The organism is Streptomyces sp. NPDC054887 (assembly GCF_053610585.1).
The window spans coordinates 113016-169225 of record NZ_JBSGYQ010000004.1; the positions used below are offsets into that span (position 1 = coordinate 113016).

Annotated in this window: 54 protein-coding genes (2 of these 54 cut by a window edge); 27 read left to right on the forward strand and 27 right to left on the reverse strand. The window is 69.6% G+C overall.

The window, feature by feature from the left end; all coding sequences use genetic code 11:
* On the forward strand, positions 1–209 hold the 3' portion of the coding sequence (locus ACWGH0_RS03790) for a hypothetical protein (protein ID WP_453402500.1). 190 nt of this gene lie to the left of the window's left edge; 209 of the gene's 399 nt are visible here — the last part of the coding sequence; the start codon falls outside the window, past its left edge; the stop codon is at positions 207–209.
* Between the two features lie 62 nt (positions 210–271).
* Here the strand turns inward: ACWGH0_RS03790 and ACWGH0_RS03795 are convergent, their stop codons facing one another.
* From ACWGH0_RS03795 to ACWGH0_RS03825, 7 genes are all read right to left on the reverse strand, one after another.
* On the reverse strand, positions 272–817 hold the full coding sequence (locus ACWGH0_RS03795; protein WP_453402501.1) for a pyridoxamine 5'-phosphate oxidase family protein: 546 nt from the start codon (positions 815–817) through the stop codon (positions 272–274).
* A gap of 139 nt (positions 818–956) precedes the next feature.
* On the reverse strand, positions 957–2249 hold the full coding sequence (locus ACWGH0_RS03800) for a benzoate/H(+) symporter BenE family transporter (RefSeq protein WP_453402502.1): 1293 nt from the start codon (positions 2247–2249) through the stop codon (positions 957–959).
* Positions 2209–3333 carry an aminotransferase-like domain-containing protein gene (locus ACWGH0_RS03805; RefSeq protein WP_453402503.1) on the reverse strand — a complete coding sequence of 375 codons (1125 nt, stop codon included), beginning with the start codon at positions 3331–3333 and terminating at the stop codon, positions 2209–2211. Before ACWGH0_RS03805 ends, ACWGH0_RS03800 begins: the two co-directional genes overlap by 41 nt.
* Positions 3334–3377: 44 nt before the next feature.
* Entirely contained in the window at positions 3378–4448 is a 1071-nt protein-coding gene (locus ACWGH0_RS03810) for an alpha-hydroxy acid oxidase (RefSeq protein ID WP_453402504.1), read from the reverse strand.
* Between the two features lie 70 nt (positions 4449–4518).
* On the reverse strand, positions 4519–5286 hold the full coding sequence (locus ACWGH0_RS03815) for a sulfite exporter TauE/SafE family protein (RefSeq protein ID WP_453402505.1): 768 nt from the start codon (positions 5284–5286) through the stop codon (positions 4519–4521).
* A gap of 85 nt (positions 5287–5371) precedes the next feature.
* Positions 5372–6106, reverse strand: coding sequence for a TauD/TfdA family dioxygenase (locus ACWGH0_RS03820; RefSeq protein ID WP_453402506.1), 735 nt, complete (start codon positions 6104–6106; stop codon positions 5372–5374).
* A 1072-nt stretch (positions 6107–7178) separates the two neighbouring features.
* Complete coding sequence (locus ACWGH0_RS03825; RefSeq protein ID WP_453402507.1) at positions 7179–7481, reverse strand: helix-turn-helix domain-containing protein; 303 nt, start codon at positions 7479–7481, stop codon at positions 7179–7181.
* Between the two features lie 65 nt (positions 7482–7546).
* Here ACWGH0_RS03825 and map point away from each other — a divergent pair, with 65 nt between their 5' ends.
* The 3 genes from map (at position 7547) to ACWGH0_RS03840 (ending at position 9249) form a co-directional block, all read left to right on the forward strand.
* The gene (gene map, locus ACWGH0_RS03830; protein WP_453402508.1) at positions 7547–8320 is read left to right on the forward strand and encodes a type I methionyl aminopeptidase; all 774 of its coding nucleotides are present in this window, start codon (positions 7547–7549) and stop codon (positions 8318–8320) included.
* Positions 8321–8577: 257 nt separating this feature from the next.
* On the forward strand, positions 8578–8781 hold the full coding sequence (locus tag ACWGH0_RS03835) for a cold-shock protein (protein WP_069925188.1): 204 nt from the start codon (positions 8578–8580) through the stop codon (positions 8779–8781).
* 177 nt (positions 8782–8958) lie between these two features.
* On the forward strand, positions 8959–9249 hold the full coding sequence (locus tag ACWGH0_RS03840; protein WP_453402509.1) for a hypothetical protein: 291 nt from the start codon (positions 8959–8961) through the stop codon (positions 9247–9249).
* Between the two features lie 139 nt (positions 9250–9388).
* Here the strand turns inward: ACWGH0_RS03840 and ACWGH0_RS03845 are convergent, their stop codons facing one another.
* Complete coding sequence (locus ACWGH0_RS03845) at positions 9389–9937, reverse strand: hypothetical protein (RefSeq protein ID WP_453402510.1); 549 nt, start codon at positions 9935–9937, stop codon at positions 9389–9391.
* Positions 9934–10284: a hypothetical protein gene (locus tag ACWGH0_RS03850; RefSeq protein WP_453402511.1), complete on the reverse strand. Its 351-nt coding sequence runs from the start codon at positions 10282–10284 to the stop codon at positions 9934–9936. The genes ACWGH0_RS03845 and ACWGH0_RS03850 overlap by 4 nt, the downstream gene beginning before the upstream one ends.
* A 69-nt stretch (positions 10285–10353) precedes the next feature.
* Here ACWGH0_RS03850 and ACWGH0_RS03855 point away from each other — a divergent pair, with 69 nt between their 5' ends.
* Entirely contained in the window at positions 10354–13395 is a 3042-nt protein-coding gene (locus ACWGH0_RS03855; RefSeq protein ID WP_453402512.1) for a CHAT domain-containing protein, read from the forward strand.
* Between the two features lie 66 nt (positions 13396–13461).
* Here the strand turns inward: ACWGH0_RS03855 and ACWGH0_RS03860 are convergent, their stop codons facing one another.
* From ACWGH0_RS03860 to ACWGH0_RS03870, 3 genes are all read right to left on the reverse strand, one after another.
* Entirely contained in the window at positions 13462–14388 is a 927-nt protein-coding gene (locus tag ACWGH0_RS03860; RefSeq protein ID WP_453402513.1) for a hypothetical protein, read from the reverse strand.
* Positions 14389–14606: 218 nt separating this feature from the next.
* A complete protein-coding gene (locus tag ACWGH0_RS03865; protein ID WP_453402514.1) occupies positions 14607–14942 on the reverse strand; it encodes a hypothetical protein in 336 nt (111 codons plus the stop codon).
* A 193-nt stretch (positions 14943–15135) separates the two neighbouring features.
* Positions 15136–16128 carry an ArsR/SmtB family transcription factor gene (locus ACWGH0_RS03870; RefSeq protein ID WP_453402515.1) on the reverse strand — a complete coding sequence of 331 codons (993 nt, stop codon included), beginning with the start codon at positions 16126–16128 and terminating at the stop codon, positions 15136–15138.
* A gap of 251 nt (positions 16129–16379) precedes the next feature.
* Between ACWGH0_RS03870 and ACWGH0_RS03875 the strand changes: the two genes are divergently transcribed.
* The 3 genes from ACWGH0_RS03875 to ACWGH0_RS03885 all read left to right on the forward strand — a co-directional run bounded on the left by ACWGH0_RS03875 (position 16380) and on the right by ACWGH0_RS03885 (position 19194).
* Positions 16380–16745: an MmcQ/YjbR family DNA-binding protein gene (locus tag ACWGH0_RS03875; protein WP_453402516.1), complete on the forward strand. Its 366-nt coding sequence runs from the start codon at positions 16380–16382 to the stop codon at positions 16743–16745.
* Between the two features lie 242 nt (positions 16746–16987).
* Positions 16988–18595, forward strand: coding sequence for an alpha/beta hydrolase (locus ACWGH0_RS03880; protein WP_453402560.1), 1608 nt, complete (start codon positions 16988–16990; stop codon positions 18593–18595).
* 233 nt (positions 18596–18828) lie between these two features.
* Entirely contained in the window at positions 18829–19194 is a 366-nt protein-coding gene (locus ACWGH0_RS03885; RefSeq protein WP_453402517.1) for a hypothetical protein, read from the forward strand.
* 72 nt (positions 19195–19266) lie between these two features.
* On the opposite strand, the gene ACWGH0_RS03890 is transcribed toward ACWGH0_RS03885, so the two are convergent.
* From ACWGH0_RS03890 to ACWGH0_RS03905, 4 genes are all read right to left on the reverse strand, one after another.
* Positions 19267–20610 carry a DEAD/DEAH box helicase gene (locus tag ACWGH0_RS03890; RefSeq protein ID WP_453402561.1) on the reverse strand — a complete coding sequence of 448 codons (1344 nt, stop codon included), beginning with the start codon at positions 20608–20610 and terminating at the stop codon, positions 19267–19269.
* 508 nt (positions 20611–21118) lie between these two features.
* On the reverse strand, positions 21119–21826 hold the full coding sequence (locus tag ACWGH0_RS03895) for a B3/B4 domain-containing protein (RefSeq protein WP_453402518.1): 708 nt from the start codon (positions 21824–21826) through the stop codon (positions 21119–21121).
* A gap of 40 nt (positions 21827–21866) precedes the next feature.
* Positions 21867–22514: an FMN-binding negative transcriptional regulator gene (locus tag ACWGH0_RS03900; RefSeq protein WP_453402519.1), complete on the reverse strand. Its 648-nt coding sequence runs from the start codon at positions 22512–22514 to the stop codon at positions 21867–21869.
* Positions 22515–22540: 26 nt separating this feature from the next.
* Entirely contained in the window at positions 22541–23377 is an 837-nt protein-coding gene (locus tag ACWGH0_RS03905) for an EamA family transporter (protein ID WP_453402520.1), read from the reverse strand.
* A 117-nt stretch (positions 23378–23494) separates the two neighbouring features.
* Between ACWGH0_RS03905 and ACWGH0_RS03910 the strand changes: the two genes are divergently transcribed.
* Positions 23495–24079 carry a helix-turn-helix domain-containing protein gene (locus ACWGH0_RS03910; protein ID WP_453402521.1) on the forward strand — a complete coding sequence of 195 codons (585 nt, stop codon included), beginning with the start codon at positions 23495–23497 and terminating at the stop codon, positions 24077–24079.
* 98 nt (positions 24080–24177) lie between these two features.
* Here ACWGH0_RS03910 and ACWGH0_RS03915 read toward each other — a convergent pair whose 3' ends face one another.
* Positions 24178–24795 (reverse strand): dihydrofolate reductase family protein, encoded by a 618-nt coding sequence (locus ACWGH0_RS03915; RefSeq protein ID WP_453402522.1) that lies wholly within the window; start codon positions 24793–24795, stop codon positions 24178–24180.
* Positions 24792–25595, reverse strand: a complete 804-nt coding sequence (locus tag ACWGH0_RS03920) for an alpha/beta fold hydrolase (protein ID WP_453402523.1) — start codon at positions 25593–25595, stop codon at positions 24792–24794. Before ACWGH0_RS03920 ends, ACWGH0_RS03915 begins: the two co-directional genes overlap by 4 nt.
* Before the next feature lie 144 nt (positions 25596–25739).
* Between ACWGH0_RS03920 and ACWGH0_RS03925 the strand changes: the two genes are divergently transcribed.
* A complete protein-coding gene (locus ACWGH0_RS03925; protein WP_453402524.1) occupies positions 25740–26348 on the forward strand; it encodes a TetR/AcrR family transcriptional regulator in 609 nt (202 codons plus the stop codon).
* 294 nt (positions 26349–26642) lie between these two features.
* Positions 26643–27614 carry a hypothetical protein gene (locus ACWGH0_RS03930; protein ID WP_453402525.1) on the forward strand — a complete coding sequence of 324 codons (972 nt, stop codon included), beginning with the start codon at positions 26643–26645 and terminating at the stop codon, positions 27612–27614.
* A gap of 68 nt (positions 27615–27682) precedes the next feature.
* Here the strand turns inward: ACWGH0_RS03930 and ACWGH0_RS03935 are convergent, their stop codons facing one another.
* From ACWGH0_RS03935 to ACWGH0_RS03950, 4 genes are all read right to left on the reverse strand, one after another.
* On the reverse strand, positions 27683–29128 hold the full coding sequence (locus tag ACWGH0_RS03935; protein WP_453402526.1) for an MFS transporter: 1446 nt from the start codon (positions 29126–29128) through the stop codon (positions 27683–27685).
* Positions 29125–29703, reverse strand: coding sequence for a TetR/AcrR family transcriptional regulator (locus tag ACWGH0_RS03940; RefSeq protein WP_453402527.1), 579 nt, complete (start codon positions 29701–29703; stop codon positions 29125–29127). Before ACWGH0_RS03940 ends, ACWGH0_RS03935 begins: the two co-directional genes overlap by 4 nt.
* 128 nt (positions 29704–29831) lie before the next feature.
* Positions 29832–30326, reverse strand: coding sequence for an anthrone oxygenase family protein (locus tag ACWGH0_RS03945; protein ID WP_453402528.1), 495 nt, complete (start codon positions 30324–30326; stop codon positions 29832–29834).
* 4 nt (positions 30327–30330) lie between these two features.
* Complete coding sequence (locus ACWGH0_RS03950) at positions 30331–30741, reverse strand: nuclear transport factor 2 family protein (RefSeq protein WP_453402529.1); 411 nt, start codon at positions 30739–30741, stop codon at positions 30331–30333.
* A gap of 176 nt (positions 30742–30917) precedes the next feature.
* Here ACWGH0_RS03950 and ACWGH0_RS03955 point away from each other — a divergent pair, with 176 nt between their 5' ends.
* The 4 genes from ACWGH0_RS03955 (at position 30918) to ACWGH0_RS03970 (ending at position 35161) form a co-directional block, all read left to right on the forward strand.
* Positions 30918–31463 (forward strand): TetR/AcrR family transcriptional regulator, encoded by a 546-nt coding sequence (locus ACWGH0_RS03955; RefSeq protein ID WP_453402530.1) that lies wholly within the window; start codon positions 30918–30920, stop codon positions 31461–31463.
* 409 nt (positions 31464–31872) lie between these two features.
* Positions 31873–33390, forward strand: coding sequence for an FAD-dependent oxidoreductase (locus ACWGH0_RS03960; protein ID WP_453402531.1), 1518 nt, complete (start codon positions 31873–31875; stop codon positions 33388–33390).
* 15 nt (positions 33391–33405) lie between these two features.
* A complete protein-coding gene (locus ACWGH0_RS03965) occupies positions 33406–34533 on the forward strand; it encodes a hypothetical protein (protein WP_453402532.1) in 1128 nt (375 codons plus the stop codon).
* 4 nt (positions 34534–34537) lie between these two features.
* Positions 34538–35161: a TetR/AcrR family transcriptional regulator gene (locus tag ACWGH0_RS03970; protein WP_453402533.1), complete on the forward strand. Its 624-nt coding sequence runs from the start codon at positions 34538–34540 to the stop codon at positions 35159–35161.
* Positions 35162–35240: 79 nt separating this feature from the next.
* On the opposite strand, the gene ACWGH0_RS03975 is transcribed toward ACWGH0_RS03970, so the two are convergent.
* The 4 genes from ACWGH0_RS03975 to ACWGH0_RS03990 all read right to left on the reverse strand — a co-directional run bounded on the left by ACWGH0_RS03975 (position 35241) and on the right by ACWGH0_RS03990 (position 41895).
* Positions 35241–36683 (reverse strand): endo-1,4-beta-xylanase, encoded by a 1443-nt coding sequence (locus ACWGH0_RS03975; RefSeq protein WP_453402534.1) that lies wholly within the window; start codon positions 36681–36683, stop codon positions 35241–35243.
* A 527-nt stretch (positions 36684–37210) separates the two neighbouring features.
* Entirely contained in the window at positions 37211–38656 is a 1446-nt protein-coding gene (locus tag ACWGH0_RS03980; protein WP_453402535.1) for a glycoside hydrolase family 43 protein, read from the reverse strand.
* Positions 38653–40872 (reverse strand): glycoside hydrolase family 3 N-terminal domain-containing protein, encoded by a 2220-nt coding sequence (locus ACWGH0_RS03985; protein WP_453402536.1) that lies wholly within the window; start codon positions 40870–40872, stop codon positions 38653–38655. The genes ACWGH0_RS03980 and ACWGH0_RS03985 overlap by 4 nt, the downstream gene beginning before the upstream one ends.
* A gap of 9 nt (positions 40873–40881) precedes the next feature.
* Positions 40882–41895, reverse strand: coding sequence for a LacI family DNA-binding transcriptional regulator (locus ACWGH0_RS03990; RefSeq protein WP_453402537.1), 1014 nt, complete (start codon positions 41893–41895; stop codon positions 40882–40884).
* 235 nt (positions 41896–42130) lie between these two features.
* On the opposite strand from ACWGH0_RS03990, the gene ACWGH0_RS03995 reads away from it, so the two are divergent.
* From ACWGH0_RS03995 to ACWGH0_RS04035, 9 genes are all read left to right on the forward strand, one after another.
* On the forward strand, positions 42131–43423 hold the full coding sequence (locus ACWGH0_RS03995) for an extracellular solute-binding protein (RefSeq protein ID WP_453402538.1): 1293 nt from the start codon (positions 42131–42133) through the stop codon (positions 43421–43423).
* On the forward strand, positions 43416–44429 hold the full coding sequence (locus tag ACWGH0_RS04000) for a carbohydrate ABC transporter permease (protein WP_453402539.1): 1014 nt from the start codon (positions 43416–43418) through the stop codon (positions 44427–44429). Before ACWGH0_RS03995 ends, ACWGH0_RS04000 begins: the two co-directional genes overlap by 8 nt.
* Complete coding sequence (locus tag ACWGH0_RS04005; RefSeq protein WP_453402540.1) at positions 44426–45256, forward strand: carbohydrate ABC transporter permease; 831 nt, start codon at positions 44426–44428, stop codon at positions 45254–45256. The genes ACWGH0_RS04000 and ACWGH0_RS04005 overlap by 4 nt, the downstream gene beginning before the upstream one ends.
* A 69-nt stretch (positions 45257–45325) precedes the next feature.
* Positions 45326–46690: a glycoside hydrolase family 30 protein gene (locus ACWGH0_RS04010; RefSeq protein ID WP_453402541.1), complete on the forward strand. Its 1365-nt coding sequence runs from the start codon at positions 45326–45328 to the stop codon at positions 46688–46690.
* 32 nt (positions 46691–46722) lie between these two features.
* Complete coding sequence (locus ACWGH0_RS04015; protein WP_453402562.1) at positions 46723–47757, forward strand: endo-1,4-beta-xylanase; 1035 nt, start codon at positions 46723–46725, stop codon at positions 47755–47757.
* Positions 47754–48800 (forward strand): Gfo/Idh/MocA family protein, encoded by a 1047-nt coding sequence (locus ACWGH0_RS04020; RefSeq protein ID WP_453402542.1) that lies wholly within the window; start codon positions 47754–47756, stop codon positions 48798–48800. Before ACWGH0_RS04015 ends, ACWGH0_RS04020 begins: the two co-directional genes overlap by 4 nt.
* A complete protein-coding gene (locus ACWGH0_RS04025) occupies positions 48797–49657 on the forward strand; it encodes a DUF6807 domain-containing protein (RefSeq protein WP_453402543.1) in 861 nt (286 codons plus the stop codon). The genes ACWGH0_RS04020 and ACWGH0_RS04025 overlap by 4 nt, the downstream gene beginning before the upstream one ends.
* A complete protein-coding gene (locus ACWGH0_RS04030; RefSeq protein WP_453402563.1) occupies positions 49654–50397 on the forward strand; it encodes a cupin domain-containing protein in 744 nt (247 codons plus the stop codon). The genes ACWGH0_RS04025 and ACWGH0_RS04030 overlap by 4 nt, the downstream gene beginning before the upstream one ends.
* Positions 50397–51872 (forward strand): non-reducing end alpha-L-arabinofuranosidase family hydrolase, encoded by a 1476-nt coding sequence (locus tag ACWGH0_RS04035; protein ID WP_453402544.1) that lies wholly within the window; start codon positions 50397–50399, stop codon positions 51870–51872. Before ACWGH0_RS04030 ends, ACWGH0_RS04035 begins: the two co-directional genes overlap by 1 nt.
* 97 nt (positions 51873–51969) lie before the next feature.
* Here the strand turns inward: ACWGH0_RS04035 and ACWGH0_RS04040 are convergent, their stop codons facing one another.
* Entirely contained in the window at positions 51970–53553 is a 1584-nt protein-coding gene (locus ACWGH0_RS04040; protein ID WP_453402545.1) for a hypothetical protein, read from the reverse strand.
* 222 nt (positions 53554–53775) lie between these two features.
* On the opposite strand from ACWGH0_RS04040, the gene ACWGH0_RS04045 reads away from it, so the two are divergent.
* From ACWGH0_RS04045 to ACWGH0_RS04055, 3 genes are all read left to right on the forward strand, one after another.
* Positions 53776–54309 carry a 2'-5' RNA ligase family protein gene (locus ACWGH0_RS04045; RefSeq protein ID WP_453402546.1) on the forward strand — a complete coding sequence of 178 codons (534 nt, stop codon included), beginning with the start codon at positions 53776–53778 and terminating at the stop codon, positions 54307–54309.
* 46 nt (positions 54310–54355) lie between these two features.
* On the forward strand, positions 54356–55288 hold the full coding sequence (locus ACWGH0_RS04050; RefSeq protein WP_453402547.1) for a hypothetical protein: 933 nt from the start codon (positions 54356–54358) through the stop codon (positions 55286–55288).
* Positions 55289–55541: 253 nt separating this feature from the next.
* On the forward strand, positions 55542–56210 hold the 5' portion of the coding sequence (locus ACWGH0_RS04055; protein WP_453402564.1) for a PIG-L family deacetylase. It continues 165 nt past the right edge of the window; 669 of the gene's 834 nt are visible here — the first part of the coding sequence; the start codon lies at positions 55542–55544; its stop codon lies off the right edge, out of view.

Genomic DNA, 56210 nt, shown 5'->3' on the forward strand with positions numbered 1-56210 from the left:
ACGTATGGCAGCGCATCACGCAGGAGCTGTCCCCGACAGCGGAACCGGCCCCGCCACCGACGGTGCCGCGAACCCTCCGCGGCCGCCCCGCCGGCGCACACCGCACCCCCCGCTCGGCCGCACCCGGAACCCCGGCGAGCCGCCTGGTGCTGGGCGGCCTGCTCGCCGGGGCCGCTGCCGCCGTGTGGTGGGCGAGGCGGGCCCGTTGACGACGGCCGGGCCGACACCGACACCGCACCGGGCCGCACACCAGCACTTCCTCGAATTGGGCCTAGAAGGTGTAGCGGGTGTGACTGAACGCCTGGCCGTCGTGCCCGAAGCCGTACGCCGTGCCGGGGGCTACCGCGAACAGCAGGTCGTCGCCCTGGCGGATGCTGTCGCCGAAGCCGTGGAAGACCCCCTCCGGCGAGGTGATGTGGTCCCCGTACTGCGCCTCGAACGCGGCGATGACCTCGTTCTGCCGCTCCGGATCCGTCACTCGCTCAGCCGTGCCCTCGATCACGATGTCGAGGCCTTCGGACAGCGAGTTGCGCCCTGTGGTGAGCGCGCAGTGCGCATTGCCGGCCAGATTCTTCGCCTTCTGCTCGCCGTGCCCGGTGCTGAAGTGCAGTGCGCCATCGTGCCAGGCGGCGATCAGCGGCGTGACGTGCAGCCGCCCGTCCGGCCGTACCGTGGTGATCCAGAAGACCTCCGCTGTCCGCAGCTGGCGTTGGGCCTCGGCCCAGTCGGTGGCGGCGACGTTCTCCGCGCCCGGGCGCGGGTTGAGCGCGGAGCTGTAGCGGGCGTCGAGCTTGGTGATGGGCTGCTTCGGCGTCATACGGAACTCCTCTCCCTCTGACGCAGCCTACGCAACCCGCCCGGCGGCGCTCAGGCTCGGACTGCCCGGCCCTTCACCCGGCGATCGACGTGCCTGACGAACGCCGGGCAGTCCGCGTTCCGCCACGAGGGCGCACCCGTCATGGGCGGGTGCGACCCCGTGCGCGGAAGGTGAGCGCTCCGTGCGTGGCGAGGCCCAGGACGAGACCCCAGCACGCCGAACCGATGCCGCCGAGTGTGACGCCTGACGCCGTGGTCAGGAACGCGACCACGGCCGCGTCCCGGCCGGACTCGTCAGCGACGGCCTGGGCGAGACTCGTGGAGAACGCGCCCAGGAGAGCCATCCCGGCGACGACTGCCACCAGATCGGCAGGCAGCGCGGTGAACAGACCCGCGAGGGCGGCCCCGCACACCCCGGTCACCAGGTAGAAGAAGCCGCATGCCACCCCCGCGACATAGCGGCGCCGCGGGTCGGGGTGCGCTTCCTCCCCGGTGCAGATCGCTGCGGTGATGGCCGCCAGATTGATCCCGTGCCCGCCGAAGGGCGAGAGTGCCGCCGTGGCGAGTCCGGTGACGCCGATCAGGATGCGATCGTCCGGGCGGTATCCGAAGGCGGTGAGGACGGCGAGACCCGGCGCGTTCTGCGACGCCATGGTGACGACGGTCAGAGGGAGCGCGATACCCACCATCGCCTGGAGCGAGAACTCTGGAGCAGTGAACAGCGGGACGGCCGGCGCGATGTCACCCGCCGCGACATGGATGCCCGGGCCCGCGACCGTCACGAGCACAGCGGCCAAGAGGGCACAGGCCACCGCGTATCTCGGTGACCACCGCTTGACCACGAAGTACGTGACCAGCGAGGCGAGTACGGGGACGGGGATGCTGTCCAATGCGGAGAACACACCGGCCCCGAAGGAGAACAGCACGCCCGCGAGCATGCCGGCCACCACCCCGGGCGGTACGCGCCGCATGGCCCGACCGAAAGCGCCCGTCACCCCGATCAGCGCCATGAGCAGGCCGGTGACCAGGAACGCTCCGATCGCCTCGGCGTACGGGTACGCCCCGAGGCTGCCGACCAGGACCGCTGCGCCCGGAGTCGAGAAGGCAGTGATCACCGGCATACGGGTCCGCCAGCTCAGGGCCGCGCAGGTCAACCCGCTCCCGACGCATGCCGCCCATACCCAGGAGGCCGTCTGCTCGTCGCTGAGCCGACCGGCGTCCGCCGCGGCCAGCACGATCATCAACGGGCCGGAGCAGGAGACCACGACCGCGACGAGCCCGGCGACGACGGCGGAGAGCGAGGCGTCGCGGACGACGCTGCGTCGTTCTGTCCCGCCGTCCCGACCGGACCGGCCGGCGGTGCCCGCCTCTTCGGGCACCGCCCCGTCTTCCTTACGCCGCTCGTCGAGCGGCAGCGGCGAGTCGCCGGACACCTTCCGCGAACTCCTCGGGATCGAGTGCCTGGAACGGCAGCCGCAGGAACGCGGTGCCGGAAGGAGGCGCGGAGTCCGCCGGGTAGAAGGCCGAACCACGGGTCAGGGCAAGGCCGTCGTTCCGCGCCGACGTCAGGAAGGACTCCTCGTCGGTAGGGATCGGGAGGTGGACACTGATGTAGTAGCCGCCTTCCGGTACGCACAGATGGACGTCGCCGAGGGTCTGCCGTACCGCCTCGACCGCGGCGTCGTGGCGCGGCCGCAGCAACGTCCGTACGCGCTCGACGTTGTCCCGGACGAGACCGTTCGCGAGTGCCCGCGCGGCGACCGCCTGGAGCAGCGGAGCCGGGGACAGGTAGATGCTCTCGGCCAGGGCCGCGAGGGCCCCGGGTGTCCCGGGCGGGCCGACGACGTAACCGACGCGCAGGCCGGGACTGAGTACCTTGCTCAGTGATCCGATCGTCAGTACCCGCGCGCCGTCAGTGGATTCAGCCAGTTCACCCAGGGGTGTGGGGGCCGTGCCGCTGAAGCGGAGCTCCCGGTACGGAATGTCCTCCAGGATGGTGAAGCCGTACTCGGCGGACAGGCGCACCAGTTCGCGGCGCTTGTCCTCACTCGTGGTGACACCACTCGGATTCTGGAAGTCCGGGATGACATAGACGAACGCGGGGACCTTCGTCCGCAGGCGCTCCCTGAGGACGTCCAGGTCGAGACCGTCGTGCCGCAGGGGCACGCCGGACACCTGGGCGCCGTGCCGTTCGAAGATCTGCACCGCGCGGTCGTAGGTCGGCGCCTCGACCAGGACCTGGGGTGCGGCGGTGTCGCGCAACAGATGCGCCGCGAGCAGGTCGAGGGCCTGCAGAGAACCGTTGGTGACGAACACCCGGTCGGGATCGACCGAGTGGAACTTGCCGAGCTGTTCCCGGAGTTCCTGGTCACCGGTGTGGCGGCCGATGGGCGCGTACTGGAAGACCCGGTCGGGCTCGGCGGCCAGTACGGCGGAGGTGTGCTCGGCGATGGCGGCGGAGGGTATCGCTTCGCGTGGAGGTATGCCGCGCGAGAAGTGGACGGTCTGGACAGTCACAGGTTGACTCCTGGAGCGAGTGGGTCGAAAGGGCCGAGGCAGCGTCAGGCCCGGGTGGCGAAGTCGGGGCCGATGTCGGCGACCGAGGGCGCGCCGAGTTGGAGCAGCGTGTCCTTGATCTCGTCCTTGAGGAGGCCGAGGACCGCTTCGACGCCCTCCTGGCCGGCGAGCCCGAGCCCCCACAGGTAGGGCCGGCCGATGCACACGGCGTCCGCTCCGAGGGCGAGGGCCTTGACCACGTGGACCCCGGAGCGTATGCCGCCGTCCATCAGGACCAGGCCGCGGCCGGACACGGCCGCCGCGACCTGTTCGAGTGCGACGAGACTCGGTATCGCGCCGTCGAGCTGGCGGCCGCCGTGGTTGGACACGATGACCCCGTCCGCGCCGAGGTCGAGGCACCGCTCGGCGTCCTCGGCACGCAGGATGCCTTTGACCACCACGCGCATCCCGGTGCGGCCGCGGATCCATGCCAGGTCCTCCCATGTCAGGGGGAGGCGTTCGATGCGTGCGCCGTCGGGGATCGGTCCGGTGAGGATGCCCAGCGAGCGCAGATTGCCGAAGTCGACATGGGCGGGGGTGCGGAAGCCCGCTCGCCGGGTGGTGATCCGGCGGGCCGCATGGCTGGCGTCGACGGTGACCACCAGGGCGGTCGCACCGGCCTCCTCCGCCAGGGCGATCGTCGCGGCGACATCCTCCCGCGACCGGTAGGCGTAGAGCTGGAACCAGCTGTCGCTCTTGACCGAACCTGCCACCTCGGGGAAAGCGTGGTGGCTGTCGGTGCTGACGATGGACACCGTGCCCATGGCCTCCGCGGCCAGGGCGGTGGCGATCTCCGCGTCGTCGTGCAGCAGTCGCTGGGGGCTGGTCGGAGCCAGCAGCACCGGCAGGGCGAGCCGCTGCCCGAACACACTCACTGACGTGTCCGGTTCCTCGCTCGCGCTGCCGAGGGCCCGGGGCCGCAGCCAGACTTTCTCGAACGCTTCGACATTGGCACGCACCGTGATCTGGGTGTCGGCGCCGCCGGCGACGTACGCCCAGGAAGCGGAGTCGAGCACGGCGTCGGCCGCACGCTCGAAGTCGGGCAATGTCAACAGCGCGGACAGTTCCCTTGCCATAAGCTCTCCTGTCTACGATCTCACCCGTCGCCGTGGCAGGAAATTTGCCTTCGCGACACGGGGAGTTCACTCAAGCGAACTGATCGAATCCCATCTTGATCACCATTCCGGTGACCACTAGCACCAATACGACTCGCACGAAGCCGGAACCCTTTTTCATGGCGGTGCGCGACCCGATCATCGCGCCCGTGATGTTTCCTACAGCCATTCCGAGGCCGATGGCCCACAGAACGTTTCCCTGCCACGCGAAAACCGCCAGGGCGCCCAGATTGGACGAGGCATTGATGACTTTTGCCATCGCGGCGCTTTCCAGGAACTGTGTGGCAAGGAGGGTGGTGAAGGAAATGATGAGGAAGGTACCGACCCCGGGACCGAATACGCCGTCGTAGAAACCGATCCCGACGCCCGCCAGAACAATGGCCGTAATGCGGCGGCGCCGGGTGACGACGGTGTCCGTCTGCTGTACACCGAAACTCGGCCTGAAGGCCACGAAAAGTGCCACCGAAACCAGTAGGGCCATGATGACGGGCCGGAAATAGCTGGTGGGCACGCTTGCCGCGGACAGGGCCCCCAGCGCGCCGAACGGGACCGCGAGGCCCGCGGCCGGCACGAGGATCGAGCGATCCAGACGGGTACGCCTCTGATACATGTACGCGGCGGTCGCGGTGCCCATGACGGCGGCGATCTTGTTGGTGCCGAGCGCCGTCGCGGGCGGGTACTGCGGGAACGTCAGCAGCAGTACGGGGATGAGGAGCACCCCGCCCCCGCCCACGACGGCATCCACCCACCCGGCTGCCGTCGCGGCGACGAGCAGCCCGAGTACCTCGTACAGATCCACTGTTCCTCATTCGTGTCACATGGGTCACCCTCGGGCCGCGTGGCACGACGTCAGGCGCATGGGCAGAGCTGTGTGGGGGCGCGGGTCAGACGACGCCGCGGATGTCCGCCATCGCGGGCAGCACACGCGGGTGCCGCATCATCCGCTGGGCCCACAGCGGGGTGGAACGCAGGGAGTAGAACCGGCGCAGCCACCGGTCGCGCCCGTCGTAACGGGGCTGGAACGCGCTGCGTCCGTGCACGACCACGTGGTTGTCCAGGACGACGAGGTCGCCCGGCGCGAGCACGAGATCGCGGCAGACGCTCTCCAGCGCCTCGGTCAGCGCACGCAACACGCGTTCCCCGCCGGCGTCGGCAGCCCGTGTGTTGTGCGAGTTGAAGCGGATGAACGGCCGGCCCGCGGGCCCGAAGACCACCGGGTGAGGCCCGGCCGAGGGACGCGGGCCCTCGGTGTTCCGGGTGAAGGAGGTCGGATACAGGCTGTGGAACTGCGGTTTCCGCAGCTCTGCCACCTGGTCTTCGGTGAGGAGCGGCAGCGCGTCGCGCACGGACGACAGGCGGGTCGCGGCGACTGCCTCGTGGTCCTGACGCAGGCACAGCAGCCCCAGGAAGTCCGGTCGCAGGGGGTGGTGCACGTTCTCCGTGTGGAAGTCGAAAGCGACTGACCCGCTGTTCTCGATGCGGTGCTCCTCGCCGCGCACCGGGTGCACGTCATGGAACAGCGCACCCGACTTCTCGTCCTGGTATCCGACGAGGGACCCCAGAAGATCCGCGACGAGCATGAGAGTGCCGTTGGTGTAATGGTCGTCGAGAGCCGACATTCCATGGACCGCAGGTGTCTCCGGAGGACCTTCCACCGTCAGGCCGCGGAGCAAGAAGTGTCCATTTTCCCCGCCCTGGGCCCCGAAGTCGAGCAGAGACTTCCGCATTCCTTCGGGGAGGTCGAGCAAGAGACCTGAAAGGACAATGGGAGGTGAGTCGGAGAGCCGGCTCGCGAGTGCTGACAACTCTCGCGTCTTGATGGCCTCGGGTTCGGTTAAGTGATAGCTCGTCACACCTTCAGCGGTGATGGTCACAATCCCCCTCCTAGCTTCGCGTTTGCACTCCTCGAAGACGTTGATGAACCTAACCCGCGCAAATTCGCTCCGTCAACAAAAGGTTTCGGACGGCGACCGGACTTGTTAAAGAGAGCGGCAACTGGTGCAAAGGCGAACTAATTCATCTCAAAAGGGTAGAGGTGCTGCATGCCACGCATATTGACCGCTTCGTAAGGAGCTACAGCGTGGTTGTCCCTGACCTGCACCCGGTCTGAGCTGCCCTGATGATCTCTGCATGAGGAAGTTGCGAGACTGCGGAGAGTGGAAGCCGCCGCTCTGCTGCTCGTCGGCGGTCCTCGTCATGGGGTCGGTCCCGCGTGCCGCCTGTGCGCACTTTCGCGCCATCCCGCATCTGATGGGACAGGCCTGGGTGGACGTGTCCCTCCTCACATCAGCACGAGGGAATTTCCGCACACACCCCCGGCACCAGGGGTTTCGTCCCAACTCCGCCTGGGTGGCCGCCGGGACGGACCCGCGGCCGACTCGCGTTTCACGGCCATCTGGCGCACGACGCGAGCCCTCGGGCCTCCTGGGTACGGACCGCCGGATCTTTGTTGCTGAGTGCTGCGAGCGCCGGGGCGGCGTCGTCGGCGAGCTCGGCGTGCGGCATGCCGGCGGGGCAGGGGCACCCTTGTCGGGCGGACGGGGCGGACGGGGCGGACGGGGCGGACGGGGCGGACGGGGCGGACGGGCGGACCCGGCGGGCGGGCGCACCGGGCGGCAACCCGGAGCACGCGGTCGAACGCGCAGTGCCGCTCGTATGGACGACGCCCCGACGCGCCTGTGCGGCCGGGGCCTACGCGGTCAGTCGTTCACGTGCGCTGTGACCGGCGTTCGCCGGTTCAACGCCGCGGTCGAATTCGCTGATCTCGGCCCACACCGCATCGAGGGAGAGGCCGAGGACGTCGGTGATCGCCGCGATGGTGGGGAAGGCGGGGGTAGCCACACGTCCCGACTCGATCTTCCTGAGCGTCTCCGGTGAGACGCGCGCGTCGAGCGCGATCTCGAGCATCGAGCGTTCTCCCCGGGCCCTGCGCAGGAGGGCGCCGAGGCGCTCTCCGCGTGCGACCTCTGCGGGAGTGAGCGGCAGTCTGACCATGACTCCGATTCTAGTACCGGTATAGTTTGGCCGGTATAGTTATTGGTCCGTGAGGAAAAGTGGCGATGATCGAAATCCTGAACCCCACCCTGCTGACCCGAGCGCGGGAAACAGGCGCTGTGGTCGCAGACATCCTGCAGGAACTGAAGGGCCGAAGTGCGGTCGGCACGAACCTGTTGGACATCGACCGGTGGGCCAAGAGCATGATCGCCGAGGCGGGAGCGCTGTCCTGTTACGTCGACTACGCGCCGTCCTTCGGCCGCGGCCCGTTCGGCCACTACATCTGCACGGCCGTCAACGACGCCGTGCTCCACGGCCGGCCCTACGACTACACGCTCGCCGACGGCGATCTGCTCACACTCGACCTCGCGGTCTCCAAACGCGGAGTCGCCGCAGACGCCGCCATCAGTTTCATCGTCGGCGATGTGCAATCCCCGGAGAGCGTCGCGCTGATCAGCGCGACCGAACGCGCACTGGCCGCAGGCATCGAAGCAGCCGGACCCGGAGCTCGCATCGGCGACATCTCCCATGCAATCGGCACCGTGCTCAGCCAGGCGGGGTACGGGATCAACACCGAGTTCGGCGGGCATGGCATCGGGTCGACGATGCACCAGGACCCGCACGTCGCGAACACCGGGCGGCCCGGCCGCGGATACAAACTGCGCCCGGGACTCCTGCTGGCACTGGAGCCGTGGGTCATGGCGGACACTGCCGAACTCGTCACCGACGCCGACGGGTGGACGCTCCGGAGCGCGACGGGCTGCCGTACGGCACACAGCGAGCACACGGTCGCCATCACCGAGGACGGGGCCGAGATCCTCACGTTGCCGAAGTCATAACAGCCGTAAGGCCGAGCCCGCGTGTCCCCCTTCTTCGACTGCGGCCTCGCGCGCAGGCGCCCGCACCATACGGCCGTGCGAGACGCACCATCGTTGCTCTCTGGTGAGAGAAGGCATCACCGTGTAGCGTCACGGCCAGATGTCGTGGTTCGCAGTGCATGCCCGCGCTCCGGTGCGGGCACTTTGCTGTGCAGAACAGACCAAGGCATTCCGGGGCCGCGCGGTGCGGGTCCGGATCTCAAACGGAAGGCAGCAGCATGGCCAGCGGAACCGTCAAGTGGTTCAACGCCGAAAAGGGCTTCGGCTTCATCGAGCAGGACGGCGGCGGGCCGGACGTCTTCGCGCACTACTCCAACATCAACGCCACTGGCTTCCGCGAGCTCCAGGAAGGCCAGGCTGTCACCTTCGACATCACGCAGGGCCAGAAGGGCCCGCAGGCGGAGAACATCACCCCTGCCTGATCCCGCAGGCGAGAACACACAGGCCCTCGGAGCGCGCTCCGAGGGCCTGTCGCGCAGTTGCAACGCGGCGAGCTGAGCCAGTGACGTACGTGCCTCGGATTCTGCCGGTCCCCCTGCCTCCCTACTACTACGGCGTTGCCCTGTGAGAACAGCGATCGCCGGGGTACACGCGCCGACATGACTTCGAAGCAGCCTCAGCCTCTGGCTCCGCGGGCGGTGCGGCAGTTGCGTCGCACTCGCTCGGTCTACGCGGCGGGTATCGCTCTGTGGGCGGTGGGCGCGACACTGGAAGTGTGGCAGCGCCCCGGCAGTCACCAGATGTGGGTATCTCTGCTGTTCCTGCTCGTCTTCACCGGCTTGCTGGCCGTGACGTCCTGGTGGCTGTGGCGCCACCAGGACGCACTGCGCGCAGCCCGGCAGGAAGCACGCGTCGCGGACACACGCCCGCGAGCGGCGGAGCGGCACTGAGGCAGAGGACAACCCGGCCGGCTCGGGCCTTCCCCCCGGCGGAATGCCTTGGGCCCTCATGCGAGTTCCCCGCAGGTGCGGCGGCGATACGGCATCACGAGGCCGGTGCCGCACCCCCGCCCGCTTGCGCGGGCAGTCCTCAGCAGCCGTCCGTAGGCCTGCCGCAGGGTGCCGCAGGGGCCTCGCGCGTCGTCCGGGGGTCCCCCGGTGGGTTGCCGGGTGCCCACCAGGTGAGGGCCGTCCCGATGAACAGGCTCGCCAGCGCCAGGGCGACGACGCGGCGGGCGAGGGTCAGCCGGTGTGCCGCCCGAATCGCGGTGGCGACCTCGAAGGCGTCCACCGAACCGTGCTCGCGGTGGATGTCGGCCAGCGTGACCGCCAGCGGCTTCGTCCCCGCCTGCGCGGCCAAGGCGTGCCACAGGCCCGTCACGGCGAGGGCGAGACCGCCGCCGATCAGTACGGTGACGGCCAGCCGCCACAGCGGCGGCAGGTCGGCTGTGGTGGTCCGTCCCTTGATCACTACTGCGGCGGCGACGAGGGTGACGAAGGCCGCCAGCCCGTTGCGCCATGCCTCCGCACTGGCCCGCACGGCCGGCAGCGACTCGCGCACCAGGGCCTGGAACCGGTCGCGCTCCGCCAGATCGGTCTCGGTCGGCGGTCGCTCGGGAAGGCGGGGCACCCAGTTCATCCGGCGACCACTTCGATCCGGAAGCTGGCCCCGCAGCCGATCGCTCCCGCCGGGGCGTTCCCGTGCTCGCTGCCGCAGCCGCACGTCACATCGAGCGTCACAGCGGGCGGCTGCCCGCTGTCCGCGCCGCGGCTGGGCCCGGACAGGCCGGTGAGAGCGGTGGTCACCTGACGGTCCACCAGGTGGTGGCCGCAGCGAGGGCAGCGACCGGAGACCACGAAGCAGGACGCGCCGCCCCCTTCGTACGGGGTGACGGTGAGTTCGCGCGTCCCCAGCAGCTCGAAGGCGCGCTCGGTCCACCTGAAGTCCGTAGTGGGTAGGTAGTCGAGGGCGGCTGCGTCGAACATGGCATCACTGTAGTGAGCGGCACTCTACGCTGGGGCCGCTTCTCACTATCTGTTGCGGCAAGGGGGGCCATGCCGGTCGACGAGGTTGGGTACGGCGGTTTCCAGCGGAACGGGGTCCGCGCGTTGGGACGGCAGCAGTATGCGGAGGCGTTCTACTGGTTCTCCCGCGCGCACGGCGCCGGGCACCCGGAGGCGGCCGATCGCGTCTACCGGCTGGTCCATACCGCGGGTGAGCCGGGTGATCCCTTCTTCGTCTGGCGGCCGCTGACCGAGCCGGTGAGGCTCTACGCGGCCGCGGCACGCTCGCACCGGGAGTTCATGGACACCGGCGCCGTTGATCTGTTGCTCCGGGCCGCCGACTTGAACCGGGAGGCCGTGCGGTCGGCGCCGGCTGGGCTTCCCGCCCGGATCCTCATGCTGGCCTCGTTGCGCGACGTGCTGAGAGAGCTCTATCAGCGCCGGGGACGCACCCAGGACCTGGACGAGGCTCTCGGCGTCGCATACGAGGCGCTGAACGTCCTGCGGGCCGGTCACTACGAGCGGTTGAGGGCCGCTCAGGTCCTGATCGGCCTGGAGAACGCGCGCTACCAGGCCACAGGGCGGCCGGGTCCGCTCCGCACCGCCGTCGAGGAGACCGGCAGACCGGCCCTGGCACAGCCCGGCGGCACCCCGGATGACCGAGCGGCACTGGAGTCGAGCCTCTGCGGGGCGCTACTGTCCCTGGTCCGGCACACCGGCGCGGATCTGCTCCTTGACGAAGCCGTCGGTCTCGGCCGGGCAGCGGTAGGACGCACCACCCCCGGCGACGCGGTGTCACGGATCAACCTGGGAGCCGCACTGGTCACCCGCGCCACACGGCGCGGTTCCCTGGACGATCTGAACGCTGCCGTCAAGGTGCTGCTCGCAGCAGTGGAAGTGGATGACACCGAGCACGCCTCCGCAGCGGCGACGACCCTGAAGGCGGCGTTGGAGGCGCGGGCCGCGATGACCGGGCGGGCCAAGGACAGGCGCGACGCCGAGGCGGTCGAGGAGCACCTGCGGAATGCCCTGCACGGTGCCCCGACGGGCCACCCGCAGCGGCTGGTGGAGGGTGCGTTCGCCGTGCGTGGCGAAGCCGCCGTGGACGCGGCCCGTCGCGCCTTGGACTCCCTGCCGCCGGCCCATGTGGAGCGGCCGACCGTCGCCGCGCAGCTGGCCCAGGCGCTCCGGGCCGCCGGTCGGTGGAGTGAGGCCGTCGATGTGGCGCGGGAGGCGGCTGCGCTGGTGAGCGGCGGCTTGGCGGTGGTCGAGGCGAACCGAACGCTCGGCAACCTGCTGATGGGCGCCGGCAAGAAGGGGATCGCCGTCCACGAGGGCGAGATGCTGGCAGCCTTCACGGCGGCCGCCGAAGCGTGCGACGCGACGGATTACGTCTACGCCGAGGTGAAGATCGGCCAGGCAGTGGCTTTGATCGACCGGTTTCTCCGCGACGGGGACGAGTCGGACCGTCTGGCCGCGGCGGCGGCTTTGAAGAAAGCGACGGAAGCGAACGGCCCCTCCGTCCAGGACCGGCTCCTCGCCGCACGTTCCTGGGGTGGCGTCGCCATGCTGACCGACGACCGGGCCGAAGCCCTGGCGGCGGCCTGCGCCGCCGTCGCGCTGCTGCGGGAGTTCGGCTGGGCGGGTCTGGACCGGGAAGACCAGGTGCACAGCATTCAAGGCGGCGCGGCGATGCCGCGCGAAGCGGCGGCCTTGGCGATCGCAGGCGGACAGCTTGAACTGGCCGTCGAACTGCTCGAACAGGGCCGGTCGGTGCTGTGGCGTTCGGCCCTGCACCTGCGCGCGGACCTCGCCGCCCTCGCGGCACACGACCCCGCACGCGCGGCGGAGCTCGAGCAGGTCCGCGCGACGCTCAACCAGGACGGGGAACTCGACCAGGAGGAACGTCTGCGGCTGGCCCGGCGCTGGCAGCAACTGGTGGGCGAGGTACGGGAGTCGCCCGGGTTCTCCGCGTTCCTCGGCCCGGCAACGTATGACGAGCTCGCCCCCGCCGCGGCGGAAGGGCCCGTCGTCATCGTCAACATCAGCACGATCCGCTGTGACGCGATCCTCCTGTTGCAGGGCGGTGGGATCGACGTCGTGGCACTGCCCGATGTGAACGTGCCGGGCATCGACGCGGTCGCCAACACCTACCTGAGCCACCTGGCGGCCGCAATGGAGCCGAGTGCCACCAGCCTGATACGCGAGCGTGCTCGGCACACCATGCACGACACGCTGGAGTGGCTGTGGGAACACATCGCCCGACCGGTCCTCGACCGGCTGACCTCTACCCGGCCGACCGGGTCGACGACCCCGCCCCGGCTGTGGTGGAGCCCCACGGCGTCCCTCACCGCTCTGCCGCTGCACGCCGCCGGACGCTATCCGCGCGTCGCCGCCGACCCCACTCGGCCGGTCGGTGTGCCGTACGAGGTGGTGTCCTCGTACACCACCACACTGTCCGCCCTCATCGACGCCCGACGGCGGCCCGCGCCCGCGGATCCTACGCTGCTGGCGGTCGCGCAGACCGACACCGAACGCGGCCACGCGCTGTTGCCCGCAGTGGCGGAGGAACTCCGAGCGCTCGGCGAGATCTTCGGCCGCCGGATGACGGTCCTGGCCGAGGACGCGGCCACTTCGGCCGCCGTACGGCGAGAACTGCCCGAGCACGCCTGGGCGCACTTCGCCTGCCACGGCTGGCTCGACATGGCGGCACCCGCCGGTTCGGGCCTCTGCCTGCGGGACGGTGACCTCAACGTCCTCGACATGGCGGACCTGCGACTCGACACGGCGGACCTCGCGTTCCTGTCCGCCTGCCACACCCGGCTGGGCCCCGGGCAGCTACCGGACGAAGCCGTGCACACCGCCGCCGCGTTGCGCATCGCGGGATTCCGGCACACCGTGGCGACCCTGTGGTCCATCAACGACCAGGCCGCGTCCCAGGTGGCCCCGGCCTTCTACCGCCACCTCGCCGGTCCGGACGGCCCGACGTCCGCCGACGCCGCCCGGGCCCTCCACGAGGCCGTCACCGAACTCCGCGCCCAGCACCTCACCGACCCGACCCTCTGGGCGCCCTTCGTGCACGACGGCCCGTAGGTGAGCGCAAGCCGACTCACTCCGCAATCTCGCCGAGCTTGGCGGTGGGCCCTGAACCGGAGAATGTCAGCGTCGCAGGGCCGAACGGAGTGTCAATCCGTGGTCGCGCCGCAGCCGGTACAACTCCCAGCAGGACAGGGCCGTCACCGTGAGCGGGGCACCGAGGATGAACGCCACGCGGGCACCCGTCGGGACGCGGTCGTACGCCCCGGTGATCACGTCCAGGAGCGCCAACTCCCAGACGAGGACGCCGGCGAGCACCGGCGGCAGCACCTCATGGATGTCGGCGGTACGAAAGACGTGCACCAGGGACAGCCCGATGCCGTAAAGGGCGAAGCCGATCGACCACAGGCACAGCACGAGGATGACGATTTTCCCGGGCAGGCCCACGGCATCCCGCAAACCCGCCAGCTCCGGTGCCATGGCAAGGGCGCCGGTTCCCATGGACACCATGATGGCCAGCACAGAGCCGAGCGGGCGCAGAGCCCGACGCATGTACACACGGCGCAGCCCGTCCCGCGCCGCCGCCACGAAAGCTCCGACCACCACGGGGAAGGTGCATACCAACACCAGGACGCTGGACCAGCTCTGGTTGAGGCGTTCGCTCGCCACGCCCTGAACGTCAGCACTCGCGACGGCGTTGTAGGTGACCATCAGGGTCACCCAGGCGACGAGTCCCAGCCCGCTTCGCCACAACTGCAGCTTACGGACCACCCGGTCGTCGACGATCCCGGGACGCGAGGGGCGGAAGGTCCGCTGGGCGGCGTAGAAGGGGTTGTAGACACCGCGCACGAACTGCCGGGCCCGCGACGGCTCTGCGCGCGGCGGCGGGACCGGCGGGTAGGGCAACGCGTACGGATATCCCTGCGGCGGGCCGGGCTGGGCGTACGGATATCCCGGCGGCGGGCCGGGCTGCGCGTACGGATACCCCTGCGGGGGGACCGGTGGAGCGAAGGTGTGTCCCGGCGGCGGGTTCGGGGGACCGCCTCCCACCTGGCCACCGTACCCACCACTGCCGTAACCACTCATGCCACGCACCCCCGATGTCCTGCCCTGTTGACCCCGGCATCCTAGGGGTCTCGGACCCTCATGGCCGACGCGATCCGATTCCGTGGGGCCTGGTTACGTCGAGCACTTGGTACAGGTCGACGTCCTCAGCCGCCCTGTTCAGCGAGCGTATTCCTCGGCATAGGCGGCCCCGATCCGGCGCCTTAGCAGTCACCGACCCGGGACGCTCCACGTACTTGGGTCGGTGTGCCGAGCATCGTGTCCGAGCCCGCCGACACACAGACCTCCTGGTCCCACCAGAGTATGAAGTCGATCTTGATTTTCTCGCTCTTGGAGATGCAGTTCCTCCAGAAACGGTAGTTCTGGTCCAGGACGTAGTGGGTGTGGTTTCCGCAGCGGTCCGCCGCTGCGGAAGGGACAGCGGTTGCTTCGGCTATCGGCGCAGGAGCCGCAGTGGCGACGCCCGCCGACACAACCATGGCCAGGGCGAGCGCGGCAGCGCTGACTCCCAGGCGTCGAGGGGTGCGTAATGCCTTCATTTCGCCGTCCTTCACTGTGAGTTTTGGAAAGCACGGCCTGCGCGTGCTTCCGATGTCCAAGGCGGCTTACCTCCGGCGACTCGGCACCGCGCATCCCCGGACGCGCCGAACGCCATGAATGCTCCCGGCTGTAGGCACCGGCGGCTACGCCCTTAAGCCATGGCTTAAGGGCCCACGGCCACGCTGTTCGGCGCTATCGGTGCCCGTCCAGCAGTTCCCGGCCCAGGACAGTGGCCATGTGCAGTACGGAACCACCGCGCCGGCTGGTGGTGATGAGGCGGGCGTCGCGCAACGCCTTGGTGTGCTGGCTGACGGCTGCCGGGGAGACACCGAGGCGCGCGGCCAGTTCAGTGGTGCTGCAACCGTCGGCGGCCTCGCGCAGCGCGGCGGCCCGGGTACGTCCGAGCAGGACACCCAGGGCATCGTCGGCCGCGGAGCCCCTGGGCTGCCACAGCGCCGCGCCGGTGGCGGGATCGGTCACCGCGGGTACGGTCAGCCGCGGCACCGACGCGTCGTCGTACGGGTCGTACAGCAGGCTGAACTGACGCCAGGAGAACAGAGTCGGCGCCAGGATCAGCCCTCTGCCGCCCAGGTGAACCTCGACCGGGCGGGGGTAGCGTACCTCCAGCACCGGTGGTCGCCAGCGCACCAGCTGAGGGCTCAAGGAGGCCAGCAGAGCGTCGATTCCCCCTTCCAGAAACGTGCGGGCGTACTGGGCCCGTACGACGTCCAGTTGTGACCGGGAAGCCGCCCAGTACGGTGCGACGGCCACCCGGTGACAAGCCGCAAGGCCGGCCGCCAGTAAGCCCCGGGCATCGGCATCCCCGTCGGCGACGGCCCGCGCCCACGACCTGTGGGCGGGGCGGACGGCAACGGGGTCCAGCTCACGGCGTACCCGGGCGCGCGGTGCCCGCAACAGAGCCTCCACCGCGTGGTCGATGTCGGGCGAGTCACCGGCCAGAGCCAGTAGGTCGAGGCCCGGGCCCCGGGCCGGGATCAGGGCAGTGAGTGGCCCGGTGTCCTCGCCGAGCCTGTCGGCCACCGTGGCGCGCCACCGTTGAAAGGGCAACGGGAGGGAACGTCGGCACAGCATCTCCAGGCTGTAGTACGTCTCCGCGGCGGCCCCGATGGTACTGGCCACCCGGGTACGGGCGAGATCCTCCGCGGTGAAATGGATGCGCAGCACCACAGACCTCCGTCACGGAGCCGGGGATCACCTTCAGGCGCGCTGTCGGTCCCGGCCGCCGCCCCCGTGGCGACCGGAACATTGTCGGACGGCACGGGCGGGGCCCGGAACGCACTTTCCGGACCTTTCCGTGGTTCAGCCATAGCGATTGGGGGGCGAACCATGCGTCAGCCGCTTTACGTTGACCGGCCGGCAAGGGCGCAGTCCTCGTCGCGGATCGGGCTGTCAGTGCCCCTGGATACCGTAGGGCCATGATCGACGCAGACGACGTCCGCCGTATCGCCCTGTCCTTTCCCGAGACGGTGGAGAAGGAAGCATGGAGCATTCCGACCTTCCGTGTCGCCGGGAAGATGTACGTCACGATCCCGGACGACCAGACATCATTCGCCGTGCGCTGCCCCAGATACGAGCGGGCAGAGCTGATCGCCGCTGAGCCGGAGAAGTTCTGGGTACCACCGCACGAGGCGAGTTCGGCATGGGTCCGGGTACGGCTCGCGGCGCTGGAGGATCTGGACGAACTACGCGGCATCCTCGTTGACTCCTGGAGGCAGGCGGCGCCGGAACGACTGACCGAGCAGCACCCCGACCTGCGGCCCGGTGAGGCAACGGGTGGGTGAAAGCCTCCGGCCGGGGTGATTCGGCGTGAGTTTCCCCCTCCGCCCCTCGCTGAGCGAGCGCGGTGCGTCTCTCCAACTCGGGTAGCACACAGAGCTATTGCGTCATACCGGCGTTTGAGGAGAGACGCATACTGGCGGGGGATCCGCAGAGGTGGCAGGTTACTGAAAGATCCTTCCTGTCCGAACATCAGACCGGAAGGATCGATATCGTGCGCAGTCGACATCTAGCGCCTCTGGTGGCCATGAGTGTCACGGCGACGCTGGCTCCCGTGCTCGCCATCTCCACGGCCGCCGCCGCTCCTGTCGCCGGCCCGTCGGCCGCCTTCTCGTCCACCGCCAACGGCACGCTGGACCGATACGTGCAGCAGAAGCCGCGCTGGAAGCGATGCGAACCCGACTCTCCCGCCGAGTTCCAGTGCGCCGTGATCAAGGTACCCGTGGACTACCGGGTTCCTGCGGGCAAACGGATCGACTTGGCGATATCCCGGATCAGAAGTATCGCGCCCGACAGGCGGCACGGTGTCCTGTTGGCCAACCCCGGCGGCCCGGGCGGGCAGGGGCTCTACATGCCGCTGGCGATGCAGGAACGGCTCCCCGAGTCCGTACGGCAGAAGTACGATTTCATCGGCTTCGACCCGCGCGGTGTGGGACAGAGTAGCCCGATTTCCTGCGATGTGAAGCCGGAGGAGGAGAACTGGCTGAGGCCGTACAAGAAGGAAACGTTCGGCAAGGACGTCGCCTGGGCACGCACCGTCGCGAACAAGTGTGAGAAGAAGGCGGGAGACACCCTGCCGCACATCACCACACGCAACACCGCGCGCGACATGGACCTGCTCCGGGCGATCCTCGGCGAGAAGAAGGTCTCCTTCTTGGGCTACTCGTACGGCACCTACCTGGGCGCTGTGTACACGCAGCTCTTCCCGGACCGGGCCGATCGGTTCGTTCTGGACAGCGCGGTTGATCCGGTACGCGTGTGGCGAGGGATGATCCAGTGGTGGGCAGAGGGCGCCGAGCCGGCGTTCGACCGGTGGACCCGGTGGGCAGCCGCGCGTTCGGAGAAGTACCAGCTGGGTGCTACCCCGAGGGAGGTCGAACGGACCTTCTGGAACCTGGTCGCACAGGCCGACGAGAAGCCCATCGAGGTAGAGGGGCAGCCGACCACTGGTGATGACATCCGCAGCAGTATGCGTGCGGCGGTCTTCAGCCCGCGGTACGCCACCGAGGGAATGGTGGAGCTGCTGAAGGCCGCAGCCGGCAAGCCCGCCTCCGAGAAGAAGGTCGCGCCGTTCGCCGGATCCAGGGGAGCCCGAACGGCTCCCGCCGCCGCCCCTCAGGTGCCAACCGACAACATGGTCGCAAGCTTCGGCGCCGTCGTGTGCGGTGACAACTCGGCCGCGTGGTCCCGCAATCCCCAGAGCTACCGACGGGACGCCATTGAGGACAAGGTTCGTTACCCGCTCTACGGTGACTTCGCGTCCAGCATCAAGCCCTGCGCGTTCTGGAACAAGTCCGTGGAACCGGCAACCGAGGTGAACAACAAGGTCCGCTCGCTGGTCGTCCAGAACGAGTGGGACTCCCAGACCCCGTTGCCCAGCGGCCAGGCCCTGCACGCGGCCCTGAAAGGCTCGAAAATGGTCACCGTCCTCGGTGGCGAGGGCCACGGAGTCTACCCGAGCGGCAACGCGTGCACGGACGGAACAGTGACCGGCTATCTGCTCACCGGCAAGCTCCCGGCGAAGGACGTGACCTGCTTGGCGACGGCCGACTCGAACGCGGATGCGCGCAAGCACCAGAAGCGGGACGTCCTCCCTGGGTCTCCGCTCCCTGAGCGCGCGCCGGACCGTTTCTGAGCCCGGTCACACGGCCCATAGCCGTATGACCCACCGAAGACGGAGCGGACGTCCTGCCGGAGTTTCGCGCCATCGCGTCAGACAGAACCCGTTGACCGTGCGTGAGCGTTCTTCGTCCCGTGAGATCATTCGTTGCTGCTGCGAGGGCGCGGCGCTGTCGTCCTGTTGGTGACGGGCTGAGCGGCTCCACGGTTGCGCAGGCGACATCTACTGGCGCAGCAGGGGGAACAGGTATGGGGCACAACGGGACGACGGAAGTACGTCCGGAGCGCACCCGAGCGGAGCGGCTGACCGAAGTACTGACCGTCGCCGCGGCGTCGGTCGTGTCCTGCGTTCTGCTGGCCGGCCCGGCAGTCGTCTTCGGAGCGAGTGCCTGGCACATGGTCACCGACGCCACCGCCTTCAGCCGGCTGTTGGCGCCGATGGCCTGCCTCGTTCTGGTGGCAGTGCCGTTCGTCCTGGCCCGGATGGTGTTCCGTTCGGGCCGGCGCAAGGGCAGTGAGCGGCTGACGGCTGCGGTCCCGGCAGTGCTGACCCTGCTCGGCGTGTCCGTCGTGCCCTTCGCGGCTCTGTGCCTGCTGTTCATGTACGCGGACTGACGTGTGCTCATGCGCCATGGCGCATGAGCACACGTCACGCGACGCGTACCGTTCCGGCAGGACCGCGCGACGTCAGCGACCCCTGCGTACCCGGGCCGCCGCGCGCGCTTCCGCCGCCTTGCGGAGCTCGGCGGCTTTACGGGACTCCTTCGCGGGGCGGCCCGGGCGGGTACCCAGGCCCCGGAAGGGGGCGTTGTCGCCGCTCGTCCTCGGCTCGATCGGGGGGCGCTTGGCGCCCGTGATGGTCGTCAGCTTCTCTTCGCCGGAGCGTACCTGTGTGGTGGTCGGCCGGATGCGGGCGTCGGTCATCATCCGGTTCACATCGCGCCGCTGGCTGGGCGTGACCAGGGTGACCACGTTCCCGGACTCCCCGGCGCGTGCCGTGCGGCCCCCACGGTGCAGGTAGTCCTTGCCGTCGGCCGGCGGGTCGACGTTGACGACAAGGTCGAGGGAGTCGATGTGGATGCCCCGCGCCGCGACATTCGTCGCCACCAGCACGGTGATCTCACCGTCCTTGAATTTGGCGAGCGTGTGCGTGCGTTGCGGCTGCGACTTCCCGCTGTGCAGTGCGGCAGCCGGAACACCGCTGGCTCGCAGGTGCCTGGTGAACTGGTCCACGCCCGCCTTGGTGTCCAGGAACATCAGCACCCGGCCGTCTCGCGCGGCGATCTCGGTCGCGACCGCGTACTTGTCAGCGGCATGGACGTTGAGGACGTGGTGGTCCATCGTGGTGACCGAGCCCGCCACCCGGTCGACCGAGGCCAGCACCGGGTCGTGGAGGTAGTCCCGCACCAGTTGGTCGACGTTGTGGTCGAGTGTGGCCGAGAACAGCAGCCGCTGTCCGTCGGCGCGGACCTGGTCCAGGACTTCCGAGACCTGCGGCAGGAACCCCAGGTCGCACATCTGGTCCGCCTCGTCCAGTACCGTGATCCGCACCTGATCCAGGTAGCAGTCACGGCGCGAGACCAGGTCGGCCAGCCGCCCAGGCGTCGCGACGACCACGTCCACGCCGGTTCGCAGCAGCGCCACCTGGCGGTTGATCGACACCCCGCCGACCACCGTCCCCAGTCGTACACGCAACGCCTGTGCATAGGGGGCCAGCGCGTCGCCCACCTGCTGCGCGAGTTCCCGCGTCGGCACCAGGACCAGTGCGAGCGGCCGCTTCGGCTCCGCTCGCCGGCCTGCCGTCCGGGCGAGCAGCGCCAGCCCGAAAGCGAGCGTCTTGCCGGATCCGGTCCGCGCGCGGCCGAGTACGTCGCGGCCCGCCAGTGCGTTGGGCAGCGTGGCCGCCTGGATCGGGAACGGTTCCCTCACGCCGAGGCCGATCATCGTCTTCGTCACTTCGGGCGGCAGCCCGAGTGCGTCGAAGGACTCGGCCGGCGGCAGGTCCGCAGCCACCGCCGAAGGGGTGGAGATGTCACCCTGCGGCGCGGTCGCCCGCTGGGGCCGGTCGGTACGAGCGCGTCCGGCAGCCGGCGGCTTGGCGTTCAATGGGAAACCTTCCTCGGGCAGGCGCCCGAACGCGCCGGGGACGGTACCCCTTGGTACCGTCCCCGGCGGTTGCAGTGTCCCGCCATTTTACCAGCGGGCACCCGGACACCGCGGGTCCGGCCGACGCGCCGGCCATACGTACGGGGCCGTGGCAGTGTCGCCGAAGCCCCGGACCACCACCACACCCACCCGGACAGACACCACTTGGCGGCCGCGCAGCCTCCTCCGCCCCGGCCGATCCCCTTGCCCCGTCGCTGCCACGAAGGTCCCGTGCAGCTCCCGGCCTGCGTACGGAAGGCATCGTGTTCGCGGCACCGGGGGGTTGCGCCCGTAACGAGGACAGCAGCCGCAACAGCCAACCCGCCTTTTTCGTCCTCCTCGTGAGGGCTTGCGGACCGCGCGGAGGGATCACGGTCCCGTAGGCGGCGAAGGTTCAGATGGTGACCTGAGGTTGTTCCGGGGTGAGGTACTGCACGTGGGTCCGGTCGCTGTGCGGGGTCAGTAGGTCTTGCAGCTCACTGGCAGCGGCCTTGAGGAGGTGTCCGTCACGGGTGGCATGGAGGGTTTCGAGGACGAAGGCGACGTGGGCGGAGCCTTCGGTGACGCGCGTGCGGTGGGCGTCGCGGTGGTTCCAGTGCCTGGTCAGTACGTCGGTGGTGTCGGTGTAGATGACTTCGCCGGCCTTGGGGTTCTCGACGGTGTCCGGTTCACCGAGCGGAGTGAAGGTCTCGGTGCCTTCGGCGTGGCGGATGTCGACGTCGCCGGTGACGTGGTGGAGGTCGAAGGCGCCGGCGGGCAGGCCATGGCGGACGGAAACGGCGTTGTAGGAGTCGACGGCCGGGTTGATGCGCGGCAGGGTGCCCTTTTTCGCGAGGCGGCGTCCGAGAGCGTCGACGCTGGGTCGGATGCGGCGGGGGTTGGTGCCGAAGGCCCGGTAGGCGGTGTGCCATGCCTCGATGCGGGGGGCGTTCTCGTCCGCGGGGGCCCAGGTGCCGTTGGCGAGCTGTTGCTCCAGGTCCTCCAGGGCGGCGGTGGTGGCGGGCCAGGGTTCGTGGCCGCGCAGGCCGATGGCGGTGACGACGGCGATGAGGGTGCCGGGGAAGGCGTCGGCGACGGCGGGGCTGAGGCGGAAGGTGGGCATCGTGGGAGGAGTCCGTTCCGGGAGAGCAGTGGGGGACGGGTCAGGCTTTCCAGGGGCCGACGCGGTCCAGGCGGCGCAGCTGCTGGGCTGCGGTGGGCGCGTCCAGGCCCTGACCGCGTTCGGTGAGCCGGCGTGCGGTGTCGGTGCGCTGCTCGACGGGTTTGTGGTCGTCGTACTTGAACTTCGCCCGCACGTCGATGACGTCCAGGCGGAGGCCGCGGATGCCGGGCAGCATCCGCCCGTAGGGGGGCTGGTCCGGGTCGATGGGGGCGTGGTCGCCGTCGGGCTGGAAGTGGGCCATCTGGCGCCGCAGCAGCGCGGCCTTCGCCTCGGGATCGTCGATGACCGTGGCCCGGCAGGTGAACTGCACGGCCGCGTAGTAGCTGGTGGGGACACCGTCGGTGGGCGGGATGCCTGGCTTGGCGCGCCAGGGGCCGGGGATGAAGGCGTAGTCGCCGGCGACCGTGAAAGTGACGTTCGGGTCGGCCTCGATCGTCCTCCAGACGGGGTTGGGGCGGGCGAGGTGGATCAGCAGGCCGGCGCCGTCGACGGTGAAGTGGGTGGGCACGACGACCGGTGCCTGCCCGGGCAGGCCGTTGACGCTGAGGATGCCGAAGTCGTGACCGTCGGCGATCCAGGTCTGCCACTCGGAGTCGTCCAGGGCGGCGTCCCAGGGCTGGATGAACATCGCGGGGGTCCTTCCGGGTGCGGGAGTCAGGTGAGGGCGAGGAGACTGACCGCGACGGCGGCGGTGCCCAGGCCGATGAGCTGGCCGCGGTGGATCCGTTCGGCCAGGACGCTGCGGGCGAGCAGGACGGTGCCGGCCGGGTACAGGGCGGTGATCACGGCGACGACGGCCAGGTCGCCGCTGCGGGCGGCGAGCAGGAACAGCAGGTTGGCGACCGAGTCCAGGGCCCCGGCCGTCGCCGAGATCGCGTATGCGGGCTTCTCCGAGCCGAGCCGTCGGAACATCAGACCGGCAGCGGCCAGCGTGACGGCGGAGGAGACGGCGCGGCCGACGATCAGTGGGCCGACGCCGCTGTCGGACGGCGCCAGATGCAGAAAGACCAACTGCAGGGCGATGGCGGCTCCGGCGCCGAGGGCCAGCAGCAGTGCGGTGCGCGACGGGCGGGCCGACTTCGCGCCGTGTCCGGCGCTGACCAGCACCACCGCTGCCAGGGCCAGGGGCAGGCCGATCAGCCCGGTCAGGCCAAGCTGCTCGCCCTGGAGCAGGCCCACGCCGACGGGCAGCATCGCGGAGACCAGAGCGGTGACCGGGGACAGGACGTTCATCGGGCCGATGGCGAGCGTGCGGTAGAGCAGCGCGAACGCCGCGGCCGACGCGACGCCGGACGCCGCGCCCCAGGCGAGGGTGGCGCGGTCGAAAGAGGCGCCGAGGAAGGGCCACAGCAGCAGCTCGACGGTGAGCGAGGCCGGCGCGGCGATCATCACCGTGCGCAGGACGTGGGCCCTGCGGGCGTCGAGGCCGCCGAGGAAGTCGGCGCATCCGTAGGCCAGAGAGCTGCCCAGGGCCAGCAGCAGAGCGATCACGGGTACATCCCTTACTATCAATGGAACGACTACACCGTACAACGCACCGACCGGAAGTCGTCAACCGAACGACCGCGCGGTGCGATCCACTGACCGTCTACTGGAGGGGCGATAGTGATGGCGGAGACCGATGCGGCACTGCGGACGCTGGCGCACAACGTCCGCGCGGCCCGTACCCGCGCCGGGCTGTCACTGGACGAACTCGGCCGCCGGGCCAAGGTCAGCAAAGGCGCCCTGGTCGGACTGGAGAAGGCCCAGGGCAATCCGAACTTCGCCACACTGGTCCGTCTCGCCGATACCCTCGGGGTGTCGGTGTCCGCGCTGATGGAAGGGCCGGCCGAAGGCCGCGTGAGAGTCGTGTCCGCCGACGCCGTCATGCCCTTGTGGACCGGGGAGAAGGGCGGCGAGGCCCGACTCATGCTCACCACCTCGGGACCGGCCCCGGTCGAGGTGTGGCGCTGGCGACTGGAACCGGGGGAGGAGTACCCCAGCCACCCCCATCAAGCCGGCGTCGTGGAGACCGTCAGCGTCACCGCCGGCCGGATGGTGCTCGTCGTCGACGGCACCGAGCACGCTGTCGAGGCCGGACAGACCGCCACCTTCGACGGCGACGCCCCCCACACCTACCGCGGCTCGGGCACCGGAACCTGCCACCTGATCATGACCGTGCACATCCCGCCCGGTCCCGGCTCCACCGGCTGACCCGGGCGGCAGGGCAGCCGCGCGGAGCTGCCCTCGCCGGGCTCGGTCGGCGAGGTGTACGCGGTCTTGCGCTGCACCGCCCTGTTTCCCGTACGTGCCTAGGGTGCTGTGATCCGGTACGTGAGGTGAGTGACCTGAGGGGATCCGACCACTCTCGTGGGAGCGAGTCCGAGGCCGGGCGAGACGCCGTCGAAGAGCCGGACGCCCGAGCCGAGTACGAGGGGCGCGAGGTGGATCTGGAGTTCGTCCAGCAAGCCGGCGTCGATGAACTGTCGTACGGTCTCCGCACCGCCGGAGATCTGGACGTCCTTGTCCCCCGCGGCCTCACGGGCCCGGGCCAGCGCACTGTCGATCCCTTCGGTCACAAAGGTGAAGGTGGTGCCGCCCTGCCGCACCCACGGTTCCCTTGGACTGTGGGTCAGGACGTAGACGGGGGCGCGGAAGGGCGGTGGGTCGGGCCAGCCGACCTCTCCTTCGGCGAACATCCGCCGCCCCATGATGTAGGCGCCGGCGCGGTCGAAGTTCTCCTGGACGATGTCGTCGTCCTGGTTGCTCTGCCCGCCGTCGATGCTCTGGCGCTCCCGCCAGCTCTCGACCCCGAAGACCCATTCGTGGATACGCATTCCGCCGTCACCGAGCGGGTTGTCGGGACTGGAGTGGGGGCCCGCGATGAAGCCGTCCAGCGACATGCCCAGACTGGCGAAGACCCTGCTCATGCCCGCTCCCCAGTGGTGAAGAAGCCGGTCAGGACGGGGGCGAGGAGCTCCGGGTCGATGTTGTGCTCCTGGCCGGGGAAGACGTGCAGGGCGAAGTTGTCGGCCAGTGCGGCGAGTTCCCGCGCTCCGCGCAGCATCTGCGGCGCGCCCGCGTCACCGCTGCCGACGAGAACCGGCACCGTCACGGACTTCCAGAGGTCGGCGGGCAGTGGTCGGCCGGACATGGTGTCGCCCATGATCCGGCCGTCGTAGGGCAGGGTGCGGGCGGTGGCCTCCATGCCGGCCCAGAAGGGGGCCTGGCGCATCCCCGCCACGGCCTCGGCGGGCATCCCCACGGCCGCGGTCAAGAAGTAGGCCACGGCATCGCCGTACGCCTCCTGCCCCACGAGCTGGGTCAGGTGGGCGACGTAGTCGGTGGGCAGCGGGGGGCGGCTGTCGTCGGTGATGAAGGGCGGTTCGTACACGGCCAGTCGGGAGACGGCGCTGCCCCGGGCCACGGCCTCCAGTGCCAGTACGGCACCGGAGGACATGCCGAAGAGCATGGCCTCGCCGCCCGCGAGCCCGATCAGCGCGTCCAGGTCCTCGACCTCGCGCTGCACGTCGTACTCCGGGCTGTCCCCGCTGTCACCGCGGCCCCGGCGGTCGTACGTGATCACCGTGCAGTGCTCGGCCATCAGGCGGGCGAGTTCGGCGGAATCGCGGCGCGTCATGAAAGCGCCGCCGACCAGCACGACAGCAGGGCCTGAGCCGTGCTGCTCGAAGGCGATGGCCGTGCCGTCGGCAGAGAGCACCTTGTCCATGCGAAATCACTCCAAATGTCTGCGCGGTACGGAGAGTTGGGAGCTCCGGGCTTTCGGAACTGGACGGTACAGTACTCATGCGAGTACTGGTCAGTCCAGTACTCTTCTGTGAGAAGGTGAGACGGATGGAAGAAGGAGTCGATGATGGACAGCCGTTCAGCGCGAAAGCACGACGCGATTCGGGAGGCCGCGACCAGCGTTTTCCTGGACAAGGGGTACTCGGGAACGAGCATGGACGACATCGCGAAGCTGGCCGCAGTGTCCAAACAGACCGTCTACAAGCACTTCTCCGACAAGGAGAAGCTCTTCGCCGAGATCGTGCTGGCCACCACCGACCGGCTCGACACCACGATCGACCTGCTGGCCGACCTCCCGACCGACGCCTCCAACCTGGAAGAGAACCTGACCCGGCTCGCTCGCCAGTTCCTGACCACCCTCACCCACCCCGAGGTCATCCAGCTGCGGCGTCTGATCATCGCCAACGCCGACGTCTTTCCCGACCTGGGAACCGAGTGGTACGAGCGAGGCTTCGAACGAGGGCTCGCCACGCTGGCGGCGACCTTCCAGCGCCTGGCCGACCAGGGGCTGCTCCGGATCGACGACGCTCTCCTGGCCGCGAACCACTTCTCCGGCCTGTTGCTGTGGATTCCGGTGAACAAGGCCATGTTCACCGGCGCCACCCAGCACACCGAGGCCGACCTGGACCGCTACGCCGCCGCCGGCGCCCGCGTCTTCCTCGCCGCCTACAGCTGACCCGAGCAGACGGTCGCCTTCCGCACGGCACACATGCGCTCCGAAGCCGCCCCGCGCCCGGCAGTGGACCCGGCACGGGCAACAACTGCTGTCACCCCGCACGATCGGATCTCCCTTGGGTGGCACCCTTGCCCTCGCCGTCGTTCCGGACGCCCGACAATGGCCTGCTCGCCGACAGGGCGCGGGACCCGATCGTCGCGACGGACGAGCAGTACGGCCCCTCGACACCGCCCTGTGCCCGGCGTTCGTCGCGGCAACGGCCCATGACTCCCAGAAACGGCTGAGAAAAGACTGATGACGTACGAAGAACTGGTCCGTGCCTGGAGCGAGACGGGACAGGACGACTACGGTCCCTACGAGGTCCAGGACCGGATCGTCCTGGAGTGCGCGCAGGCACTTTCGGACGATCCCGGCGGAGAGAACGCCTATCAGCGGGTGTTCGGGCTTGTGCTGATGCTTCCGTACGCCGAACTGGCCGGCGGGGACGTGCCGGACGTGGTGGCCGATGCGGCGCGGGCCGTGCGCCGGGAACGTGCGGGGCGGAGCTGCGATCATGCGGAGCACCCCGTCGATGAGCAGTGGGAGGACCTCGTCGACATACTCCCGGACGTGCTGCAGATGCTGGCCGACGACAGCGTCGAGTGGTGGGAGAACTATCCGCAGGAACAGTGGCTCTGCCCGCGCACCCTCGATGGGTTCGCTGCCATGATCCTGGAGGCGCTCGAACCCGGATCGGCTCCCGACGCCCCGCCCCTGCTGCCGTTCGCCGATCAGCGGCTCCTCGACTCGCTCACGGCCGTCCTGGAGGGCTACCCGCAGCCCGGTACGGACGTGGGTCAGGAAGTCGCCGATGTGGGGAAGGCGTTGAGGGGCGCCGAGGGGGAGGACCGGGCGGGTCACGTGATCACGGCCGCAGCGCTGACCTGGTGGGCCGGGGCCGCCAACAGCTCCGACGCGGCGTACGACGCCTTGGTGCAAGGTTTCGAGGCGGTGCTCGCGGGGCCCACGGACCCCGTGTGCACCCACGACGAGCACCCGGCCCTGCCCCGTTGGGCGACCGCCGCCGTCTGTGTGGGGATTCACCTCAGCAGCGCCGCCGGACGCGGAGTCTACGAGCGGCACGGGCCGCCGCTGAAGAACCCACCGCCGCTGGAGCCGCTGCTGTGCCCGGCGTTCACGGCTTCGGTCGCCCGGGACTCCTTGGTCCGGCTGCGCGCGATGCGGGCCGACCCGGAGCCGGGAGGGACGGACGAAGGGCGGCCCTGACCCGGGGCAGCGAGACGGGCGTCGGGCAACTGTTCTTCGGCCACAGTGGTTCTCTTCCGCGCCCGGGGTCAGGGTTGGCGTTCGTCTTTCGTGTCCGCAGCGTTCCGTACCGATGGCGTTCCAGCTCTCGGAGAGCGGGCGAGTCCGGGCATGCGTGCGGCAAGAGGGGCGCCGAGCGCGGCAACGCCGGCCAGGACCATGAGCGCGGGGCCCGTGCCGAAGGGCATCAGCGTGGTCGCGGCCGCGACTCCCAGCGCCGGGCCGATGTTCATCGCGGTCTGCTGGAGACCACCCGCCACCCCGGCCGACTCCGCCGGCGCAAGCCGTACGACGACGGCGGTCGCGGTGACCATCAGCGCGCCGAAACCGGCTCCCAACAGCAAGAACCCACCGCCGATCAGCACCGTCGACGACCCGGGGCCGAGCCGGGACAGCGCCAGCACTCCGGTGGTGAGCAGCACCGTCCCCAGGAGGGCGGTGGGACGGGCACCCCATCGGCGCAGCAGTACGGCCGACATTGGAGCCCCGAGCACCATCATCACGCCGCCGGGCAGCGCGACGAGGCTGGTGCGCAGCGGGTCCATGCCGATCACGTCCTGGAGAACGAAGCTGCACACGAACAGTGTGCCGAGCATCGCCGCCGACGCGGCCGCCAGCGCCCCGAGCGCCGCACTCACGTGCACCGAACCCAGCAAGGCCGACGGCAACAGCGGTTCACGGGTCCGCCGTTCATGCTGGACGAGGGCACCGGCCGAAACGGCCGCGATCAGCAAGCTTACCGTCCCGGTCGCCGTCCAGCCGTGCTCCGGCACCTCGACCAGCGTGTGCACGAAAGCCGCCAGGGCGACGGCGAGCAGTGCGGCGCCGGGCAGATCGAGCTCGGGGCCGGGCCCCTGCCTCGTCCGCTCCGTCTCCGGCGGACGCACCGCCAGGGCCAGGAGACCCATGACCAGCGCCGGTACGACGTTGAGGAAGAACACCGCCCGCCAGCCCAGCTGGGCGACGAGCACACCGCCGACCAGCGGACCTGTCGCGGCCGCGATCCCGATGGCGCTGGTCCGCAGCGCGATCGGCATCCCCAGCCGGTCGGGCGGATACGCAGCCCTCAACATCCCGAGGGTGGCGGGCTGCAACAGTGCGCCGAAGACGCCCTGGGCGACTCGCAGCCCGATCACCCACCCCACGCTGGGTGCGAACCCGATCCCCGCCGAGGCCGCGCCGAACCCCCACACCCCCCAGGCGAAGACTCGTCGATGCCCGAACCGGTCGCCGATTCGCCCCGCGAACACCAACAGCCCCGCCACCGCGATCAGATACCCGGTACTGGTCCACTGGACCTCGGTGAGGGACGCGTCGAGATCGCGCCGCAGTGAGGGCTGGGCGATCGTCAGCACGGTCCCGTCGAGGGCAACGATCACGGCACCGAGCACGCTGTTGGCGAGCGTGAGGCGGCGGTGAGGCACGGGCACCGCCCCACCTCGGTCCACGCCGGCTTCCGTCGTGGACGCCGTCATCGCCCCTCGCTGCCGAGATGTGCTTCCAGTGCGGTCTTCAGCAGGGGGGCCATGTCTTCCATGCCTGTGGTGAGTTGAAGGCTGCCCCACGTCCACAGCTGGGCGATGCCATACAGATTCGCCAACAGGGCGCCCGCGACGAGGGGGGCGTCGGCGTCGGGCCGGGCCCGCCCCACGAGGTCCACCAGCAGGGAGAAGATCGGCAGACTGGCGTCCCGCAAACCCAGTGTGTCGCTCCGCAGCAGATCATGGCGGAACATCAACTCGTGCATGCCCCGGTGCTTGAGCGCAAAGTCGAGATAGACACGCCCCAGCGTGGCGATCTGTTCGCGCGCGCTCGCCGTGCCGTCCCCGAGCGCCGCCGTCCCCCGGCCTGCCAACTCCTCGAACCCACGGCGTGCGATGGCCGACAACAGTTCCAGATGCGTCGGGAAGTAGCGGCGCGGTGCTCCGTGCGACACGCCGACCCGTCGCGCGATCTCCCGCAGGGAGAGCGCCTGCACGCCCTCCGTCGTCACCAACTCGACCCCTACGTCGACCAGCCGAGACCGCAACCCCGAGTTCGGCTCACTCATAGACACTGTCTACCAGGGCGGGTAGACAGTGTCTACCCCGGGTGTGGTCGGCCCGTGGCCCAAGACGCAGAACTGCCGTAGTGAGGTCGTCGCTGTACGACAACAGGGCCGCCCGAGGAATCGGCGCATCAGGCCACACGGGGTCCTGGTCTGGGAGCGGGCCCCGTATGGCGTTGGCGTAGGGAAAGCAGTATCAGCAGAGCGAACGCTGCGAACGCGGTAGTTGTGCGGGCATAGTTGAAGGCTTCCCAGCGGTCCAGGATCGCTGCGTGGTCGAGCGGTGGGGAGGTGGCGGCCCACTCCTTGATCCGCCCGTTGATGGGGACGTTCCCGAGTCGGGTGATCAGGAAGGACGCCAGCGCGAGCACCCCCGCCCCGGCGGCCAGCCGTCGTGCGCTGCCGCGGGTCATGACGGCGAGGGCCGCGGAGCTGAGTGCCGACAGCCCCATGGCGCCCTGCATGGTGATGCCGTTCATCTCCATCAGCTGGGCGTGGAAGGACAGCCTCATCTCGAGTGGCACGGCCTCGAAGGTCGGGACGAGGTTGGCTGCTCCGTAGCCGAACGCGCCGGCGAGGATGCCAGTGGACAACAGGGCGAGCCCCTGGACGATTCGTACGCGCATGTGGCTACCTCTGCGGCTCGGGTTGGGCGGGATCGACTGTTCGCGTCAGCTGCTCGGCTCGTCTCAGCAGGCCGTCCGGGGTGAACTCCGCGAACATGTGCACCCGCGTGGAGACTGGTCCGCCCTTGCGCAGGCGGGCGTGGATCGTGAAGCGCGCCGCGATCCGGCCGCGGTCGGCGAGTGCCTCGTGCACCTCGAAGCGGAACGCGGTCAGGTTCCTGCGTAAGGGGCGGAGGTGGGCCACGAGTCGGTTCCAGTCGAGCCGTACACCGTCGGAGACCTGGACGACGTCCCGGGTGTAGTACCGGGCCATCAAGTCGGCGGCCTCCTCCGAGCCGTGGACGGCGGCCTCCGTGAAGGTGGTGAAGAAGTCGGCGACGAACTGCTCGGGCGGTTTTGCGTCCAGGAATCTCATGAGGCTCCAGTCGGACGGGCGGGGGTCGGCGCCCCGCTACGATTGCTTACACGTCTGTAAGATATGTAGGACCGGAAAGTCTGACAAGGGTGTAAGAGTTGGCTGCTTCTGAAAGCTCGCCGGGCCCTGCACGCGTTCGGCCCCGGCGTGCTGACGCCGAACGCAGCCGGGTCGCGGTGCTGGATGCCGCGGTCCGGCTGCTCGCGCAGCGGCACGATGCCGGCATGGCCGCCATCGCCGCCGCGGCCGGGGTGACGCGCCAGACTGTCTACGCGCACTTCGGCACCCGCGACGCCCTGCTGGAGGCCGTGGCCGACCGGATCACGGAAGAGGCTCTCGCCGCGATGGACGAGGCGGAAGCGAACGAGCGATCTGCCCTCGACGCGCTGCTGCGGCTGCAGGACATCGGCTGGCGACTGTTCGAGCAGCACCCGGTGCTGCTCCACCTCGGCAACGCACCCCTCAGTCGCGAAGCCGACCGGGCCCGGCACGAACCCGTCGCGGCCCGGCTGACACGATTGATCGAAAGCGGGCAGGCGGCAGGCGAGTTCGACGATGCTTTGCCCTCTGCCTGGCTGGTGGCCGCGATCACGGCCCTGGGCCACGCCGCAGGAGGCGAAGTCGGGGCCGGCCGCATGACAGTGGCGGAGGCGGCAACGAGCCTGCGCACCGCCACGCTCGCCGTCCTGGGAGTGCAGCCGCGGGGCACTCGCAGCCCCTAGGAATTCCGTACGCATGGACGGCCGCCGGCGCGGAGCCGCCTCGGCGGCTTCTGAGCGATGCCGTTCTCGGCTGCGGGCAAGTCGAGGCGAGAACCTGCTCGCACATCTGCCGCTGCACGGTGGGCAGCTGCTCCCGGGTGACGGGTATGCACGACGTGCAGCCGATCCCGGATCTGCGCTTCGCGGGACGGGTGCGTAAAACCACCCGGGCCGCAGGGCGGTGCCGACGTGCCGCCGTAACCCAACATCTCTAGCTGTACCGGGAGTTGGCCGACTCCCCACCCCGCGGCCTGGAACAAGTGCCGTCATGTCGTGCCGCGCAAAGGGTGGTTCGTTGTAGCTGTTCCTGTTAGCCTCCCGGTCCCCACCGATCATACATTCACTCAGGATGTGTATGAATGGAGGAAAGATGCGGGGAAAGAAGGCCGTGGTGCTCGGCGGCAGCGTGGCGGGGCTGTGCGCCGCGGGAGTGCTCGCGAGGCATTTCGACGAGGTGATCGTTCTGGAGCGGGACCAGCTCCCGCCGGACGCGGAGCACCGGCGCGGCGTGCCGCAGAGCAAGCACCCGCACTTCCTCCTCAACTCCGGGCGCCGCGCGATCGGTGAGATCTTCCCCGGGTTCGAGGAGGCCCTGATCGCCGCCGGTGGGATGCACCTGATGCCGTCGATGGACGCGGCCTACTGCGAGAACGACGGCTGGGCCCCGCGCAGGTCCGGCTCGATGACGATGGTCTACAGCTCCCGCGTGCTCATCGAGCGGGTACTGCGCGACAAGGTCCGCGAGCTTCCGGCCGTCGAGATCCGCGAAGGCGTGACCGTCACCGGGCTCCGGACCAGCGGGGGCGGCACGGAGCGAGGGCGCGTCGGGGGAGTCGAGTACCGGGCGGGCGACGACTCGGGCCACCTGGCCGCCGATGTGGTCGTCGACGCGTTGGGGCGCGGGTCCTCCGTCGCCGACTGGCTGATCAAGGCGGGCTGGCCGGCGCCGCCGGAGAAGACCCTCGACGCCAAGGTCACCTACACCTCGCGGTGGTACGACCTGCCGCCCGCCGGGCGGCGTCCGGAGTCGTGGTGGTGGAAGCACCTGGTCATCACTCCGACCCAGGACACCGGTGACCATCCCGAGGAGCACGACTTCCTCAGCAACTTCTTCCCGATCGAGGGCGACCGCGCCATCGTGTGCATGGGGGCGTGGGGCATCAGGATGCCGCGCGAGGTCGACACCTTCGAGAAGGCCGTCGACCGCGTGCGGGCCACGGCCTTCGGACAGGCGACGCGTGCCTGCACTCCCACCTCCGAAGTGCACCTGACCCGTGCGACCGGCAACAAGTGGCGCCGCTACGACCTGCTCGACCGGCCCCCGCTCGGACTGGTGTCCATCGGAGACTCGATCTGCGCGTTCAACCCGTTCTACGCCCAGGGAATGAGCTCGGCGGCCCGCTCCGCACTCATCCTCGCCGAACTGCTGCACGGCCGCTCCGCCCTCGACCGCGGTTTCTTCCGTGAGTTCCTCACCCGGCAGAAGAAGTCACTCGACGTGCCCTGGATGCTCGCCATGGCCCGTGACCAGGCCTATGACTTCGCGGCCGGCAGCGAGGTCGCCGCTCCGTGGCGCCGCAGGCTGGCCGCGCGCCTCAGCTGGCCGGTGTTCAACGCCATCAACGCCACCAGCCGCGAGGACGCACACGTGGAGCGGACGTTCGCCCAGGTCTTCAACCTCGACAAGTCGCTCAGGGACATGGCCACCGATCCGCGGTTCTGGTTCGGCATCGCGCGTTACGAGGTGCGCCGGCGGCTCGGACGCACGGTCGTGCCCGGCGGGTTCGACGATCAACAGGACCCGCCCGGAACCGACTTCACCGACCGCACCGCCCTTGGCCGGGCCGGTACATCACCGTCCGCCGAGACCGACCTCGTGCACGACTGACCCGGGGAGAACGTAATGGCCCATTCGTGCGATCCAGCGGCCGAGCGCCTCGCGGAAGGGCTCGGCTTCTCCTGCCACGACGCCCATCCCGTCGTGGACTTCCGCAGCCCGTTCGGTCTCGAGAACGGCACCATGCCGTTCCTCGAACTGCTCGTCATCGGCGGCGCGGTGTTCGCCCTCGTCCATGCGTGGCGGCGATGGCGGCGCGACGGCGACCCGGTCAACATCTCGCTGTGGTTCGCCTCGGTCGTCTACCTGGCGGTGATCGAGCCGCCGCTCTACTTCCCCGGCTGGTTCGGCCTGGAGGAACACGTCGGTCTCATCTTCTCCCACAACGTGTTCACCGTGCAGTTCATGTACGACCGGCTGCCGCTCTACATCGTGGCGTTCTACCCGGCGCTGTCGCAGCTCGCCTACGAGGTGGTCCGCGCCCTCGACGTCTTCGCGCGGCGCGGGCTCTTGGCCGGTTCGCTGGCGGTCGCGTTCGTCTGCCAGGCGTTCTACGAGATCTTCGACCAGCTCGGTCCGCAGCTGAAGTGGTGGGCCTGGAACCCGGACAACGAAATGATCAACGAGCCGGCGCTCGCCTCGGTCCCGATGAACAGCATGTTCCTGTTCGCCTCGGTGTCCTTCGGCGGGATGACCTACCTCGTCGTCCGGCTGGTTGGCGCGCGGGACGGGCGGGGGACGCTGAACGGCCGTCAGGTCAGCCTGCGCGCCGTCGCCGCCGGCGCCCTGACACCGTTGGCTATGGCGATCGCAGGCGTGCCCAGCAACGCCTTCCGCGGCGGCGACCAGGTCGGGATCCAGCGGTTGATCCTCGGCGCCGAGCTCACCCTGGTCTGGATCGTCGGCCTCTGCCTGCTCGCGGACGCCTGGCGCGCGCGGCGAACCGATCGGGCCCCGGTGGCGTCGCCATTGTTCGTGCGGACCTACCCGGCGCTCTACCTGGGCGTGCACTGCGTCCTGTGGCTGCTCGCGTTGCCGGCCTACTTCTCGGCGGCCGACGGCACCACCGGGCAGGGCACGCCGATCGGCAGCCTGTGGTACACCGCGCTGTGCGCCGTCGCAGCGTCCGTGCTCATCGTGGCGGCGCTCCGCGCGACCACGTCCGAACGGGCCGGGGAGCCTGTGGGATCCTGACACCATGGGGCACCACGGCTGGGGAGGCCGACCTCCCGCATCGGAGGCGGAGGCACGGCAGCGCATCATCGACGCGACCGCCCGCTGCATCGACCGGCACGGTGTCACCAAGACGACACTGTCCGACGTCGCCGCCGAAATCGGCGTCACCCGCCAGACCGTCTACCGTCACTTCGGCCGCCTCAACGACATCATCGCCGCGGTGGCGGCCCAGGGCGCCGAGGCGTTCGTCGACCGGATGATCACTCACCTGCAAGGGACCACCGACCCGGCCGAAGCCGTGGTCGAAGCCGTGGTCTTCTGCGTACGGACCATCCCCACCGAGCCGCGCCTGAGCCTGCTGCTGCAACTCGGAGACACCACCACCTTCGGCCGCGGCGCCACCACCCGGGACACCATCGCCTACGGCGCCAAGATGTTGCAGCGTTTCCCTGTCGACTGGGCCACCGCCGGCATCGGTGCGGAGGACCTCGACGGCCTCGCCGAGATCATCATGCGACTCCTCACATCGCTGCTCCAGCATCCGAGCAAGCCCCCTCGGGACGAAGCCGGCCTCCGCACCTTCCTCGACCGCTGGCTGGCCCCGGCACTGTCCCGGCCGGCAGTGGCCGCGCATCCGCGGTCCTGAGGCTGCCGTTCGTGCCGATCGCGCAGTTCGCCGCCACCGTGGCGGCGAACCGGGACCTCCAGCCATGCCCTGTGGCAGGTCAGGCGCGGGTCCAGCGCTGGTTGCTGCCGTTCGAGCAGGAGTAGAGCTGGATCAAGGTGCCGTTGGCGGTGCCGTTGGCGGCGGCGTCGAGGCAGAGGTTGGACTGCACGCCGACGATGGATCCGTCGGAGTTGAGGCGCCACTTCTGGTTGTCGCCGCCCCAGCAGCTGTAGATCTGCACCTTGGTGCCGTTGCCGGTGCCGGCGGCGTCCAGGCACTTGTTGCCATAGACCCTGAGCTCGCCCGCGGCGGTGTGGGTCCACTGCTGGTTGGTGCGGTTGTTGCAGTCCCACAACTGGACCTGGGTGCCGTCGGTGGTACTGGCGCCGGGCACGTCCAGGCAGCGGCCTGAACCGACGCCCTTGATCTGCCCGGAACCGGGCGTGGGAGGCGGAGTGGGCGTGGGAGAGCCGGCGTTGAGTGCGTTGAGGACGGAGGTGTAGGCGGGCTTCTTGCTGCCGTCGCCGTTGAACAGCAGCGGCGAGTGCTCCGGTCGCCACGAGTCGCTGTCGCGTACACCCCAGACGGTGATGCCGAGGCAGCGCGGGACGGCCAGGCAGTCGTTGGTCACGCTGGCGTACGTCGATGCCGATGCGCCCTGGATGTCGAGTTCGGTGACGGCCACATCGACGCCGAGTGCGGCGAAGCTCTGCAGGGTGGTGCGGAAGTTGCTGTTGTAGGGGCTGTCGCTGTTGAAGTGCGCCTGGAAGCCGACGCAGTCGATCGGCACGCCGCGCTGCTTGAAGTCTCGGACCATGGCGTACATGGCCTGTGTTTTCGCCCACGTCCAGTTCTCGACGTTGTAGTCGTTGTAGCAGAGCTTGGCGGCCGGGTCGGCGGCGCGCGCGGTACGGAAGGCGACCTCGATCCAGTCGTTGCCGGAGCGCTGCAGGTTGGAGTCGCGCCGGGCTCCCGAGGTGCCGTCGGCGAAGGCCTCGTTCACGACGTCCCACTGGGCGATCTTGCCCTTGTAGTGGCCCATCACGCCGTTGATGTGGTTGGTCATGGCCTGGCGCAGCGCGCTGCCGCTGAGGTTCTGCATCCAGCCGGGCTGCTGGGAGTGCCAGGCCAGGGTGTGGCCGCGCACCTGCTTGCCGTTCTGCACCGCCCAGTTGTAGACGCGGTCACCCGCGGTGAAGTTGAACTGGCCCTGCTGGGGTTCGGTGGCGTCGATCTTCATTTCGTTCTCGGCCGTCACCGAGTTGAACTCGCGGCTCGCGATCGTCGTGTACGCCGAGTCGCCCAGCCGGCCGGAGGTGATCGCGGTCCCGAAGTAGCGGCCGCTCTGGGCCGCCGCGCTGCCGAGCGTGCTTTCGGCTGCGTGTGAGGCCGGCGGCGCCACCAGCACGGCGGCCGAACCGAGGGCGCCGACGACCAGGGCCGTACACAGGCCGCCGATCTTTCGGCGGACGGTCTTGGGGGGAATGGCGTTTAAGCGCATGACTGAGCCTCCAGGACACACATCACGGAAAGTGGGACGCGGCAGAATGAATCCGCGTCAGGGGCGCCCGCGTCCATTGACGAAAGGCGCTCACACCAGGGCGTAACAATCCAGTGCCAGGCAACCGGCAAAGCGGCGCCGGGACAGGCGGGGGCCCCGCCTCGGAATTCAGTGTGGGAAGCTTGGCCGAAGCATGTCAATAGTTTCGAAGGCTTTCGAGAATGTCCCCCTCAAGGGCGGCCAAGTAGCGGCTGGATGCTGCGGAAGGGGGCATCGAAAGACTTTCGACGGCGATGGCGGGGATCCGGGCCGGGCAGGCATGTCAGCACCAACAAGTGTGCGCCACATTCGATCGGCGGATTCCGAGGAGAGAAACCCGGGAGAAAACCCGCCATGAACCAGCATTCTCGCCCAGCATTTCAGCGACGCCGAATTCCGGCGCTCTGGAAAGGACGCCCCGTCGGAGCCGGATCGTGGCTTCACGGGCAATCCGTACACGGCCCGCTCCGACGCTGGTGTCCGGGCGGTTACCGCCGGCTTGGGTACGTGATGTCGAACCTCGTGAAGTGGGCCAGGTTGGTGGAGGGGCGGCCGTTGGAAGTGGCGTACAGGCCGAGTTGGACGCTGGTGAACAACGGCTTGAGGAAGGTGGCTTCGACAGTGGCCAGGTCCTGCCAGGCGCCGTCGGGTGCCGCGTGGCTGAAGGTGTGGGTGAAGCCGCGGATGCGGACCCCCAGGCGAACTGGGCCCGGTGGGACGGAAATACGGGCCAGGACCTCGGGCCCGTGGTGGAGGCTGAGTCCTTCCGTGGTGCGAAGGAAGAGGAGGTGGGTGTCGTCGTCGACGACTACGGCGAGGCCTGCCTGTTCGCCCGGTGCGGCGGGGACGAAGTGCAGTGCGGTGGAGACGTCGCAGTCGGGCTGTTCCTGGGGGCGGGCCAGGAGGGACGGAGTGGTGCGTTCGCCGAGGCGTTCTGGGCGGAGCTGGAGGCGTAGCCCGTCGCCGGTGGTCCAGAACCGCGCGGGTGGGGTCCGCAGGGTGCTCCAGTCGGGGGAGAGGCCGGCGAAGTCGTCGTGAAGGGGACGGCGAAGGTGGTTGTGGGCGACGGGGGAGAAGACCGGCCAGCCGTCGTTCCAGGTGACCCGGCTGAGGAAGGTCTCACGGCCGAGGGCGGAGCCGGGGCGGACGCCCAGGAGGACGGCCCGCCAGTCGCCGTACGGGGTCTGGACGAGGTCGGCGTGCCCGGTGCAGGTGACCGGGCCCTCGGCCGGTGGAAGCACCGGGTTGAGGGGGGCGCCCTTGTAGGGGCCGGTCACGCTGTCGGCGCGCGCTGCCACCACGGTGTGGTCCACATCGGTGCCACCCTCGGCGGTGAGCAGCAGATACGTGCCGTCGATCTTATAGAGGTGTGGGGCTTCCGACCATCGGGCGCCCGGACGGCTTCCCGACCACAGGACGTGCTCGGGTCCCGTGAGCCGTCGTTCGCGGGGAAGGTATTCGCGCATCCAGATCTCGGTGCGGCCGGCGGCCTCGTCCACTACGCGGGCGGCGGTGAACCAGGCCCGGCCGTCGCTGTCTTGCGGCCCGTCGTCGAAGAACAGCGACGGGTCGAAGCCCTCGCCGTCCAGCCAGTGCGGCTCCGACCATGGTCCCGCCGGGTCGGTCGCCGTGACGACGAAATGGCCGGGGCCGTCCATCAGCGTGCAGACGAGATGGAAGACCCCGTCATGGTGCCGGATCGTCGGTGCGAACAGGCCGCGTGAGGGCTCGCACCCGTCGAGGTCGAGCTGGGACGGCCGGTCGAGCGCGGAGCCGAGACGCCGCCAGTTCACCAGGTCGCGGCTGTGGAACACGGGAAGGCCCGGGAACCATTCGAAGCTGGACGTCACCAGGTAGTAGTCCGCTCCGACCCGGCAGACGGACGGGTCGGGCCGGAACCCGGGCAGCACGGGATCACCGAACGACGCGGTCATGGAACCGGGACGATCTCGACCGGCACGGACAGCACCCGGTCGGCCCCCGGGTGACGTACGGGGCCGTGCAGAGTGAAGGAGCCTTGGAGCGGCAGGTCGCCGCTGGACCTTCCGACGGCCACGCGGATCTCTCCGGGTTCCACTCTTCTGCGCAGGTCGACGCCGGTGAAAGAGGTCCGGTCGGCATGGACGGAGAAGGTGATCCGGGCGGCCGCGCCCGGCCGCAGCTCGATTCTGCAGAATCCGGCGAGCCACCGCTGCGGCCGGACGACGGACGCCTCGGGATCCGAGAGGTACAGCTGGACCACCTCGGTCCCGGCCACCTCGCCGACGTTGCGTACGGTGACCGCGACGCGGACGGCTCCGTCCGTCGCGGCGACGGGATCCACCGAGAGCTCCGAGCACGTGAAGCTGGTCCAGCTCAGCCCGTGTCCGAAAGGGAACAGCGGGGTCGGGTCGACCGAGCTCCAGTCGGTGTGCCCGCCGAGCCTGGAGTGCAGATAGGTGCCGGGCTGCCCGCCGACCTGGCGGGGGATGGAGACGGGCAGCCGCCCGGACGGTTCCGCGGCGCCGCTGATGATCCGGGCGAGCGCCGTCCCGCCCTCCTCGCCGGGGAAGAAGGCCTGCACCACGGCGGATGCGCGCTCGGCCAGCGCGCCGAGCGCGTACGGCCGTCCGGAGACGAGGACGAGGACGGTCGGCACCCCGGAGTCCAGGACGGCGGAGGCGAGCGCGGCCTGGTCGCCGGGCAGGTCGAGGGTTTCGGCGTCGCAGCCCTCTCCGGAGGTGCCCCGGCCGAACATGCCGGCCCGGTCCCCGAGCACCACTACGTTCACGTCCGGGTCGTCCGCCGTGACCGTGAACCCGGCAGCGGTGAGCGCCTCGCCGAGCGTCGGGATCTCAAGACCGAGGTCGCCGGGCAGCGCGACGTGATTGGGGAAGGAGTAGCAGCCGAGGAAGGACTGCGGGTCGTCGGCGTACGGCCCGCTGACCGCGACCCGGCACGGCCGCAGCGGCAGGGTGCCGTCGTTGGCGAGCAGTACGGTCGACCGTTCGGCCAGGAGCCTGGCCAGTGCCCGGTTCTCCGGCGGGTCGAGTTCGACCGGCTCGGGCTTGACGGGTTCCCAGGAGGGGTCGAGCAGGCCGAGTTCGGCCTTCTGCAGCAGCACCCGTTCCGCGGCCCGGTCGATGAGCGCCTCGGGTACGTTCCCCGACCGCACGAGTTCCGTCAGCGGCTCGCCGTAGCAGCGGGCCGTGGGCAGTTCGACGTCGATTCCGGCGCTCAGGGCCAGCGCCCCGGCCGCTCCGCGCGATCCGGTGACGCCGTGCCGGGTCTCCAGGAAGGAGACGGCGTAGTAGTCGGCGACGACCACACCGCTGAAACCGAGCTCGCCCCTGAGGAGGTCGGTCAGCAGCCGTTCGTCGGCGGCCACCGGGACGCCGTCCACGTCGGTGTAGCTGTTCATCACCGACCGGGCGCCTCCCTCTCTCAGCGCCCGTACGAAGGGCTCGACCAGCACGTCGGCGAACTCGCGCGGTCCCGAGGCGACGGGGGCCATGTTCCGGCCGCCGCGCGAGGCCGAGTAGCCGGCGAAGTGCTTGAGCGTCGCCACGATCCCGGCGCCCTGCAAGCCCTGCACATAGGCGGTGCCGATCGCTCCGACGAGATAGGGATCCTCGCCGATGCACTCCTCGGTCCTGCCCCACCGGTAGTCGCGGACCACGTCGAGGACCGGAGCCAGTCCCTGGTGGACGCCGACCCGCCGCATGTCCGTGCCGATGGCGGCGGCCATCTGCCGCACGAGGCCGGGGTCGAAGGACGCACCCCAGGCGAGCGGTCCGGGAAAGACCGTGGCCCCGAACGTCATGAAGCCGGTCAGGCACTCCTCGTGGGCGACCGCCGGGATCCCGAACCGGCCTGATCCGGTCACCTGCCGCTGGAGCGAGGCGAGCCGTTCCATTCCGGTTTCCGCGGTGATCGGCGCGGTTCCGTACACCCGGGTGAGCTGGCCGAGCCCCTGGGCGACGATGTCGTCGAGGCCGGGCGCGGACTCGCCGGAATCGTCCTCCATCGGCGCGACGGGCGCTCCCGGATCCGAGGGCAGCGCCCAGAAGGAGGCGAGTTGGCCCGCCTTCTCCTCCAGCGTCATCCGTGTCATCAGATCGGCGACTCGCACGGACGCGGGCAGGAGGGGGTCACGCCAGGGCTCGGTCAAGGGATTCTCCTAGCTACGAGGCGGGGCGGTGGAGAGCCGGACCTTGAGCTCGGTCGAGAGCTCCATCCGGGGGCTGACCAGGGGCTGGTCCTCCAGAAGCTGGAACAGTGTGCGGGCGGCGAGCCGGCCCATCTCCTCCAGCGGCTGACGCACCGTCGTCAGCGGGGGTGACAGCCAGTCGCACATCGGCAGGTCGTCGAAGCCGACCACGCTGAGGTCCCGGGGGATGCTCAACCCGGCCTGCCGGGCGGCTTCGTAGACGCCCATCGCCTGCTGGTCGCTGCCGGCGAAGACGGCGGTCGGTGGCTCGGGGAGGGCGAGCAGTTCCCGGGCGCGCCGGAACCCGCCCTCGTGCTGGAAGTCGCCGAACCGGACCAGGTCGCGGTCCACCTCGATCCCGGCCCGCTCCAGCGCGGCCCGGTACCCGTCGATGCGGGCCTGGCTGCAGAGCATCTCCTTGCGCCCGCCGATCGCGGCGATCCGGCGGTGCCCCATCTCCAGCAGGTGCTCGGTGGCGGCGAGGCCGCCCGCCCAGTTGGTCGCGCCGATGCTCGGCACATCGTTGCCCGGCAGGTCGATCGGGTCGATGACGACCAGCGCCACCCCGGCCCGTTCGACCTGGGCGCGCTGCGCCTGGGTGACCGAGGCGGTGACGAGGATGACGCCGTCGCTGTGGTGCAGGACCGGCAGTGCGGCCCAGCTCGACGGCGTGGCCTCGCCGGGTGGGACGAGCGACACGACGGTGCCGACGCTCCGCCGGGCGCATTCGGCCTCGACGCCGCGCAGTATCTCCACCGCCCACGCGCTGTCCAGCCCCCCGATGATCAGGTCGACCAGGCCCGACCTGCGGGCCCTGCCCTGCCGGCCGGGCTGCAGGTAGTTGTGGGATCGCAGCAGGGTCTCGATCCGTTCGCGTGTCGAGGACGCGACATCGGAGCGGCCGTTGAGCACCTTGGACACGGTGGCCTGGGAGACCCCCGCCTCCGCGGCGATGACGGCCAGGGTCGGACGCGGTTCGCTCAACTTCTCTCCTCTGCGCGGGCGCGCTGTGGGCGGCGACAAGTACCGCAAACTTTTCGAAGAGTTTCCGGTCGGCGTGACCTGCTTGTCAAGCCGTAACAACCGCTGTTTTAAAGGAAATCGGTGACAAGTCTTGACCGGCAAGCCCCGCGTTCCTAGTTTGTGGCAGCATCGGAATTCGAGAGTGTTACGAAATATTTTCGAGCTCGAATCGGCATTCACCGACCCCGGAGGTCCCATGGCCAGCACCCCCCCGAGTCGACGACGCTTCCTGGCGCTCTCGGGCCTGACCGCACTGTCCGTCTCGCTGACCGCGGCCTGCGGCGGTGACGGTTCCGGCGACAAGCCGGCGGCCGACGGCAAGGTGACCTTCGCGTGGTGGAACATCGCCACGACGGAACCCGGCAAGTCCCTCTTCCCGCAGATCTCCTCGGCGTTCACGGCCGCTCACCCGAACGTCAGGATCGAGACGACCTCGTTGGAGAACGAGGCGTTCAAGTCCAAGCTGACCGCCACCACCTCTTCCGGGAAGCTTCCCGACGTCTTCCAGACCTGGGGCGGCGGCGTGCTGCAGCAGCAGGTCGACGCGGGGCTGGTCGAGGACCTCACCGACGCGTTCGACTGGTCCTCCGACCTCACCCCGGTGTCGCTGCAGGCCTACCAGGTCGAGGGCCGTACCTACGCGGTGCCCTACGACATCGGCATGGTCGGCTTCTGGTACAACAAGAAGCTCTTCGCCAAGGCCGGTATCACCGCGCCGCCGAAAACATGGGCCGATCTCCTCGAAGACGTGAAGAAGCTCAAGGCGGCGGGCGTCACTCCTATCGCCCTCGCGGGCAAGGAGAAATGGCCGGGCCACTACTACTGGGCCTACCTCGCGATGCGCGTCGCGGGCCTCCCCGCGCTGCAGCGGGCCGCGACCACCAAGGACTTCACCGGCGCCGGCTTCGTCCAGGCCGGTACCCACCTCAAGGATCTGGTCGACCTCCAGCCGTTCCAGGCGGCCTTCCTCGGCGCCGGCTACGCCACCCCGGGCGGCCAGGCCGCGACCATGGGCAACGGCAAGGCCGCCATGGAGCTGATGGGGCAGTGGGGACCGTCGGTGCAGAAGGACGCGGGCGCCGACCTGGGAGCGGACCTCGGCTTCTTCCCCTTCCCGACGGTCGACGGCGGAGTGGGCCGGGCCACCGAGGTGTTCGGCGGCGGCGGCGGCTTCGCGCTGCGCAAGGGAGCCCCGAAGGAGGCCCTGGACTTCCTGAAGTTCCTCGTTCTGGAGAACCAGTCGAAACTGCTGGATTCCAACGGCTACCTGCCGGTGGTCAAGGGCGCGGAGCGCCGGCTCACCGACGCCAACAAGAAGGTGGTGGCCGCCAGCCTGGTCAAGGCGACCGGGTTCCAGCTCTTCCTCGACCAGGCCTACCCGCCGGCGGTCGGACAGGAGGTCAACGACAGTGTCGCCGACCTCATCGCGGGCAAGAAGACGCCCGAGCAGGTCACCCAGTCGATCACCGAGGCTGCGAAGGGTGCCTAGCCCCGTGGCCACCGCGGCCAAGGACCCGGCCAAGGACCCGGCCGAGGAGCGGACACAGGAGGCCGTACCCGCGCGCTCGCACGCCCCGGCCCGGTCGCTCCCGCGCGCGCTCGGCAGCTGGGCTTCGATCGCCTGGTTCCTCGTCCCGGCTCTGGTCCTCTTCCTCGTCTTCGTCCTCGCCCCGATCGTCGTCGCCGTCCGCACCAGCTTCTTCAAGTGGGGCGGAATCGGCCCGATGGACGACTTCGTCGGCCTGGAGAACTACGCCAAGCTGTTCGCCGATCAGGTCTTCCTCGGCGACATGGGGCGCGGCCTGTACCTGATCGTCCTGTCGATCACGGTGCAGTTGCCCTTCGCACTGTTCACCGCGGTCCTGCTCAACCAGAAGCTGCGCGGCCGGGCCGTCTACCGCATGCTGTTCTTCGCGCCGTACATCCTGTCCGAGGTGGTCACGGCGGTCCTCTTCACCATGATCTTCCTTCCCGGCGACGGCATGGCCGACCACCTCGCCGGCGCCCTGGGCCTGGAGGGACTGCAGGGCAAGTGGCTCGCCGAACCCTCGACGGTCATGCCGACCCTGTTCGTGGTCATGACCTGGAAGTACTTCGGCTTCCACATGATGCTCTTCCTCGCCGGGCTGCAGAGCATCCCGCGCGAAGTCCTCGACGCCGCCTCCATCGACGGCGCCGGCGCCTGGCAGCGGTTCCGGTACGTGACGCTGCCGCTGCTCGGCCCGACGGTCCGGATCAGCGTCTTCCTCTCGGTCATCGGGGCCATCCAGCTCTTCGACCTCGTCTGGGTCATGACCGCGGGCGGGCCCAACCACTCCTCCGAGACGATGGCGATCTCGATGTTCCAGTTCGGGTTCAAGCGCTACCAGGTCGGCTACGCCAGTGCGATCAGCGTGGTGCTGTTCATGATCAGTCTGGTTTTCTCGCTCTTCTACCAGCGTTACGTGCTCCGCCGTGACCTGAGCGGGGCCGTCACCACGGGAGGCGGCCGATGAACGCCCGCAAGACGGTACGCGGCCTGTCGACGCACGCCGTGGTACTGCTGATCGCCGCGTTCGTCGTCGTGCCGCTGATCTACGCGGTGATATCCGGGTTCAAGAGCACCGGCGAGCTGACGACCAATCCGTTTGGGCTGCCGGAGCGCTGGAAGACCGGCAACTACACCGGCATTCTCGGCGACGGAATGTTCTGGCGTCAGATCGCCAACAGCGCGGGCATCGCGATCGGTACGACATGCTGCACGGTGGCGGCCTCCGCGATGGCGGCGTTCGTACTGGCCCGCTACGCCTTCCGCGGCAGGGAGCTGTTCTACACGCTGTTCACGATCGGTCTGATGTTCCCGTTCGCGGTGGCCGTCCTGCCGCTGTTCCTGCTGCTGCGCAACTTCGACCTGCTCGACAACCCGCTCGGAGTGATCCTCCCGCAGGCCGCCTTCGGGCTCCCCATGACGATCATCATTCTGCGCGGCTTCTTCCGGACCATCCCGGCGGAGGTCGAGGAGGCGGCGGTCATGGACGGCTGCGGCAAGTTCCGCTTCTTCTGGAAGATCCTGCTGCCGATGGCGCGGCCGGCGCTCGGCACGGTCTCGGTGCTGGCGATCGTCGCGAGCTGGAACAACTTCTTCCTGCCGCTGCTGGTGTTCAACGACCCGAAGTGGCAGACGATCCCCGTCGGCGTCCAGCAGTTCCAGGGCCAGTACTCGACCGACTACGCGCTCGTCCTCGCGTACATCGTGCTCGCCATGGTCCCCGCCCTCGCCTTCTACGCCGTCGCCGAGCGCCAGCTGATCGGCGGCCTCACCGCCGGCGCCACCAAGGGCTGACCCGTCCCGCGTGCCCTCCACCCCCGAGGAGAGCTTGTGAAACGCCTGACCTCACTGACAGCCGTCCTGATGTTGGCACTGACATCGCAGGCCGCTGCCACCCCCGCGCGACCCGCCGCCGACCCCGCGCCACCCGTGATCGACTTCCACGCCGAACTCCAGCCCATCGACGGATTCGGCTTCTCGATGGCGTTCCAGCGGGCCGACCTGCTGCACGGCGCGCGCGGCCTCGGCCCGGCCAAGCAGCGAGAGGTGCTCGACCTGCTACTCAGCAAGGACAAGGGCGCGGGCCTGTCGATCCTGCGCCTGGGCATCGGGTCGTCGACCGACAGGGTCTACGACCACATGCCGACGATCCTGCCGGCCGATCCCGGCGGGCCGGACGCCACACCGAAGTACGTCTGGGACGGCTGGGACGGCGGCCAGGTCTGGCTCGCCAAAGAGGCCAAGGCCTACGGCGTCGAACGGTTCTTCGCAGACGCCTGGAGCGCCCCGGCCTTCATGAAGACCAACGGCAGCGAGAACGACGGCGGCGAGCTGCTGCCCGAATGGCGTCAGGCATACGCGAACTACCTCGTCCAGTACGCGAAGTTCTACCAGCGCGAAGGCATCAGGATCACCGACCTGGGATTCACCAACGAACCCGACTGGACGGCGACCTACGCCTCGATGCGGTTCACGCCGCGGCAGGCTGTCGACTTCCTCAAGGTCCTCGGGCCGACCGTCCGCGCATCCGGCATGAACACCGGCCTGGTCTGCTGCGACGCCGCGGGCTGGGACCGGCAGGTCGCCTACACCGAGGCCATCGAGGCCGACCCCGTGGCCGGCAAGGCCGTGCGGACCATCACCGGCCACCGCTACAGCGGTCCGACCGCGGTCCCGCAGCCGACCGGCAAGCGCGTATGGATGTCGGAATGGTCGCCGGACGGCACCACCTGGAACGAGAACTGGGACGACGGCAGCGGCTACGACGGATTCACCGTGGCGGCCGACATCCAGAACACCCTGACCGCCGGAAACGCCAACGCCTACGTCTACTGGACCGGCGCGTCCCTCGGCGCGACGCGAGGGCTCATCCAGCTCGCCAACCCCGGTGACGACTACCGGGTGTCCAAGCGGTACTGGGCGCTGGCCGCCTTCAGCCGGTTCATCCGCCCCGACGCCGTCCGCGTACCGGTCACGAACGCCGACCCGGCCCTGCGGATCACTGCCTTCCGCAACACCGACGGCAGCCGCGTGATCGAGGTCCTCAACACCGCGACCACCGATAGTTCCGCCGCGTTCGCTCTGCGCGGCGGGAAGGACCGGCACCCCGAGGGCTACGTCACCGACGAGACCCGCTCGATCACCCCGGCCGACATCGTCTCCACGCACGGCACGACGCTCACGGCGACGCTCGCCCCGCGAGCGCTCACCACGATCGTCCTCGACTGAACCCCCCAGCGCCCGAGGAGTCCGGCATGTCCATGCCCCGGAGTTTCGCCGCCCTTTCCGTCGTCGTCTGCCTGGCGACCGGCCTCGCCGCCGCGCCCGCGGCCGCCGAGCACCGTCCCAGGACGCTCGGCGAACTGGCCAAGAAGCACCACAAGTACTTCGGCTCCGCAACCGACAACCCCGAGTTCGGCGACGCCGCCTATCTGAAACTCCTCGGCAGCGAATTCGGGCAGACCACCCCCGGCAACGCCATGAAGTGGTACGCCACCGAGCCCGAGCGCGGCGTCTTCGATTTCACCGCCGCCGACGAGGTCGTGGCCTTCGCCAAGGCCCACCACCAGAAGGTCCGCGGCCACACCCTCGTGTGGCACAACCAGCTCCCCGCCTGGCTCACCGAGGGCACCTGGACCGCCGACGAGCTGCGCGCCATCCTCAAGAACCACATACAGACGGTCGTCCGCCACTACAAGGGCCAGGTGATCCACTGGGACGTCGTCAACGAGGCCTTCAACGAGGACGGAACCTACCGCGAGACGCTCTTCTACAAGACGCTCGGCCCCGGCTACATCGCCGACGCCCTGCGCTGGGCCCACCAGGCCGACCGGCACGCAAAGCTCTACCTCAACGACTACAACGTCGACGGGATCGGCCCCAAGAGCGACGCCTATTACACCCTGATCAAGCAGTTGAAAGCCGACGGCGTTCCGGTCGAGGGCTTCGGCATCCAGGGCCATCTGGCGCTCCAGTACGGCTTCCCCGCCGACGTCCGGCAGAACATGCAGCGCTTCGCCGACCTCGGCGTCGAGGTCGCCGTGACCGAACTCGACATCAGGATGAACCTCCCCGCGACCCCCGAGAAGCTCGCCACCCAGGCCACCTGGTACGCCGACTACGTCAAGGCCTGCCTGGCCGTCAGGAAGTGCGTCGGCATCACCATCTGGGACTACACGGACAAGTACTCCTGGATCCCCTCCGTCTTCCCCGGTGAGGGTGCGGCACTGCCCTACGACGAGAACCTGGCGCCCAAGCCCGCCTATCACTCGATCAGGAAGGTGCTGGGCGGATGATCAGGACGGCGATCGTCGGAACGGGCGGCATCGCGGGCATCTGCCACGTTCCCGCCCTCCGGGCCCAGGAGCACCGGGCCGTGATCGTGGCAGCCGTCGACGTGGACGCCGCGCGCGCCGGGGCGTTCGCGGCCGAGCACGGCATTCCCGCGGTCTACACCGACCTGCACACCATGCTCCAGGAACAGAGCCCTGACCTCGTGCACCTGTGCACGCCGCCGTTCCTGCACGCCGAACAGGCCGTCGCCTGCCTGAAGTCGGGGGCTTGGGTGTGGTGCGAGAAGCCGGTGGGGCTGTCGCTGGCCGAACTCGACCGGATCCATGCGGCCGAGGGGCCCGCCGTCGCGGGCGCGGTGTTCCAGCACAGGTACGGCACCGGGGCCCGGTACCTGCGCGACCGGATCGGGGCGGGGACGCTGGGCCGTCCCCTGGTCGCGCAGTGCGTGACCGCGTGGTACCGCGACGACGCCTACTACGGCGTGCCGTGGCGCGGCACATGGGAGAGCGAGGGCGGTGGTCCGACGCTGGGCCACGGCATCCACCAGATGGACCTGATGCTCGAGGTGCTCGGCGCATGGGCCGAGGTACGGGCGATGGCCGGCCGCCTGGAGCGCCACGTCCAGACCGAGGACGTGTCCGCGGCCCTGGTCCGGTTCGAGAACGGAGCCATCGCGACGGTCGTCAACAGCGTCCTTTCCCCACGCGAGGAAAGCTACCTGCGGTTCGATCTCACCGACGCCACGATCGAACTGCGCCACCTGTACGGCTACTCCAACGCGGACTGGACGTTCACCCCCGGGCCGTCCGGCGCGAAGTGGGAGCCGCCGGAGGACCTGCCCAGCTCGCACACCGCCCAGCTCGCGGCCTTCCTGGACGGCTACGACGCGGGCATACGGCTCGACCTCGGCAGACCCACCATGGAACTGGTCACCGCCCTGTACAAGGCCGCCATCACCGGCCTGCCGGTCCGGCGCGGGGAGATCGACGCGGCCGACCCCTTCTACGGCTCACTCAACGGAGGGCGCCCGGAGGTGTTCCGATGACGCTCGCACTCATCGAGAACGAGAGCTCTCTCATCGTCCGGACGCGCGGCGTCGACCTCTTCCAGTACGTGCACCGCCCCGTCATGGACCCCTTCGAGGCGCCGAAGCCCTACCTGCATCCGGTGCGCACGCTCGCCGGCGACGTGGTCACGGGGTACCGGCCGCACGACCACCGCTGGCACAAGGGCGTCCAGATGACGGCGTCGTGGGTGTCGGGGCAGAACTTCTGGGGCGGCGGCACCTACCTGCGCGACCAGGGCTACGTCGACCTGCCGAACCTCGGCACGATGCGCAGCCTCGCCGTATCCGCCACAACCGGCCACGGCCGCGCCGTCATCACCGAACATCTCGCCTGGCACACCATGGCGGGGGAGCACTGGATCGACGAGCACCGCACGCTGACCGCCCGCGACGTCGAGGCCGACTCCTGGACCCTGGACGTCACCGTCGCGCTGACCAACGTCCACGACACCGAGCTGACGTTCGGCAGCCCCGGCACACAGGGCAGGGAGCACGCCGGATACTCCGGTTTGTTCTGGCGCGGCCCGCGCGCCTTCACCGGCGGCGACGTGATCGGCCCCGCGATGGGCGAGCGGGGCGACTGGCTGGCCTTCATCGGCACACACGACGAGGTCGACCGCTCCTCCACGCTGCTGTTCCTGGACGATCCGGACAGCCCCTGCCACTGGTTCGTCCGCAGTGAACCCATCCCCGCCGTCAACCCGTCTCTGGCGTTCGACAAGGAACTGCCGCTGGCATCGGGCGACACCCTGTCGCGCCGCTACCGGATCGTCGTGGCCGACGGCGCGTGGACCCCCGGGCGCCTGACCCGCCATGTCGTGGAACACCCGTGGTGACCCGGCTCCCCGGCAGCGTGGGAGTCTCCGGGCTGACCGTGTACGAGTGGGAGGCCGCCGACGGGCTGTGCGGCGGCACACCACACATGCACCTCGTCTGCTCCGAAGCCTACGTCGTCACCGGCGGCACGGGCAGCGTCCAGACTCTCACCGCCTCCGGCTTCGCCGACACCCCGCTGCACCCCGGTGACGTCGTCTGGTTCACCCCCGGCACGATCCACCGCCTCGTCAACGGCGGCGGTCTGCGCCTCGTGGTGCTCATGCAGAACAGCGGACTCCCCGAGGCCGGCGACGCCGTCTTCACCTTCCCCGCGCCCGTGCTGGCCGATCCCCACGCCTACCGGGCGGCGGCCGCCATGACCGGCAACCGGGCCGCGGCAGCCCGCCGCCGCCGCGACCTGGCACTCGAGGGTTTCCTGGCCCTGCGCGAAGGCGGGCTGCGCGAGTTCCACCTCGCGGCCCATCGCCTGAAAAGAGGGCTCCTGGACGACTGGCGGCTCCGCTGGCGTGACGGCCCCTTGGCCGCGGCCGTCGAAACCGGCCGTCAGCTGGAACGGCTGAAGGCCGGAGACCTTACCCACCTCGGCCACGGCGAAGTGTCGCGACTCGAGCGCCCGCAGCACCCACTCTTCGGCATGTGCGGCCTCCTGCACACCTATGCCGTCCCCGACCCCCCGACACCCCCGTTCCGCGGTTCGTCGGGTTCGCCTCACCTCCGTCCCCCAAAGGAGCTGTCCTGATGCGGTTTCGCCATCCACCCCTGGTCATAAGTCTCGTACTCGCGGTCCTGTCGTCCTTACTCCTCGGGGCCGCTCTCCTCGGCGCCCCGCCCGCCGCCGCGGCGACCGTCGACCCCAGCGCCTCGTACGTTCTGGTCAACCGCAACAGCGGCAAGGCACTGGACGTCTACAACCTGGCGACCAGCGACGGTGCCCGCATCACCCAGTGGACCAGGAACGATCAGAACCAGCAGCAGTGGCAGTTCGTGGACTCCGGCGGCGGCTACTACCGCATCAAGTCCCGCCACTCCGGCAAGGTGCTCGACGTCCACAACAAGTCCACCGCGAACGGCGGCCCGATCGTCCAGTGGGCCGACCTGAACGGTACCAACCAGCAGTGGCGCCTGGCCGACAGCTCGGACGGCTACGTGAGGTTCATCGCGCGCCACAGCAACAAGGCCCTCGAAGTACAAGGCGGCTCCACCGCCGACAACGCGAACATCGTCCAGTACGACGACTGGGGCGGCAGCAACCAGCAGTGGCAGCTCGTCCGGGTCGGCGCCGGCAACCCCGGCACGTGCACTCTTCCCTCGACGTACCGCTGGACATCGACCGGCGCGCTGGCGCAGCCCAGGTCGGGGTGGGCCTCGCTCAAGGACTTCACCGTCGTCCCCCACAACGGCAAGCAGCTCGTCTACGCGACGACGCACGGCGCCGCGGGAACGGGGGCGGGCTGGGGTTCGATGAACTTCACACCGTTCACCAACTGGTCGGAGATGGCCTCGGCCGGCCAGAACACGATGTCGACTTCCGCCGTCGCGCCCACGCTCTTCTACTTCGCGCCGAAGAACGTCTGGGTGCTCGCCTACCAGTGGGGCGCGACCACCTTCTCCTACCGGACGTCGAGCGATCCCACCAACCCGAATGGCTGGTCCGCACCGAAGGAGCTCTTCTCCGGAACCATCGCCGGCTCCGCAACAGGACCCATCGACCAGACGCTCATCGCTGACGGGACGAACATGTACCTGTTCTTCGCCGGCGACAACGGCAAGATCTACCGGGCCAGTATGCCGATCGGGAACTTCCCGGGCAGTTTCGGCACGACCTCCACAGTGGTCATGAGCGATACGACGAACAACCTGTTCGAAGCCCCACAGGTCTACAAGCTCCAGGGCCAGGACCGCTACCTCATGATCGTCGAGGCGATCGGCTCGCAGGGCCGTTACTTCCGCTCGTTCACGGCCACCAGTCTCAACGGCTCGTGGACGCCCCAGGCCGCGACCGAGAGCAACGCCTTCGCCGGCAAGGCCAACAGCGGCGCCACCTGGACCAACGACATCAGCCACGGCGAACTGCTCCGTACCAGCCCCGACCAGACCATGACCGTCGATCCCTGCAACCTGCAGTTGCTCTACCAGGGGCGCAGTCCCAGCTCCGACGGTGTCGACTACGGCCTCCTGCCCTACCGGCCGGGCCTGCTGACACTGCAGCGCTGACACCCTGACACCGGTCCGGCTCCGGTGCGGAGCCGGCTCGGCGGGCTCGGCGGGCTCGGCGGGCTCGGCGGGCTCGGCGGAAGGCCGAGCCCGCCCCTCAGGACCGACCTTCGCCACACGGCCCGTCTTGAGCCACCAGTCGGCGGATCGTGTCCAAGTCCAGCGCCGCGTTCGCCGCAGCGTCGTGGGCCAACTCCTCGTCGTCGAGGAGTACTACCAGCCGGGACCGCGGAAGGTTCGGGTGGCGCGTCGCCGCGGACCTCACGGCATGTTCGGGGTCCTGGGTGAGCCGCTCCACGGCTGCCGGCTCGGTTCCGGGGTCGCGTGCGGCCAACGCCCGGACCTCGGGGTCGTCGTGGTCGGCGAAGGCGGCCAGTCCGTGGGTCGGGAAGTTCGGCCGGGTGGTGAGGTGGCCGCGCTCGCGCCCGGCGTATTCGAGGAAGCTGCGCAGCAGAAGTGGCGCGGGGGCGTCCGGATGGTTCTGGGCCAGCAGGACGCGTACGCCGAGGTCGTCGTCGGCGGCCAGGCGTGCGACGAGGTCCGGTGGCAGCAGGTGGTCCCTGGCTGCCTGCCGGCGGAGCATCGGGTGCTGGGAGTGTGCGTTGCGGCGGACGGTCGTGGGATCCCGTGGCACCTCGGGCGCAGGACAGAAGACGAAGGGATGGTCCATGGGGACCCGGTAGTCGATCCGGGCCCGCTCCTCCTCGCTCAGTGCGGGGTGGAGGGACACGGCCAGCCGCACGTCGGGGTGAACGTCCGTCATGAGCGTGCGGAGCTCGGCCGGCTCCAGGTCGGCGCGGTACGCCACCCGCGTGCGCACGTCCGGATCCGGATCGGCGACGAGTGCGCGGCGCTCGGCGGGTCCGAGGTCTGCGCGTCGCGCGATGTGGCCCCGTATCTCCGGATCCGAGTCGGCGGCCAGGAGGACCACCGCGTCGGGAGGGAGTGTGGGGTTGACGGCGATCATCGCCCTGTCCTCCTTGCCGACGGGCCTGGCGAGGACACCCTCCACCACGGCTCTGGTGAGGGGGCGGTGGAGCAGCAGGTCGGTGCGGGCGTGGCACGGCCGGTCAGGGAGCGCACTCTCCACCCACGCCGGATCCTGACGGCGCGCGTACCGCTGAGCCTTCTCCCGGACCTCGCGGTCGGGATCCGTGAGGAGGGCGGCCCGCGTGTCCGCGGACAGTGATGTCCACCCGTCGACCCCCCAGAGGCGGACCTTCGCGATCGGATGGGTGGGCATGGATAGGCGCAGTTCGGTGGAGATCTGCTGGTAGAAGGGACCGCCCAGGAGTTCGTCGTCGTACGTGCTGATCATGTGGACGACGGCGTCGTCGGGCAGGGGCCTGGGCCGGTCGGCGCCGGCCACCCGCAGTCCCTCGGCCAGGTGGGCGCGGACGAACCACTCGGGATCATCCACCAGCCGAGCCCGCTGGGCCGGATCGACATGGGGGTTGCGGGCGAAGAAGCTGCGGGTGCGGGTGTCGGGGTGCTCGATCACGGCGTCGACGACGGCGTCGGGCAGGATCCGGTCCCGGCACAGCACCATCCGTGCGGCAAGCGGAGCGTCGGAGAGCAGCCGCAGGAGGATGCTCTCCGGCACGGACGGATTGAGAGCCAGCCCGGCGAGTCGACGGGTGGGGAGATCGGCGTCCGCCCAGATCTGCTCAGGCGTAGGCATGCCTTGTACCCCCAGGTGTGTCAACCGGCCTCGTGAAGAGTTGGCCCACGACCATATCCGCTGGTGGTCGACGTGCTGGCCGGCACCATGGCCCCACCACGTCCACGGCACCGCCGCCCGGGCAAGGAGCAACAGGCCGCCGTCGCCGCGGGCGTTGTGATTCGCCTGACGGCCCGGCCGAGGTGCGGCGGCACCGCAGGGGATCGCAGGTAGTCTGCGGCGGTGCGCACGGTCGAGGTCCTGTTGGACGAGACGGCAGAGCTGGCGGTCCGGGAGGCCTGGCGGCTGCTGGCGGATGCGGGGCTGCCGAGTCAGGCGCGCCACCGTTCACCGACGAACCGCCCGCACCTCACGCTGGCCGCCTGCCCGGAGCTGACGGCCCCGATTCGCTGGGAGCTCGCCGAGGTGGCCGCCGCCCTGCCGTTGTCGGTGCACTTCACCGGCGTGGTCCGTTTCGAGCGGCCCACCTCGGTGCTGGCCTGGGCGCTGGACTGCGACTCGGTGCTCGCCGGCTTGCAACGCCGGGTGTGGGAGGCGGTGGCCTCGGACAGCCCGCCCGCGACCCTCAACCCCTTCCACGAACCCACGCGCTGGAGCCCGCACATCACCCTCGGCCGCACCCGGCGGGCCGGCGCCTTCGCCGGCCGGCGGATCCCCGAACTGCTGCCGGCGCCGCCGCTGTCCGCGCGGCTCACCACCCTGCGCAGCTACGACACCGAGACCGGCGCCCTGGAGGTACTGGAACCCCGTCCTTGAGAAGGCGTCATCGGAGCGTTCAGTAGTCGCCGTCTACGCTCTTCAGATGCAGCGCAGTGATGTCACGCGGGACGACGGCACATGGGTGGGCCTGTCCCTGGACGTACCGGACCACCACCAGCCGGAGCTGTGCGTTTTCAGTGCCGGGCCACGGCTGCTGATTTCCCAGCTGTCGCGGCCCGTGCTGCTGGCCGTCGTCGAAGAGCCGCTACAAGGTGTGGACTTCTGGCGTACCGACGCATACCGCTCCTTCGTCCCACCGCTGCGTGCCGACGTGGGGCGTGCCCTGTCGGGCAGCCCGGAACAATGGGCCCGCCGCTTCGCGCGATACCTCAGCGACTCGCCGGGAAGCCCCCTGCACGGGGGCAGATGGCTGCTCGCACGCGAGAGTCCGCTCCCGCGCTGGCGTCCCGCTGCCACTTCGCACGGCGAGTACTGGAGCTCAATGCTCGTCGAGGGCCATCCGGACGGGTACGTCGACTGGTATTTCCACTCCACATCGTTCGAGGTACTGCCGCTGCGGCCCATGCCCGGGCCGGGCGACAGCCGGGTCAAGGCGTACCGTAAGCAGGCCCGTGACGGGACGCTCCCACCCGTTCTGTTGTGGTGGGTCAGTGGTCTGGACTGTCATCTGATCCTGGACGGTCACGCACGACTCGCCGCCGCGATCGCCGAGTCCATCGAGCCTCCGCTGCTGCAACTGCACCGCACGGCGCCGCGTGACGACCTGGCCGAACGTATCGATGACGCGGTGGGCTCTTACGAGCACGAACTGAGCCGTTTCGCCGAACTCCGAGCCCTCCACGGTCCCACCGTCCCGGACGGCGCGGCCACCGCCGGCCCACAGCTCGCCCGCCTCCTCCACGAACTGAACACCGCGGCACAGCCGACCTGGGCCTGGCCGCTGCCCGGAGGGGAGGGCCAGTGGCGTCGCATCGCACGCGAGGCCACCGCCGGCAAGGGCTGGCCTCGTACCTGAATCCTGCCGCATCACTCCCGCCCGCCATCACTTTGCGCATGTGCGTCGAGACGCCGACCACCCGAAGGCCGAACGCCGGGAACAACTGATCCGGTCGGCGCGGTTGCATCGACCGGGGGACCGGCACCGCACAGGCGGGCAACACGAAGAGCACAAGGTCGTTCCTCAGCAGGATCTGGATCCGGTTCCCAGGATCGCCGTACGCACACCGCACACTCGGACCAAGACTTATCCCTTGCAGGAGGACTGTTACATGACTGACCGGCCCTTGACGCTCATGGCAGTACACGCCCACCCCGACGACGAGGCCACCGGAACCGGAGGGATCCTCGCGCGGTACGCGGCGGAAGGCATCCGGACGGTTCTCGTGACGTGTACCGACGGTGGTTGCGGCGACGGACCGGGGGGTGTCAAGCCGGGAGATCCCGGGCACGATCCGGCAGCGGTCGCCTTGATGCGCCGCCAAGAACTTGAGGCGAGCTGTGACGTCTTGAAGGTCAGCGATCTGGAGATGCTGGACTATGCCGACTCCGGGATGATCGGCTGGCCGAGCAACGACGCTCCCGGATCCTTCTGGCAGACCCCGGTGCAGGAAGGCGCGGCCCGCCTCGCCGAACTGATGCGGCATTACCGGCCCGACGTGGTCGTCACCTACGACGAGAACGGCTTCTACGGCCACCCCGACCACATCCAGGCCCACCGCATCACCATGGCGGCGCTGGAGATGACCGGGCTGACACCGAAGGTGTACTGGACCACGATGCCCCGCTCGATGATGGCTCGGTTCGGCGAGATCATGCGCGAGTTCCATGAGGACATGCCGGAGCCGGACCCTGCCGAGACCGCCGCGATGGCCGAGATCGGCCTTCCCGACGATCAGATCACCACGTGGGTGGACACCACCGCGTTCAGCGGTCAGAAG

Excerpts from the sequence above, each read along its gene's own strand:
- ACWGH0_RS03795 (WP_453402501.1), bottom strand. The coding sequence starts at position 817 with ATGACGCCGAAGCAGCCCATCACCAAGCTCGACGCCCGCTACAGCTCC.
- ACWGH0_RS03810 (WP_453402504.1), bottom strand. The coding sequence starts at position 4,448 with ATGGCAAGGGAACTGTCCGCGCTGTTGACATTGCCCGACTTCGAGCGT.
- ACWGH0_RS03820 (WP_453402506.1), bottom strand. The coding sequence starts at position 6,106 with ATGTCGGCTCTCGACGACCATTACACCAACGGCACTCTCATGCTCGTC.
- ACWGH0_RS03825 (WP_453402507.1), bottom strand. The coding sequence starts at position 7,481 with ATGGTCAGACTGCCGCTCACTCCCGCAGAGGTCGCACGCGGAGAGCGC.
- map (WP_453402508.1), top strand. The coding sequence starts at position 7,547 with ATGATCGAAATCCTGAACCCCACCCTGCTGACCCGAGCGCGGGAAACA.
- ACWGH0_RS03835 (WP_069925188.1), top strand. The coding sequence starts at position 8,578 with ATGGCCAGCGGAACCGTCAAGTGGTTCAACGCCGAAAAGGGCTTCGGC.
- ACWGH0_RS03840 (WP_453402509.1), top strand. The coding sequence starts at position 8,959 with ATGACTTCGAAGCAGCCTCAGCCTCTGGCTCCGCGGGCGGTGCGGCAG.
- ACWGH0_RS03845 (WP_453402510.1), bottom strand. The coding sequence starts at position 9,937 with ATGAACTGGGTGCCCCGCCTTCCCGAGCGACCGCCGACCGAGACCGAT.
- ACWGH0_RS03850 (WP_453402511.1), bottom strand. The coding sequence starts at position 10,284 with ATGTTCGACGCAGCCGCCCTCGACTACCTACCCACTACGGACTTCAGG.
- ACWGH0_RS03855 (WP_453402512.1), top strand. The coding sequence starts at position 10,354 with ATGCCGGTCGACGAGGTTGGGTACGGCGGTTTCCAGCGGAACGGGGTC.
- ACWGH0_RS03865 (WP_453402514.1), bottom strand. The coding sequence starts at position 14,942 with ATGAAGGCATTACGCACCCCTCGACGCCTGGGAGTCAGCGCTGCCGCG.
- ACWGH0_RS03875 (WP_453402516.1), top strand. The coding sequence starts at position 16,380 with ATGATCGACGCAGACGACGTCCGCCGTATCGCCCTGTCCTTTCCCGAG.
- ACWGH0_RS03880 (WP_453402560.1), top strand. The coding sequence starts at position 16,988 with ATGAGTGTCACGGCGACGCTGGCTCCCGTGCTCGCCATCTCCACGGCC.
- ACWGH0_RS03885 (WP_453402517.1), top strand. The coding sequence starts at position 18,829 with ATGGGGCACAACGGGACGACGGAAGTACGTCCGGAGCGCACCCGAGCG.
- ACWGH0_RS03895 (WP_453402518.1), bottom strand. The coding sequence starts at position 21,826 with ATGCCCACCTTCCGCCTCAGCCCCGCCGTCGCCGACGCCTTCCCCGGC.
- ACWGH0_RS03900 (WP_453402519.1), bottom strand. The coding sequence starts at position 22,514 with ATGTTCATCCAGCCCTGGGACGCCGCCCTGGACGACTCCGAGTGGCAG.
- ACWGH0_RS03910 (WP_453402521.1), top strand. The coding sequence starts at position 23,495 with ATGGCGGAGACCGATGCGGCACTGCGGACGCTGGCGCACAACGTCCGC.
- ACWGH0_RS03915 (WP_453402522.1), bottom strand. The coding sequence starts at position 24,795 with ATGAGCAGGGTCTTCGCCAGTCTGGGCATGTCGCTGGACGGCTTCATC.
- ACWGH0_RS03920 (WP_453402523.1), bottom strand. The coding sequence starts at position 25,595 with ATGGACAAGGTGCTCTCTGCCGACGGCACGGCCATCGCCTTCGAGCAG.
- ACWGH0_RS03925 (WP_453402524.1), top strand. The coding sequence starts at position 25,740 with ATGGACAGCCGTTCAGCGCGAAAGCACGACGCGATTCGGGAGGCCGCG.
- ACWGH0_RS03930 (WP_453402525.1), top strand. The coding sequence starts at position 26,643 with ATGACGTACGAAGAACTGGTCCGTGCCTGGAGCGAGACGGGACAGGAC.
- ACWGH0_RS03935 (WP_453402526.1), bottom strand. The coding sequence starts at position 29,128 with ATGACGGCGTCCACGACGGAAGCCGGCGTGGACCGAGGTGGGGCGGTG.
- ACWGH0_RS03940 (WP_453402527.1), bottom strand. The coding sequence starts at position 29,703 with ATGAGTGAGCCGAACTCGGGGTTGCGGTCTCGGCTGGTCGACGTAGGG.
- ACWGH0_RS03945 (WP_453402528.1), bottom strand. The coding sequence starts at position 30,326 with ATGCGCGTACGAATCGTCCAGGGGCTCGCCCTGTTGTCCACTGGCATC.
- ACWGH0_RS03950 (WP_453402529.1), bottom strand. The coding sequence starts at position 30,741 with ATGAGATTCCTGGACGCAAAACCGCCCGAGCAGTTCGTCGCCGACTTC.
- ACWGH0_RS03960 (WP_453402531.1), top strand. The coding sequence starts at position 31,873 with ATGCGGGGAAAGAAGGCCGTGGTGCTCGGCGGCAGCGTGGCGGGGCTG.
- ACWGH0_RS03965 (WP_453402532.1), top strand. The coding sequence starts at position 33,406 with ATGGCCCATTCGTGCGATCCAGCGGCCGAGCGCCTCGCGGAAGGGCTC.
- ACWGH0_RS03970 (WP_453402533.1), top strand. The coding sequence starts at position 34,538 with ATGGGGCACCACGGCTGGGGAGGCCGACCTCCCGCATCGGAGGCGGAG.
- ACWGH0_RS03975 (WP_453402534.1), bottom strand. The coding sequence starts at position 36,683 with ATGCGCTTAAACGCCATTCCCCCCAAGACCGTCCGCCGAAAGATCGGC.
- ACWGH0_RS03980 (WP_453402535.1), bottom strand. The coding sequence starts at position 38,656 with ATGACCGCGTCGTTCGGTGATCCCGTGCTGCCCGGGTTCCGGCCCGAC.
- ACWGH0_RS03995 (WP_453402538.1), top strand. The coding sequence starts at position 42,131 with ATGGCCAGCACCCCCCCGAGTCGACGACGCTTCCTGGCGCTCTCGGGC.
- ACWGH0_RS04005 (WP_453402540.1), top strand. The coding sequence starts at position 44,426 with ATGAACGCCCGCAAGACGGTACGCGGCCTGTCGACGCACGCCGTGGTA.
- ACWGH0_RS04010 (WP_453402541.1), top strand. The coding sequence starts at position 45,326 with ATGTTGGCACTGACATCGCAGGCCGCTGCCACCCCCGCGCGACCCGCC.
- ACWGH0_RS04015 (WP_453402562.1), top strand. The coding sequence starts at position 46,723 with ATGCCCCGGAGTTTCGCCGCCCTTTCCGTCGTCGTCTGCCTGGCGACC.
- ACWGH0_RS04020 (WP_453402542.1), top strand. The coding sequence starts at position 47,754 with ATGATCAGGACGGCGATCGTCGGAACGGGCGGCATCGCGGGCATCTGC.
- ACWGH0_RS04025 (WP_453402543.1), top strand. The coding sequence starts at position 48,797 with ATGACGCTCGCACTCATCGAGAACGAGAGCTCTCTCATCGTCCGGACG.
- ACWGH0_RS04035 (WP_453402544.1), top strand. The coding sequence starts at position 50,397 with ATGCGGTTTCGCCATCCACCCCTGGTCATAAGTCTCGTACTCGCGGTC.
- ACWGH0_RS04040 (WP_453402545.1), bottom strand. The coding sequence starts at position 53,553 with ATGCCTACGCCTGAGCAGATCTGGGCGGACGCCGATCTCCCCACCCGT.
- ACWGH0_RS04050 (WP_453402547.1), top strand. The coding sequence starts at position 54,356 with ATGCAGCGCAGTGATGTCACGCGGGACGACGGCACATGGGTGGGCCTG.